This window comes from Nocardia sp. NPDC051570, from assembly GCF_044454005.1.
Classification (GTDB): Bacteria; Actinomycetota; Actinomycetes; order Mycobacteriales; family Mycobacteriaceae; genus Nocardia.
Window position 1 is genome coordinate 270,209 of the sequence record NZ_JBITDI010000009.1, and the last position, 57,671, is coordinate 327,879.

At 68.3% G+C, this 57,671-nt stretch carries 48 protein-coding genes, 1 pseudogene and 1 riboswitch (2 of these 50 running past the window's edge); of the genes and pseudogenes, 25 read left to right on the forward strand and 24 right to left on the reverse strand.

Annotated elements, in window-relative coordinates; genetic code table 11:
• On the reverse strand, positions 1-10 hold the 5' portion of the coding sequence (locus ACIA76_RS24125; protein WP_397154282.1) for a hypothetical protein. It extends 683 nt beyond the left edge of the window; only the first 10 of its 693 coding nucleotides appear in the window; the start codon lies at positions 8-10; its stop codon lies off the left edge, out of view.
• A gap of 91 nt (positions 11-101) precedes the next feature.
• Between ACIA76_RS24125 and ACIA76_RS24130 the strand changes: the two genes are divergently transcribed.
• Together ACIA76_RS24130 and ACIA76_RS24135 are read left to right on the forward strand one after the other, a co-directional pair.
• On the forward strand, positions 102-278 hold the full coding sequence (locus ACIA76_RS24130; protein ID WP_397154284.1) for a hypothetical protein: 177 nt from the start codon (positions 102-104) through the stop codon (positions 276-278).
• Positions 279-397: 119 nt separating this feature from the next.
• Positions 398-1,099 carry a polyprenol monophosphomannose synthase gene (locus ACIA76_RS24135; protein WP_397154527.1) on the forward strand — a complete coding sequence of 234 codons (702 nt, stop codon included), beginning with the start codon at positions 398-400 and terminating at the stop codon, positions 1,097-1,099.
• A gap of 3 nt (positions 1,100-1,102) precedes the next feature.
• Here ACIA76_RS24135 and ACIA76_RS24140 read toward each other — a convergent pair whose 3' ends face one another.
• Complete coding sequence (locus ACIA76_RS24140) at positions 1,103-2,575, reverse strand: HAD-IB family hydrolase (RefSeq protein WP_397154286.1); 1,473 nt, start codon at positions 2,573-2,575, stop codon at positions 1,103-1,105.
• Entirely contained in the window at positions 2,576-4,963 is a 2,388-nt protein-coding gene (locus ACIA76_RS24145) for a glycerol-3-phosphate 1-O-acyltransferase (protein ID WP_397154529.1), read from the reverse strand. It lies immediately after the preceding gene.
• A 186-nt stretch (positions 4,964-5,149) separates the two neighbouring features.
• On the opposite strand from ACIA76_RS24145, the gene ACIA76_RS24150 reads away from it, so the two are divergent.
• On the forward strand, positions 5,150-6,478 hold the full coding sequence (locus ACIA76_RS24150) for a salicylate synthase (RefSeq protein ID WP_397154287.1): 1,329 nt from the start codon (positions 5,150-5,152) through the stop codon (positions 6,476-6,478).
• A gap of 45 nt (positions 6,479-6,523) precedes the next feature.
• On the opposite strand, the gene ACIA76_RS24155 is transcribed toward ACIA76_RS24150, so the two are convergent.
• Positions 6,524-8,143 (reverse strand): (2,3-dihydroxybenzoyl)adenylate synthase, encoded by a 1,620-nt coding sequence (locus ACIA76_RS24155; RefSeq protein WP_397154289.1) that lies wholly within the window; start codon positions 8,141-8,143, stop codon positions 6,524-6,526.
• A gap of 116 nt (positions 8,144-8,259) precedes the next feature.
• Between ACIA76_RS24155 and ACIA76_RS24160 the strand changes: the two genes are divergently transcribed.
• The 4 genes from ACIA76_RS24160 (at position 8,260) to ACIA76_RS24175 (ending at position 14,748) form a co-directional block, all read left to right on the forward strand.
• On the forward strand, positions 8,260-11,730 hold the full coding sequence (locus tag ACIA76_RS24160) for an amino acid adenylation domain-containing protein (protein WP_397154291.1): 3,471 nt from the start codon (positions 8,260-8,262) through the stop codon (positions 11,728-11,730).
• 245 nt (positions 11,731-11,975) lie between these two features.
• Entirely contained in the window at positions 11,976-12,860 is an 885-nt protein-coding gene (locus tag ACIA76_RS24165; protein WP_397154293.1) for an oxidoreductase, read from the forward strand.
• A 90-nt stretch (positions 12,861-12,950) separates the two neighbouring features.
• Entirely contained in the window at positions 12,951-13,424 is a 474-nt protein-coding gene (locus tag ACIA76_RS24170; RefSeq protein ID WP_397154294.1) for a carboxymuconolactone decarboxylase family protein, read from the forward strand.
• Positions 13,425-13,659: 235 nt separating this feature from the next.
• On the forward strand, positions 13,660-14,748 hold the full coding sequence (locus ACIA76_RS24175; RefSeq protein WP_397154296.1) for a 3-deoxy-7-phosphoheptulonate synthase: 1,089 nt from the start codon (positions 13,660-13,662) through the stop codon (positions 14,746-14,748).
• On the opposite strand, the gene ACIA76_RS24180 is transcribed toward ACIA76_RS24175, so the two are convergent.
• Both ACIA76_RS24180 and ACIA76_RS24185 read right to left on the reverse strand, forming a co-directional pair.
• Positions 14,742-15,908: a pyridoxal phosphate-dependent aminotransferase gene (locus tag ACIA76_RS24180; protein WP_397154299.1), complete on the reverse strand. Its 1,167-nt coding sequence runs from the start codon at positions 15,906-15,908 to the stop codon at positions 14,742-14,744. The two genes, ACIA76_RS24175 and ACIA76_RS24180, sit on opposite strands and share 7 nt — an antisense overlap.
• Before the next feature lie 18 nt (positions 15,909-15,926).
• Positions 15,927-16,934, reverse strand: coding sequence for a LacI family DNA-binding transcriptional regulator (locus tag ACIA76_RS24185; RefSeq protein ID WP_397154301.1), 1,008 nt, complete (start codon positions 16,932-16,934; stop codon positions 15,927-15,929).
• A gap of 156 nt (positions 16,935-17,090) precedes the next feature.
• On the opposite strand from ACIA76_RS24185, the gene ACIA76_RS24190 reads away from it, so the two are divergent.
• Genes ACIA76_RS24190 through ACIA76_RS24205 form a run of 4 tightly spaced genes read left to right on the forward strand, consistent with a single transcriptional unit; the run spans position 17,091 to position 22,121 of the window.
• Positions 17,091-18,506, forward strand: a complete 1,416-nt coding sequence (locus ACIA76_RS24190; protein WP_397154303.1) for an L-fucose/L-arabinose isomerase family protein — start codon at positions 17,091-17,093, stop codon at positions 18,504-18,506.
• Between the two features lie 8 nt (positions 18,507-18,514).
• Entirely contained in the window at positions 18,515-20,071 is a 1,557-nt protein-coding gene (locus ACIA76_RS24195; RefSeq protein ID WP_397154305.1) for a sugar ABC transporter ATP-binding protein, read from the forward strand.
• Positions 20,068-21,144 carry an ABC transporter permease gene (locus tag ACIA76_RS24200; RefSeq protein WP_397154307.1) on the forward strand — a complete coding sequence of 359 codons (1,077 nt, stop codon included), beginning with the start codon at positions 20,068-20,070 and terminating at the stop codon, positions 21,142-21,144. The genes ACIA76_RS24195 and ACIA76_RS24200 overlap by 4 nt, the downstream gene beginning before the upstream one ends.
• Entirely contained in the window at positions 21,141-22,121 is a 981-nt protein-coding gene (locus ACIA76_RS24205) for a substrate-binding domain-containing protein (protein WP_397154309.1), read from the forward strand. The genes ACIA76_RS24200 and ACIA76_RS24205 overlap by 4 nt, the downstream gene beginning before the upstream one ends.
• Before the next feature lie 3 nt (positions 22,122-22,124).
• Here the strand turns inward: ACIA76_RS24205 and sigJ are convergent, their stop codons facing one another.
• Positions 22,125-23,066 (reverse strand): RNA polymerase sigma factor SigJ, encoded by a 942-nt coding sequence (gene sigJ, locus ACIA76_RS24210; protein WP_397154311.1) that lies wholly within the window; start codon positions 23,064-23,066, stop codon positions 22,125-22,127.
• 66 nt (positions 23,067-23,132) lie between these two features.
• Between sigJ and ACIA76_RS24215 the strand changes: the two genes are divergently transcribed.
• The 5 genes from ACIA76_RS24215 to ACIA76_RS24235 all read left to right on the forward strand — a co-directional run bounded on the left by ACIA76_RS24215 (position 23,133) and on the right by ACIA76_RS24235 (position 30,575).
• On the forward strand, positions 23,133-23,705 hold the full coding sequence (locus ACIA76_RS24215; protein ID WP_397154313.1) for a GNAT family N-acetyltransferase: 573 nt from the start codon (positions 23,133-23,135) through the stop codon (positions 23,703-23,705).
• A gap of 66 nt (positions 23,706-23,771) precedes the next feature.
• Positions 23,772-26,606: a tetratricopeptide repeat protein gene (locus ACIA76_RS24220; RefSeq protein ID WP_397154315.1), complete on the forward strand. Its 2,835-nt coding sequence runs from the start codon at positions 23,772-23,774 to the stop codon at positions 26,604-26,606.
• A gap of 62 nt (positions 26,607-26,668) precedes the next feature.
• The gene (locus tag ACIA76_RS24225; protein WP_397154317.1) at positions 26,669-28,342 is read left to right on the forward strand and encodes a DNA repair helicase XPB; all 1,674 of its coding nucleotides are present in this window, start codon (positions 26,669-26,671) and stop codon (positions 28,340-28,342) included.
• Between the two features lie 39 nt (positions 28,343-28,381).
• A complete protein-coding gene (locus ACIA76_RS24230; protein WP_397154319.1) occupies positions 28,382-29,047 on the forward strand; it encodes a DUF3239 domain-containing protein in 666 nt (221 codons plus the stop codon).
• Between the two features lie 118 nt (positions 29,048-29,165).
• Positions 29,166-30,575, forward strand: coding sequence for a M1 family metallopeptidase (locus ACIA76_RS24235; protein WP_397154321.1), 1,410 nt, complete (start codon positions 29,166-29,168; stop codon positions 30,573-30,575).
• Between the two features lie 3 nt (positions 30,576-30,578).
• Here ACIA76_RS24235 and ACIA76_RS24240 read toward each other — a convergent pair whose 3' ends face one another.
• A complete protein-coding gene (locus tag ACIA76_RS24240; RefSeq protein WP_397154322.1) occupies positions 30,579-31,400 on the reverse strand; it encodes a hypothetical protein in 822 nt (273 codons plus the stop codon).
• Positions 31,401-31,552: 152 nt separating this feature from the next.
• On the opposite strand from ACIA76_RS24240, the gene ACIA76_RS24245 reads away from it, so the two are divergent.
• Entirely contained in the window at positions 31,553-32,056 is a 504-nt protein-coding gene (locus tag ACIA76_RS24245) for a hypothetical protein (RefSeq protein ID WP_397154324.1), read from the forward strand.
• Between the two features lie 13 nt (positions 32,057-32,069).
• Here the strand turns inward: ACIA76_RS24245 and ACIA76_RS24250 are convergent, their stop codons facing one another.
• Entirely contained in the window at positions 32,070-34,382 is a 2,313-nt protein-coding gene (locus ACIA76_RS24250; RefSeq protein ID WP_397154326.1) for a helicase-associated domain-containing protein, read from the reverse strand.
• An 89-nt stretch (positions 34,383-34,471) separates the two neighbouring features.
• Between ACIA76_RS24250 and ACIA76_RS24255 the strand changes: the two genes are divergently transcribed.
• On the forward strand, positions 34,472-34,660 hold the full coding sequence (locus tag ACIA76_RS24255; RefSeq protein ID WP_397154328.1) for a hypothetical protein: 189 nt from the start codon (positions 34,472-34,474) through the stop codon (positions 34,658-34,660).
• A gap of 73 nt (positions 34,661-34,733) precedes the next feature.
• On the opposite strand, the gene ACIA76_RS24260 is transcribed toward ACIA76_RS24255, so the two are convergent.
• Positions 34,734-35,384, reverse strand: coding sequence for a resuscitation-promoting factor Rpf1 domain-containing protein (locus ACIA76_RS24260; RefSeq protein ID WP_397154329.1), 651 nt, complete (start codon positions 35,382-35,384; stop codon positions 34,734-34,736).
• 8 nt (positions 35,385-35,392) lie between these two features.
• Positions 35,393-35,566: riboswitch (cyclic di-AMP (ydaO/yuaA leader) on the reverse strand.
• Between the two features lie 274 nt (positions 35,567-35,840).
• On the reverse strand, positions 35,841-36,074 hold the full coding sequence (locus ACIA76_RS24265) for a hypothetical protein (RefSeq protein WP_397154331.1): 234 nt from the start codon (positions 36,072-36,074) through the stop codon (positions 35,841-35,843).
• A gap of 177 nt (positions 36,075-36,251) precedes the next feature.
• On the opposite strand from ACIA76_RS24265, the gene ACIA76_RS24270 reads away from it, so the two are divergent.
• Positions 36,252-36,671, forward strand: a complete 420-nt coding sequence (locus ACIA76_RS24270) for a cold-shock protein (RefSeq protein ID WP_397154531.1) — start codon at positions 36,252-36,254, stop codon at positions 36,669-36,671.
• Positions 36,672-37,104: 433 nt separating this feature from the next.
• Here the strand turns inward: ACIA76_RS24270 and ACIA76_RS24275 are convergent, their stop codons facing one another.
• From ACIA76_RS24275 to ACIA76_RS24285, 3 genes are all read right to left on the reverse strand, one after another.
• On the reverse strand, positions 37,105-37,635 hold the full coding sequence (locus ACIA76_RS24275) for a DUF2771 domain-containing protein (RefSeq protein ID WP_397154333.1): 531 nt from the start codon (positions 37,633-37,635) through the stop codon (positions 37,105-37,107).
• Entirely contained in the window at positions 37,632-39,350 is a 1,719-nt protein-coding gene (locus ACIA76_RS24280) for an MFS transporter (protein WP_397154334.1), read from the reverse strand. Before ACIA76_RS24280 ends, ACIA76_RS24275 begins: the two co-directional genes overlap by 4 nt.
• 68 nt (positions 39,351-39,418) lie before the next feature.
• Positions 39,419-40,204, reverse strand: coding sequence for a glutaminyl-peptide cyclotransferase (locus ACIA76_RS24285; protein WP_397154336.1), 786 nt, complete (start codon positions 40,202-40,204; stop codon positions 39,419-39,421).
• Between the two features lie 17 nt (positions 40,205-40,221).
• On the opposite strand from ACIA76_RS24285, the pseudogene ACIA76_RS24290 reads away from it, so the two are divergent.
• A pseudogene (locus ACIA76_RS24290) lies at positions 40,222-41,052 on the forward strand (DUF3027 domain-containing protein); the annotation flags it as partial.
• Between the two features lie 701 nt (positions 41,053-41,753).
• Positions 41,754-44,513, forward strand: a complete 2,760-nt coding sequence (locus ACIA76_RS24295) for a sacsin N-terminal ATP-binding-like domain-containing protein (protein ID WP_397154339.1) — start codon at positions 41,754-41,756, stop codon at positions 44,511-44,513.
• Here the strand turns inward: ACIA76_RS24295 and ACIA76_RS24300 are convergent.
• Positions 44,494-45,108, reverse strand: a complete 615-nt coding sequence (locus ACIA76_RS24300) for a TetR/AcrR family transcriptional regulator (RefSeq protein WP_397154342.1) — start codon at positions 45,106-45,108, stop codon at positions 44,494-44,496. The two genes, ACIA76_RS24295 and ACIA76_RS24300, sit on opposite strands and share 20 nt — an antisense overlap.
• Positions 45,109-45,213: 105 nt before the next feature.
• Positions 45,214-45,450 carry a DUF2530 domain-containing protein gene (locus ACIA76_RS24305; protein ID WP_397154344.1) on the reverse strand — a complete coding sequence of 79 codons (237 nt, stop codon included), beginning with the start codon at positions 45,448-45,450 and terminating at the stop codon, positions 45,214-45,216.
• 64 nt (positions 45,451-45,514) lie between these two features.
• Here ACIA76_RS24305 and ACIA76_RS24310 point away from each other — a divergent pair, with 64 nt between their 5' ends.
• On the forward strand, positions 45,515-45,952 hold the full coding sequence (locus ACIA76_RS24310) for a MarR family winged helix-turn-helix transcriptional regulator (protein WP_397154346.1): 438 nt from the start codon (positions 45,515-45,517) through the stop codon (positions 45,950-45,952).
• A gap of 4 nt (positions 45,953-45,956) precedes the next feature.
• On the opposite strand, the gene ACIA76_RS24315 is transcribed toward ACIA76_RS24310, so the two are convergent.
• From ACIA76_RS24315 to pdxH, 7 genes are all read right to left on the reverse strand, one after another.
• Positions 45,957-46,346 (reverse strand): YccF domain-containing protein, encoded by a 390-nt coding sequence (locus ACIA76_RS24315; protein ID WP_397154533.1) that lies wholly within the window; start codon positions 46,344-46,346, stop codon positions 45,957-45,959.
• A gap of 60 nt (positions 46,347-46,406) precedes the next feature.
• Positions 46,407-47,603, reverse strand: a complete 1,197-nt coding sequence (locus ACIA76_RS24320) for a GNAT family N-acetyltransferase (protein ID WP_397154348.1) — start codon at positions 47,601-47,603, stop codon at positions 46,407-46,409.
• A 36-nt stretch (positions 47,604-47,639) separates the two neighbouring features.
• Positions 47,640-48,848: an AI-2E family transporter gene (locus tag ACIA76_RS24325; protein ID WP_397154349.1), complete on the reverse strand. Its 1,209-nt coding sequence runs from the start codon at positions 48,846-48,848 to the stop codon at positions 47,640-47,642.
• 54 nt (positions 48,849-48,902) lie between these two features.
• The gene (locus tag ACIA76_RS24330; RefSeq protein ID WP_397154351.1) at positions 48,903-50,597 is read right to left on the reverse strand and encodes a hypothetical protein; all 1,695 of its coding nucleotides are present in this window, start codon (positions 50,595-50,597) and stop codon (positions 48,903-48,905) included.
• Positions 50,598-50,730: 133 nt separating this feature from the next.
• The gene (locus tag ACIA76_RS24335) at positions 50,731-52,044 is read right to left on the reverse strand and encodes a citrate synthase (RefSeq protein ID WP_397154353.1); all 1,314 of its coding nucleotides are present in this window, start codon (positions 52,042-52,044) and stop codon (positions 50,731-50,733) included.
• A 183-nt stretch (positions 52,045-52,227) separates the two neighbouring features.
• On the reverse strand, positions 52,228-53,511 hold the full coding sequence (locus tag ACIA76_RS24340) for an MFS transporter (RefSeq protein ID WP_397154356.1): 1,284 nt from the start codon (positions 53,509-53,511) through the stop codon (positions 52,228-52,230).
• A 154-nt stretch (positions 53,512-53,665) separates the two neighbouring features.
• A complete protein-coding gene (gene pdxH, locus ACIA76_RS24345) occupies positions 53,666-54,343 on the reverse strand; it encodes a pyridoxamine 5'-phosphate oxidase (RefSeq protein WP_397154535.1) in 678 nt (225 codons plus the stop codon).
• Positions 54,344-54,519: 176 nt separating this feature from the next.
• Here pdxH and ACIA76_RS24350 point away from each other — a divergent pair, with 176 nt between their 5' ends.
• Positions 54,520-55,665 (forward strand): citrate synthase 2, encoded by a 1,146-nt coding sequence (locus ACIA76_RS24350; RefSeq protein WP_397154358.1) that lies wholly within the window; start codon positions 54,520-54,522, stop codon positions 55,663-55,665.
• Positions 55,666-55,737: 72 nt separating this feature from the next.
• A complete protein-coding gene (locus ACIA76_RS24355) occupies positions 55,738-56,613 on the forward strand; it encodes a polysaccharide deacetylase family protein (RefSeq protein ID WP_397154361.1) in 876 nt (291 codons plus the stop codon).
• Here the strand turns inward: ACIA76_RS24355 and ACIA76_RS24360 are convergent.
• Positions 56,610-57,275, reverse strand: coding sequence for a hypothetical protein (locus ACIA76_RS24360; RefSeq protein WP_397154363.1), 666 nt, complete (start codon positions 57,273-57,275; stop codon positions 56,610-56,612). The two genes, ACIA76_RS24355 and ACIA76_RS24360, sit on opposite strands and share 4 nt — an antisense overlap.
• A 137-nt stretch (positions 57,276-57,412) precedes the next feature.
• On the opposite strand from ACIA76_RS24360, the gene serC reads away from it, so the two are divergent.
• A protein-coding gene (serC, locus tag ACIA76_RS24365) for a phosphoserine transaminase (protein ID WP_397154365.1) crosses the window boundary here: on the forward strand, positions 57,413-57,671 show its 5' portion. It continues 869 nt past the right edge of the window; 259 of the gene's 1,128 nt are visible here — the first part of the coding sequence; its start codon is at positions 57,413-57,415; its stop codon lies off the right edge, out of view.

Here is a 57,671-nt window from a genome sequence, read left to right on the forward strand (position 1 = left end):
AGCCGGTCACGCGTGCAGTATCACCCGGGCGCCACCGCAGTGGCGGGGGCTACTCGGTGCGAGTCGCTGACAAGATCGCCGCCCGATGCGATGCTGGTCACATGGGCGAATCGGATAGCGCTTGGTACTACTGCCTCAAGCATCACCGCGCTGAACAGGGCAAACGATGCTGGTTCGCCGACCGCATGGGTCCGTATCCGGATCGGGCCACCGCCGAACGGGCGCTCGAAATCGCTCGCGAACGTAACGTCAGCGCGGATGCCCGCGACGAGTCCTGAAGCGGGGGCGCTCGAGTCGGACCAGCTCAGCGTCTACCTAGGCGCATCCGCTACCGTCTGTGTTCAGCAGGACTGAGCGTGATTCGACCGGAGGGCGACTTGTGAAGGTGACCGTGGTGGTGCCGACCTACAACGAGCGGGAAAACCTGCCCGTGGCGGTGGAGCGACTGACCGCGCTCTCGGTCGCCGACCTGCACGTGCTGGTCGTCGACGACAACTCCCCGGACGGTACCGGCGAGGTCGCCGACAAGCTGGCCGCCGAACTCCCGAACGCGGTCGGCGTGCTGCATCGCACCGAGAAGGACGGCCTCGGCCGCGCCTATATCGCGGGCATCACCAGGGCGCTGGACGAGGGCGCCGATGTCGTCATCCAGATGGATGCCGATCTGTCCCATCCGGCCGAGGTTATCCCGGCCATGCTCGACAAGCTCGAGACCTCCGGCGCCGGTGTGGTGCTCGGCTCGCGCTACGTCGAGGGCGGTTCGACCGCCGAGGAGTGGAAGTGGCATCGCAAGGCCCTCTCGGCCTGGGCCAACTTCTACGTGAATCTCATCCTGCGCCTCGGCGTCCGGGACGCGACCGCCGGTTTCAAGGCCTGGAAGGCCGAGACGCTGCGGGCCATCGACGTCGCCGCCATCCGCAGCAACGGCTACTCCTTCCAGGTCGAGATGAACTATCGGACCATCAAGAAGGGGATCTCGATCGCCGAGGTGCCGATCCGCTTCGAGGAGCGCACCAAGGGTGCGTCCAAGATGAGCCTGCGGGTGCAGCTGGAATCGGCGCTCATGCCGTGGAAGCTGTTGTTCGGCAAGAAGGTCTGACTCTCACCGAGTAGTGAGGGCCGCATCCGAATCGGGAGCCGGCCAGTCCAGCAGGGTGTCGACGAACAGCTGCCGCACCCGGTCGATCTCGGCATCCATCCGCTGGGGGTCCCAGCCGCTCACATCGATCGGCGGCAGCACCGCCACGTCCACGATGCCCTTGCGCACGATCGCCGAATTGCGCCAGGCGATTTCGCCCGCATTGCGGATCACGATCGGAATGACCGGCACGCCCGCCTGGATCGCGATATGGAAGGCCCCCTTCTTGAACGGGCCCACCCGCGGTGTGAGCGAGCGCGTGCCCTCGGGCGCGATGACCAGGGACAGACCGCCGCGCAGGGTGTCGACCACGGGAATCAGCGCGGCCCTGGCCCCCTCGGTATCGGAGCGGTCGATGAAGGTCGCCCCGGTGAAGCGCAGCAGCGGCCCGAAGATCGGATTGGCCGTGATCTCCTGCTTCGCGATGCCGGTGAAGCCCGCGCCGAGCACCTCCGCCAGCACCACCATGTCGAACTGGCTCTGATGGTTGAACAGGAATACCGCCGGGCGCGGCGCCCGCGCATGCCGCGCGCCGACGATCCGGATCCGCACGCCGGTCGTGCGCAGCGTGGCATCGGCGGCGACGCCGATCATGGCATCGGCCATCCGCCGCCGATCGCGGGTGCCCGATGTGGCGAGCGCCCCGGCCGCGGCACCGCCGAGCAGTCCGGCGAAACCCACTGCGGTGCGGGCGATATCGCGCAGCCGCGCGGGTGCGCGGGGACGGAAGGTCAGCACCGGCCAGCCGCGTTCGGTGGCCTCCATCGCGACGCGCGGATCCGGGTTGACCGCCGTCGGATGGCCCGTCATGTCCAGTAGCGGCAGGTCGGGGGCGGCGTCGGCGTAGGCGTAACTCGCGGGGAGATCGAGGCCGTGGGTCGCGGCGAATCGGCGCACCGCCTCGGCTTTACCGGTGCGCCACAGCGGTTTTCCGTCCACATGGCCGGTGAGCACGCCGTCGCGCACCGCCATCGGGGTGTAGAGCACATGATCGATGCCCAATTCCGTTGCGGCGGGGAGTACTTGGAAGCGGGTCAGGCAGGTGGCCAGCACGATCGTATGCCCGGCCGCCTCGTGGGCGCGGATCAGTCGCCAGGCCTCCGGGTAGAGGTGTCCGTAAATCGTTCGGCGGAAAAGGTTTTCGCCGAGTTCGGTGAGTTCGGACTCCGAATGACCGGCCCAGGTGTGCATGGTTCGCTGCAGGAAGCGCTCGTATTCGCCCTCGCCCCGGGCCCCGCGAATGCTGGTGAGCAGGCTTTCGGCCAGGGTGCGGCGGGTGGCCCGGCGGCGCAGCATCCGCCGCGGGCCCGACGGCGGCGTGAAGCCGTGCACCACCGTGCCGCCGAAGTCGAAGATCGCGCCCACCCGCGGGCCGCGCGGACCCGAGCGGATCGCCGCCACCGCCGCGTCGAGACTCCGCTCGCCGGCTTCACTCATCTACACCTCCACCCGATTGGACGGATCCAGTGTGGCGGCCCGCGAGATGCGCGCACCGATGGTCCGCAATTCGTCGGCGAAGGCGCGGCGGCGTGCGGCCAGATCGAAACCGCCGGGCTGCAGCAGGCCGTGATTGTCGGCGAGTTTTATTGCGCTGGAGAACAATTCGGATGACACCGATTCCGGGCTGTGCAGGCGCTGCTGGAGCAGCATCTGGCGGCCGACGGCCAGGCATTCCTCGAGGAACTGCTTATGGTCCCACGGCTTGGCGATATCGCGATCGGCCAGCCGCTCGGCCACCACCAGTTGCGCGTCGAAGAACGACCGCAGCACGCGATGGGCCATGATGAAGCCGGAATCGGCGAGCTCGGCCGCGATATCGGCGCCGACGGTGCCGTCACCGGCCCGGTCGTGCCAGTCCGGATCCACCAGCAGCATCTCTCGGGAGATCTGCGTGGCGAATTCGGCGCGCTCGGGGAAGAAGAATTCGAACTTCAGCAGATCGCGCAGCCGATAGGCGGTGTCCCAGCCGACCTCGAGCTGCTTACCCTCCGGCGCCTCGACCGCGGTGAGGACGGCCAGCTCCAGAATGGCGCGATTGACGAACCAGTGCACGGCGCTGTTGCGATAGAAGGCCGCCTCGAGATGTGCGCCCGGTTCGATGGCGTAAACCGGTTCCAGCCCACCGCGATACACCGTCACGACCTTCGCGACCGACAGCTGTTCGAGGACGACCGCGAGCCCGTGATTGTCGCGCAGTGTGGCGAGTTCGCCGCTGGGCAGGTGGCGGCGCTCGATGTAGCCGAGTACCGGCATGAGCACCGCGCGCACCTCGCCGAGGGTGAGGGCGCGCACGTGTACGCCGAGCAGGGCCAGGGTGACCAGCGCGTTGACCGTGACCGGGGTGACCGCGTTGATGCCGACGGCCACCTCGAAGGCCAAGCGCTGGACGGCCTTTCGCTCCTGTTCGCGAACCTCGTCCGGAATGGGCTGGGCGGGGCCGCCATCCGGGATCAGCGGATCGCCGTGTGCGCGCAGATGTTCCTTGGCCGACAATGGCTCGCCGAAGCGCAGATAGACGCGTCCGGCCGAATGTTGTTGATTGCGAATATATCTGGCCAGCCAGGTCAGCCCCTCGGGCTTCTTCGCGCCGCCGACTTGTTCGGTGGCGATCGCGCCGAGTTCGTTGAGGCGTTCGTAGGTGATCGAGACGGGCACCAGCATCACATCGTCGACCCGCCGGGCGCGTAGCGCGGCGGCGAGGTAGTTGAGCAGGCCGTAGCGCGGCGGGCGCAGCTTGCCGGTGCGGCTGCGGCCGCCCTCGAAGTACCACTCCATATTGAACCGTTTGGCCAGCAGATACGCGAAGTACTCCTCGACGACGGCCTTGTACACCTCGTCGTCGCCGAAACTGCGGCGGATGAACACGGTTCCGGTGCGCCGGGCGATCGGGCCCATCGGCCAGAAGCTCAGATTCGCGCCGCCGATCACATGGTTCGGCGGAAAGTCGTTGCGGGCCAGCACATCGCCGAGCACGAAGGCATCCACATAGGAACGGTGCGAGGGCAGGAAGACCAGAGGATAGCGGCGGTTGAGGCGGCGCAGCCCGGCCAGTCCGGACGGTTCGAGCTCGACCTTCCATGCCGACGCGTGCACCGGGCGCATGGCCTGAGTGAACAGATCCGACACCAGACGGCTCTGTGCCGCAACCAATTCCCGCAGCCCCTTCTCCGCGCGGCGGTACACCTCGCGTGGGTTGGCGTCCAGATGCGCGGCGATCGCGTCGAGGCGGCGCAGGAATTCCGGGGAGTCGAGGATCTCCTCGACGACCAGCCGGGGCACCTTGTAGCGATCGCCGATGACCGACCGCTCGGCACGTTCGAGCGCCACGATGCCCGCGCGGACGATGGCGCGCGCGAACGGTTCCGCGCTGGCGGCGACGGCCGGGTTGTTGGCACGCAGTGCGCTGAGCCGGGCGGGCTGGCCGGTGAGGACGAGATGGCGGTCGGGTGCCTTGGCGACCAGGCGGCGTTGCATCAGCCGATGCGGTTTGCGCGGATTGCTGAGGCTGACCAGATCGGTGAAGGTGGTGCGGCGCACGCCATCTCGCTCCGGCGGCAGCCACAGCACGCGCACCGGCACGACGAGCGGATCGTCCTGGCGGCCGACCAGTCGCTCGGCCACCGCCGTGGGATCCAGATCGAGCTGGGTGACCGGCGCGTCGATGCCGTATTCGGCGGCGATCCCGCCCTCGGCCAGCCAGCCGCCGATCAACTCGCGCTCGACCGGTGAGGAGGCGTCCACCAGCGCGACCGCCGAACGCGGCCCGGAATTCGGTGTGGAATTCGGTGTGGTCGTGGCCGGGACATCGGCGCGGTGCTCGATCATGGCGGGGCCTTCCATCAAGTGACGCATCCCCATTGAAGCGCGCCGGCCCACAGTCTCGACGTATTTCCTCGCTATTGATCATGGTGTGCTCGTCCGCACATTCTCGGCGAACCGAGGTAATGCTAGCCTTACTTCCCGGGCTTAGGTAAGCATAACCTTGGAGGAATTGTGTCGACCACGGAGCGCATGCGAATCGAATATGGTGACATTCCGGGGGCGACATTCACCGCGGCGAGCGGAATTGATCCTGTGGCAGCGGTTTCCGCGCTCGCTGCCGCCGATCGATTCGGTGAATACGTGATGTACGAGCGGCCGGGGGAGTGGGTGTTCGCGGCAGATCCGATCGGCAGCGTGGAACTCGACGCCCGCGAACTGCGGATCGATTGGGACGGCGGCGTCACCGCCGCGCCGTGGGAGGGCCGCCCCGCGGCCGTGCTCGATCGGGCACTGGCCGGACTGGAGCTCGGCGGCCGGAATGCCTACGGCTGGATCGGATTCGAGTTCTGCGCCTGGGCGCTGGGCGCGACGGGGCATATCGATCCGCGAATGCCGTTGGCCCATCTGATGATTCCGCGCCTCGAGGTGTGTATCGGCACGACCGGTGTGCGGATCACGGGCGCCGCGCCGCATGAGGCCGATGAGATCCACGAGGTGATCGCCGCCGCGCAGCGGGCCGCGCCGCCCAGTCCGCGTCCCGCCGATATCTCCATCGATCCGACGGCGTATCGCGACCGGGTGGCCGGGGCCGTGGACGAGATTCGCGGCGGCCGCTATCAGAAGGTGATCCTGTCGCGGAAGGTCGATATCCCGTTCGTGGTCGACGTGCCGTCCACCTATCGGCTCGGCCGGGCCCGCAACACCCCCGCGCGCTCGTTCCTGCTGCGGCTCGGCGGCCTGGAGGCCGCGGGCTTCAGTCCGGAGCTGGTGGTCGCGGTCGACGAGGGCCGGATGGTGACCACCGAACCGCTCGCGGGCACAAGGGCTTTCGGCCGCGGCACCGAGATCGATCGCGCGGCCCGCGCAGAACTGCTCGGCGATCCCAAGGAGATCGTCGAACATGCTCTCTCGGTGCAGACCTCCTTCGCCGAGATCGCCGAGGTCGCCGAGCCGGGCACCACGGCCGTGTCGGATTTCATGGCCGTGCGCGAGCGCGGCAGCGTGCAGCATCTGGCCTCCACCGTCCGAGGTCATCTCGCACCGACCCGAACCCCGTGGGACGCACTGGAAGTACTGTTCCCCTCGGTCACCGCCTCGGGTATCCCGAAGTCCGCCGGTGTCGACGCCGTCTTCCGCCTGGACCATGACCCGCGCGGCCTCTATTCCGGTGCGGTGGTGACGATTTCCCCGACCGGCGCCCTCGAGGCGACCCTCGTCCTGCGCGCGGTCTACCAGACCACCGGCGGCGCGTGGCTGCGCGCGGGCGCGGGGATCGTCGCCCAGTCCCGTCCGGAGCGGGAGTTCGAGGAGACCTGCGAAAAGCTTTCCAGCATCGCGCCTTACGTGGTGGAGGCGTAACAGTCTTGTCGGCCTCGGCCCGTTCGCGGGCCGAGGCCGAGTCGGTCACAGGCCGGCGCGCAGGGCCTTCTTATCGATCTTGCCGACCGCGGTGAGAGGGAGGCTCTCGACCCGGCGCAGGGTGTCGGGGAGTTTGTAGGTGGCCAGGCCGCGGGCGGACAGAAAGGTCTTCAGCTCGGCGAGGCTCGGCATCTCACCGGTGACGACCAGTGCGGCGCAGACCTTTTCGCCGAGGGCCGGATCGGACAGGCCGACGGCGGCGGCGTGCCGGACGGCGGGGTGGGCGAGTAGATGCTCCTCGAGCTCGTCGCAGGAGATGTTCTCGCCGCCGCGATTGATCACATCCTTGATGCGGCCGGAGACGATCAGATGTCCGGTGGGCAGGCGGCGCACCAGATCGCCGCTGCGGTAGTAGCCGTCGGGGGTGAAGGCGCGGGAATTATGTTCCGGCGCACGGTAGTAGCCGCGGATGGTGTACGGGCCGCGGGTCAGCAGCTCACCCTCCACACCCAGGGGCACCTCGTTGCCGTCCGCATCGACGACGCGGATCTCGTCGCCCGGCGACAGCGGGCGGCCCTGGGTGCCGCACACCAGATCGTCGGGATCGTCGAGCCGGGTGTAGTTGAGCAGCCCCTCGGCCATGCCGAAGACCTGCTGCAGTCGCGCGCCGAGCGCGGGTGCGATCTCGCGGGCGTTCACCTCGGCCAGCTTCGCCCCGCCGACCTGGACCAGCCGCAGCGAGGACAGATCGGCCTGCTCCCATTCGGTTGCCGCGCCCCATAATTGGGCCAGCGGCGGCACCATCGCGGTGACGGTCACGCCATAGCGTTCGATCGCGGCGAAGGCGCTCTCCGGACTCGGATCGTCGATCAGCGCGATCGAGCCGCCCGCGGTGACCGTTCCGAGAATGCCCGGGCAGGCGAGCGGAAAGTTGTGTGCCGCAGGCAGAGTCGCGAGATAGACGTCCTCGGGTCCGAGTTCGCAGACCTCGGCGCTCGCTCGTGCGTTGTAGGCGTAATCGTCGTGGGTGCGGGCGATCAGCTTGGGCAGCCCGGTCGTGCCGCCGGAGACCAGCATCAGCGCGATATCGCTCGGATCGATCGAGGGCAGCGATTCCCCTTCGCGGGCAATCGAATTCACGTCCACGAATGGGCCCGCCTCGCCCAGGACGAATACCTGCCGCACCGACGCCACTCGTTCGACGACGCCGCTCGCCAATTCCCGATAATCGAAGCCGCCCACCTGATCCGCGATGAGATAGGCCACCGCATCGGACAATTCGGCCAAATGCTCGATCTCCGCCCGCCGATGCGCGGGCAGTGCGAGCACCGGAATCGCACCGGCGCGCAGCAATCCGAACAGCAGCGGCACGAATTCGGCGACATTCGGCAGTTGCACCAGCACGCGATCGCCGGATTCGATGCCGCGCGCGCCGAATCCGTGCGCCAACCGATCGGCCTCGGCGTCGAGGTCGGCATAGGTGCGCACGCCGTCCTCGGCATGAACCGCGGGCCGGTGCGGCCGGATGCGCGCGGCCGTGCGCAGCAACTCGCCCAGCGACTGCCCCGTCCAATACCCGGCGGCACGGCAGCTCTCGGCGAATTCGGCAGGGAACGGCACGAATCCGTCGCGATGATCCGATGCGGCGGGAGATGTCGATGTCACGGGTCTGGCCTCACGATCACGCGGCAGTTATCAGGGTCACCTTACCTAGGTTAGGCAACCCTATCTCATTGCGTTAGGCTATGGCCGATCGGCCGGAACGAGGAGTGACAACGCGCATGGAGTCAGGACAGCACCGGGGGAGCGTCGAGGGCGACGAGATCCGGGCGGCGATCGCCGCGCAGCTCGGCATCGCGGCGGCCGATATCGCCGGGGGCGACGATCTCATCCAGCTCGGCCTGGACTCGATCCGCACCATGAAGCTGGCCGGCGGCTGGCGCAAGCGCGGGATCGATGTGAACTTCGCGCAGCTGGCAGCCGTGCCGACCGTCGACGCCTGGCTCGAACTGCTCGGCGGAACACCCGCCGCGACAGTCGAATCCGTGGACGTGGTCGAACCGGTGGACCCGGCCGCCGACGATCCGTACCCGCTGGCCGGTATGCAGCACGCGTATTGGATCGGCCGCTCCGACGAACAGGAACTCGGTGGTGTCGCGGCTCATCTGTACGTCGAATTCGACGGCGGCGCCATCGATCCCGCCCGCCTGGAGCGCGCGGTCGACGAGCTGATCGAGCTGCATCCCATGCTGCGCACCCGCGTCCTGCCCGACGGAACCCAGCAGCTGCTGCCGCGGCCCGGGCGGCCGGTGTTCTCGGTCGTCGATCTGCGCGGCCGGGACGAGCGGGTCACCGGCGATGCGCTGGAACGCCTGCGCGACACCAGGACTCATCAGCGTCTGGCCCTCGAGGACGGCCAGGTCCTCGACATCACCCTCACACTGCTCGACGGCGACCGCAGCCGCCTGCATCTGGACGTCGACATGCTGGCGGGCGATGCCATGAGCTATCGCGTGCTGACCGCCGATCTCGCCGAGCTGTACCACGGCGCCCGGCTGCCGAAGCCGCGCTACAGCTATCGGCGCTATCTCACCGAGCGCCGCGTGGATCCGGTGGCGCGCGAACGGGATCGGCGGTGGTGGCAGGAGCGTCTGCCGGAACTGCCCGGGGCGCCGGAACTTCCGACCGTCCCGGTAGGGCGGCGGGCCGAACCGCATCGGACCATGCGCTACAACCACTGGCTCGCGCCGCAGGCCAAACAGCGGCTGCTCGCGGCTGCTCATCGGCGCGGTGTGACGCCCGCCATGGCCCTGGCCGCGGTCTTCGCCGAGACGATCGGCGGCTGGTCGGCCCAGCCGCGCTTTCTGCTGAATATGCCGCTGTTCCACCGGGAACCGGTGCACCCCGATATCGATCGCATCGTCGGCGACTTCACCTCCTCGATCATGGTGGAGGTCGATGTCACCGACAACACCACCGTGACCGAGCGAGCCCGGGCGCTGCAGCGCGGCATGCACGACAGCGGCGCGCACGCGGGCTATTCGGGGCTGGAGGTGCTGCGGGATCTGAGCCGGTTCCGCGGTGAGCCGGTCCTCGCGCCGGTGGTCTACACCAGTGCGCTCAATCTCGGCGAGCTGTTCGCCGACCGGGTCACCGAGACCTTCGGCGAGCCGGTCTGGATCATCTCGCAGGGGCCGCAGGTCCTGCTCGACGCGCAGGTCACCGAGGTGCGCGGCGGTCTGCTGCTCAACTGGGACGTGCGCCGGGATGCCTTCCCCGACGGCATGATCGACGCCATGTTCGCCTGCTACACCGCGGCGATCACACGCCTGGCCGAGGAGGCGGGCTGGGATGCCGAGGCCGCGGTGCGGCTGCCGATCGAGCAGGCCGCGGTCCGCGCGCGGGTCAACGCCACCGATGGCCCGGTCAGCGGGCGCTGCCTGCATCAGGGATTCTTCGAGCATGCGGCCGTCGCGCCCGATGACGTCGCGGCGGTGTGGGGACTCGGCGACGACGAAGGCCGTTGGAGCTACGGCGAATTGGCGAACCAGGCCCTGGCCGTCGCGGGTGCGCTGCGCGAACGCGGTGTCGCGCCGGGCGATACGGTGGCCGTGCAGCTGCCCAAGGGACGCGATCAGATCGTGGCCGTACTGGGTGTGCTGGCCGCGGGCGCGGCTTATGTGCCCATCGGATTCGATCAACCGGTGGCGCGGCGGGCCGAAATCCTGCGCACCGCAGGGGTTTCGGCCGCGCTGAGCGTCGCGGGCGCCGATCTGGGCGATCCCGGGCTGCCGTGCCTGGTGTTGGCGGACGCGCGCGAGCATCCGAATCCGTTGCCGCGGCCGGTGATTCCCGACCCCGCCGAGATCGCCTATGTCATCTTCACCTCGGGCTCGACCGGGGTGCCCAAGGGTGTGGACGTTCGGCACAGCGGCGCGATGAACACCATCGACGCGGTCAACGAGTGGTTCTCGGTCGGCGGATCCGATCGGGTGCTGGCGCTGTCGGCGCTGGAATTCGACGCGTCGGTGTACGACATGTTCGGCATGTTCTCCGTCGGCGGATCGGTGGTCGCGGTGGACGCGCGGCAGCGCGCCGAGGCCACCATCTGGGTGGAACTGCTTCGGCGGCAACGGATTACGATCCTCAACTGCGTGCCGAGCATGCTCGATATGATCCTGGAGATCGGCGGCGATCGGCTCGGGGATTCGCTGCGGGCGGTCACCCTCGGCGGCGACTGGGTCGGCGCGGAGCTGGCGCGGCGGCTGGTACGGCAGGTGCCGGGCTGCCGATTCTCCGGACTCGGCGGGGCCACGGAGACCTCTATCCACAACACGATCTGCGAGATCGCCGATCCGCCGCAGGACTGGACCGCGATCCCGTTCGGGGTGCCGCTGCGCAATGTGCGCTGTCGGATCGTCTCGCCCGCCGGGCGCGATTGCCCCGACTGGGTGCCGGGCGAATTCTGGGTCGGCGGGGCGAATGTGGCCGCGGGATATCGCAACGATCCGGAGCGGACCGCGCAGCGCTTCGTCGACTACGACGGCCTGCGCTGGTACCGGACCGGCGATATGGCCCGTTACCGGCCGGATGGGATCATCGAATTCCTCGGCCGCGCCGATCATCAGGTGCAGATCCGCGGCTATCGCGTCGAGCTGGGCGAGGTGGAGCAGGCCCTGCGACGAGCGCCCGGCGTGCGGCATGCCGTGGCGGCGGTGCTGGAGGGCGGCGCACCGAAACTCGTCGCGGCCGTGTCGGGAACGGTCGCCTCGGCCGAGGAGGTCCTCGCCGTGGCCTCGGAACTGTTGCCCGCCTATATGATTCCGACCAGGGTGCGGCTCCTGGACTCGATGCCGTTGACCCCCAACGGAAAACTGGATCGCACCGCGGTCTCGGCCCTGCTGCGCGCGGGTGCCGCCCAGGCGCTCGACGGCTCACCGCGCGGCGACCTCGAGGCCGCCCTGGTGGATATCGTGGCCGGGGTGCTGCAGGTCGACCGAGTCGGCATCCATGACGACTTCTTCTCCCTCGGTGGCGATTCCGTGCTGGCAGTCACCGTCGTCGCCCGCATCCGCGAATGGCTGGACGCCCCGCGGGCCGTCGTGGCGGATCTCTTCGCGACTCGCACGATCGCCGGTCTGGCACAACGGCTTTCGGACCATGAGGCCGATGCGGCCCGATTGTCGACGGTGGCGAGGCTGTACCTGGAAGTGGCCGCCATGTCCGATGAGGAAGTCCTCGCCGAGTCCTGAGTCCGGCCGAGGCAACGAGAACAAGAGGGCTGTGCGAGGCGACGGTGGCTGGGATAAGGCAACGGCCCGTGTGAGTGGGGTAGGCGTGCTGGCTGGCAAACTCATGGTCAAGGATCAGAGTGTGACGTCAGCGGAAGTTGTCAGCCGAACGATCGAATACTGGCAAATCATCAGCAGCTACTGGTCGGTCGGTGGGTATGGTGACGTGGAGGACGGCGACCCCCTGGCTCTCTAGACTCAGGGGCGTGAGTGGTTGGGACGCATCCGATATCCCGGATCAGAGTGGCCGCACGTTCGTTGTGACCGGGGCCAACAGTGGGCTGGGCGCGGCGACGACGCGGGCGCTGGTCGCGGCCGGGGGTCGGGTGATCATGGCGTGCCGGGACGAGGTGAAGGCGCGCGCGGTCGCCAACACCATCGGTGAGCGGGCCACGGTGCGGCGGCTCGATCTGGCAGATCTGACCTCGGTCCGCGAATTCGCCGAGTCGATCGACCGCGCCGATGTGCTGATCAACAATGCCGGTGTGATGGCCGTCCCGCCGCGCCGCACCGCTGACGGCTTCGAAATGCAGATCGGCACAAACTATCTCGGTCATTTCGCGCTCACCGGTCTGCTGTTGGACAAGATCTCCGAGCGCATCGTCACGGTGTCCAGCGTCCTGCATACGCTCGGCAGGATCGATCTCGCCGACCTGAACTGGGAGCGCCGCCGCTATGAGCGCTGGCCCGCCTACGGCCAGGCCAAACTGGCCAATCTGATGTTCGCCTACGAACTTCAGCGCCGCCTCACCGCCGCGGGCTCGTCGAAGATCTCGGTCGCCGCCCATCCGGGCTATGCCGCGACCGAACTGCAGACCCATACCGAATCGTTCTTCGAGCACATCATGTCGGTCGGTAACCGGATCATCGCGCAGAGCGCGGAGATGGGCGCTCTCCCAACGCTTTACGGCGCCACCTCACCCGGGGCGGAGCCCGGCGCCTTCTACGGCCCGATCGGCTGGCGCGGCCTGCGCGGCCATCCGGTCCGCTGCGGCTCCTCGGCCGCCTCGCGCGACGAGGTCACCGCCCGCCGCCTCTGGGAGCTGTCCGAACAGCTGACCAAGGTCGCCTATCCGTTCGTGCGCCGCTAGCGCGATACCGCTGTCACACTCGGCGTAGCTACTCCGTCAACTCGGTACAGGCGGCCGCGAACGCGGCCCGCACGAGTGAGGAGTTCGGTCATGGAAGCACGATTCAACCTGTTCGCCAACGAGATCGCGGGCAAGTTCACCAAGCGGATCACCAACGCCGGCATGGTGATCGAGCAGTCCCCGGTGCCGAGCGCCACCCTGGAGCTGGTCAAGATTCGCGCCAGCCAGATCAACGGGTGCGGCTTCTGCACCGATATGCACACCAAGGATGCGACGGCCGCGGGGGAGACCGCGGTGCGGCTCAATCTGATCGCCGCTTGGCGCGAGGCGACCGTTTTCACCGACGCCGAGCGCGCGGCGCTGGCACTGGCCGAGGAGGGCACCCGACTCGCCGATACGCACCACGGTGTCAGCGACGAGACCTGGGAGCAGGTGCGCAAGCATTACGACGACGATCAGATCGGCGCGCTGATCTCCATGGTCGCCCTGATCAACGCCTACAACCGCCTCAATGTCATCGCGCGGACCCCCGCCGGATCCTATGAGCCGGGCATGTTCGCGTGAGGGTTGTCCAGGGCTGTGTCGGTGGTCACGCGGGCCGGTGTTGTCCGCTCTGCCTCGCGTGACCGCCTGGTACAGTCACTTTCGTGCAGCGCGCGTATTTCTGGTTTACCGAGCCGGCCCTGGGTGGGCCGGTCGGCGAGCCGCGCTGACCTTCCTCCACCCCCTGAGCCGGACGACCAGACCGGCTCGAAGAGATTTCACTCTCCGTGGGTCGGCCTGAGAAAAGGAACCCACGATGACTACCGCAGCCGATATCGAGGCACATCCCGCGGACCTTGACGATCAGCGCACGATGAGCATCTCCCCGTTGCTCTCGCCCGCCGATGTGCGCCGGTCCTACCCGCTGGACGACACGCTCGCCGATACCGTGCGCGCCGGGCGCAAGGCCACGGTCGATGTGCTCGACGGTGTCGACGATCGTCTGATGGTGATCGTCGGGCCGTGCTCGGTGCACGATCCGGAGGCCGCGATCGATTACGCCCGCCGGTTGGCCGCCAAGGCCGCCGAGGTGTCGGATCGGCTGCATGTGGTGATGCGGGTGTACTTCGAGAAGCCGCGTACGACCCTCGGCTGGAAGGGTCTGATCAACGATCCGCATCTGGACGGATCCTTCGATGTGAACACCGGTCTGCGGCTGGGCCGGCGGCTGCTGGTGGAGATCACCGCGCTGGGTTTGCCGGTGGCGTGTGAGTTCCTCGATCCGATCACCCCGCAGTACATCGCGGATCTGGTGTCCTACGGCGCGATCGGCGCGCGCACCGCGGCCAGCCAGGTGCATCGGCAGTTGTCGAGCGCGCTGTCGATGCCGGTCGGCATCAAGAACGGTACCGATGGTGATGTGCAGGTGGCCGTCGACGGGGTGCGCGCGGCCGCGGCCAGTCACGTCTTCCCCGGCACCGATCTGGATGGCCGGTCCGCGCTGATCCGCACCACGGGCAATCCGGACTGCCATGTGATCCTGCGCGGCGGCAGCAACGGGACCAACTACGACGCGGCCTCGGTGGCGGAAGCCCATCTGCTGCTGGAGAAGTCGTCGCTGACGCGGCGGGTCGTGGTCGACGCCAGCCACGGCAACAGCAATAAGGATCACAACCGGCAGGTCGATGTGGTCACCGATATCGCCGAGCGGATCGCCGCCGGTGAACAGGGTCTGGTCGGGGTGATGATGGAGAGTTTCCTGATCGCCGGGCGACAGGACCTTACTCTCGGACAGGCTGCGGAGCTGACCTACGGTCAGTCCATCACCGATGCCTGCCTGGACTGGGAGACCACGGCCGCCCAGCTCGACCGGCTCGCCGACGCGGTGGCTCAGCGCCGTCAGTGAGGTGCGTGCAGGCGCCGGACGGCCTCGTCGAGGGTCTGGTCCTGTTTGCAGAAGGCGAAGCGCACCAGGCGATTCCAGGTGGCCTTGTCATCGGCGAATACGCTGATCGGCACGGCCACCACGCCCAGGCGCTCGGGTAGTTCGCGGCAGAAGGTCAGGGCGTCGGCGTCGGAGAGACCGGAGATATCCGCGGTGACGAAATACGTTCCGTCGCTGCGCTTCACGGCGAACCCGGCGTCGGCCAGTGCCTTCGACAGGCGAAAGCGCTTATCGGACAGGCTGTCCCGCAGCGCGGCCACCCATTCCTGTTCATGCTCCAGGGCATGCGCGACGGCGGGCTGGAACGGGCCGCCGCCCACGAAGGTCAGGAACTGCTTGGCGGCGAGCACGCCGTCTATCAGCGGCGCGGGGCCGCACGCCCAGCCGATCTTCCAGCCGGTGACGCTGAACGTCTTTGCGGCACTGGAGATCACCACGGTGCGTTCGGACATGCCGGGCAGCGTGGCGATGCTGATGTGCTCATGCCCGTCGAAGGTGAGGTGCTCGTACACCTCGTCGGAGACGACGATCAGATCGTGTTCGGCCGCGAGTTCGGCGATGGCGGTCAGATCCGCGCGACTCAGCACGGCCCCGGTCGGGTTGTGCGGCGAATTCAGCAGCAGCATACGGGTTTTCGGGCCGATGGCCGCGCGCAGGCTGTCCAGATCCAGGGCGAAGCCGTCGCCGTCGGGCACCAACCGCGCGGTGCGGCGGGCGGCCCCGGCCAACGCGACGGCCGCGGCGTAGGAGTCGTAGTACGGCTCGATCAGCACCACCTCGTCGCCCGGTTCCACCAGGCCGAGAATGCTCGCGGCGATCGCCTCGGTGGCGCCCACGGTCACCAGCACCTGGCTGTCCGGGTCGTAGTGCGTGCCGTAGCGGCGCGCCCGATCCGCAGCGATGGCCCGCCGCAGTGTCGGCACGCCGCGCCCGGGCGGGTACTGATTGAAGCCGTCTGCGATGGCCTGCCGCGCGACCGCCAGCATCCCGGCCGGACCGTCGGTATCCGGGAAACCCTGCCCCAGATTCACCGCGCCGTGCCGGATGGCGAGCTCGGTCATCTCGGCGAAGATCGTCGATGCGAACGGTCGGAGGCGGCTGGCGGTCGGGATCTGCTCCATGATCACAAGGTAGTCGGCTCAGGCGACGGCGGTGTGGTCGGTGCTGGAGCGGATCTGCAGGCGGGCGGGCAGCACGATGCGCTGTGGCGGGAACTGTTCGCCTCCGATGCGTCTCAGCAGCAGTTCCGTGGCGCGGCGGCCGATGTCGTAGCTGGGCTGTTCGACCAGGGTGATAGGGGGAGCGAAACCGGCCCAACTCATTTCGTCGAATCCGGCCAGCAGCAGATCGTCCGGGAAGCGGATCCGGGCCCGGGCGAGCGCGTCGAGGGCGCCGACCATCATCAGATTGTTGGCCACGAACAGGCCGTCGGGGCGTTGCGGCATCCCGAGCAGGGTCCCGACCGCCGCGCGCCCGCTCTCGGGGCGATAGTCACCGCGCACCTCCAGCGCCGGATCCGGGGTCAGACCCGCCTCGCGCAGCGCGGCGCGGTATCCGGCCAGCCGGCTCGTGGCGGTCGAGGCGTCCGACGGTCCGGTGATCATGGCGACGCGGCGCGCGCCCGCGGCGAGGAGATGTTCGACCGCCTCCTTGGCGGCCTTCTGATTGTTGACCGTGACGCTGTCGACGTCGGCCCAGCGCAGCCTTCGATCGATGGCCACCACCGGAATCCCACGATCGGTGAGGGTATCGATACGGCTGGCAGCGGTGGAGGACGGCGCGAGCACCACACCGGCCATCCGCTCGGCCGCGGCGACCTCCAGATAGCGCTGTTCCTTGTCCAAGCTCTCATCCGAATTGGCAAGCACCACAGAGTAATCCCGCTCGTTGGCGGCGTCCTCGACCCCACGGGCCAGGGCGGTGAAGAACGGATTCTGGATATCGGCGATGATGAGTCCGAGCACCTTGGTGGCCCGGGTGCGCAGCGATCGGGCCGCGCTGTTGGGCCGATACCCGAGCTTGGCGACGGCATCGCGCACGCGCTCGGCCAGATCCGTGGCGACCCGGGGATCGGCGTTCAGCACCCGCGACACCGTCGCGGGCGACACCCCGGCCAGCGCCGCGACATCGCGGATCGTCACCGCCATTCACCACCACCTTTGCTACGCCCCCGGGAAAACGATTCCCCATCATTGTTACCGAGGTGCCGCTTTTCGCCCAAAACACCGCTGTGACCGGCCGCGCTGTGCGAACCTGTGCTCGGGAGAAAACGATTTCTCGACGGGTGGCGAGGAGGGCTGCAGATGGCTCGGATCGGGCTGCTGTCCATGTCAGATGGACGCGATTTCGTCCATCGCGATATCACCGAATTCATCGGCGCCAGTGCGGCGTCGGTGGCGGGCGCGCTGCGCGCGGCCGGTCACGAGGTGATCGTCGGCGATATCGTCTGGACCAACGAACTTGCCACCGCCGCGGCCCGCCGACTGGCCGATCAGCGCGTGGATCTGACTATCTTCCACTACGCCGTCTGGGCGTTCCCGCACTTCACCATGCTCGCGGCGGAGGCGACCCCGGGCCCGCTGCTGCTGTTCGGCGGGCTCGATCCGGTGCAGCCGGGCATGGTCGGCATGCTCGCGGCGGGTGGTGCGCTGGATCAGATCGGCCGCCGCCACGCCCGGGCATGGGGAGATATCGATGACCCGGTGACGCGGGAGCGGGTCCTGGTGTGGGTGCGGGCGGCCGCGGCCGCGCAGGGGCTGCGCGGGTCCACCTTCGGCCGCATCGGCGGACGGCCCATGGGTATGTACACCGCCGTGGCCGACACCGATCAGTGGATGCGCACCTTCGGCATCGATGTCGAGGAGATCGATCAGTGGGAGATCGTGCGGCGCAGCGATCTCGTCGATGCCGGGCGGGTGGGCCAGGCGCGAATGTGGTTGGAGAAGAACGCCGCCGGTGTCCACTACGACGGCAAGGCGCTGACCCCCGAACTGCTCGAACGCCAGATCCGCTCGTACTACGCCATGCGCGAGCTCATCGACGAATGGCATCTGGACTTCTCGGGCATCAAGGGCCAGCCCGAACTGACCACCCACTTCGCCACGATGGATATCGCCGAGGCCTTCCTCAACGACCCCTACGACTGGGAGGGCCCGAAACCGACGCATATCACCGCCACCGAATCGGATATGGATGCGGCGCTGACGATGCAGCTGCTCAAGGGTCTGTCCGGGACCCCGGTCCTGTTCGCCGATGTGCGGCATTATCACGCCGATCGGGATGTGTGGGATCTGTGCAACTCCGGTCAGCACGCCACCTGGTTCGCCGCGCGCTCGGACGATCCGCTGGAGAATCTGGCGCGCACCCACTTCTATCCGGAGGTGTTCTTCTTCCCCGCGGGCGGTGCCTCGGTGCATCACCTCGCGGCGCCGGGTGAGTTCACGCTGGCCAGGCTCACCCGCCTAGACGGCCGCTATCGTCTGCAGGCGATGCGCGGCGAATTCGAGAACTACGACGCGGCGACCAACGAGGCGATGATGCGGATGTCCACCTTCGAGTGGCCGCACGCCTTCGCGCGGCTGCACGTGGATGCCACCGAATTCCTGAATCGCTTCGGCGCCAACCATATTCATGCCATACCGGGAGAGTATGTGCCCGAGTTGCGCGCGATCTGCGAGCTACTGGACATCGACTACGACGGATTCGGCGACGCTGCCTGAGGACGAGCATGACCGACCTCGACGAGCGCCCGGTGCTGCTCACGATGCGCGGGATCACCAAGGGATTTCCGGGCGTGCAGGCGCTGCGCGGGGTGGATCTGACGCTGCGCCGCGGTGAGGTGCTCGCCCTGCTCGGTGAGAACGGTGCGGGGAAATCGACGTTGATGAATGTGCTCGCCGGGGTGTTCACTCCCGATGCGGGGCATATCGAAATCGACGGCAGCCCGGTGCAATTGCGCTCACCGCGAGAGGCGGCGCGGCACGGCGTCGCCATGATCCATCAGGAATTGAATCTGGTGCCGCAGCTGTCCATCGCCGACAATCTGTTCCTCGGACAGGAATTGCGCACCGCGCGTGGGACTCTGGACCGCGCCGCGATGGCCGCGCGCAGCCGTGGACTGCTCGAGCGAGTGGGGTTGCGACTGCCGCCGCGGCGGCCGGTATCGCAGTGCCGGCTGGCCGAACAGCAGCTCATCGAGGTCGCCAAGGCCCTCAACCATCGGCTCGCCGTGCTGGTGATGGACGAACCCACTTCCGCGCTCACCGAATCCGAGGTGCGGCGGCTGTTCACGGTCATCCGCGGGCTGACCGCGCGCGAGGTCGGCGTCGTCTACATCTCCCATCGCATCGAGGAGCTGGCGCAGATCGCGGATGCGGTGACGGTACTGCGTGACGGCGTGCACGTGGGCCATCGCGCCATGGCCGCGACCGATCGGGCCGAGCTGATCGGGCTGATGGTCGGCCGCCCGCTGGGTGAGCTGTATCCCCGTCGGGCCGAACAGCATTCGGGCGAGGGGACGTTGCTGCGGGTCGAGGAATTGGCTACCAGGCCCGCTCCGGGCACCGAAACTGTTGCTCTGCAGGGGATTTCGTTCGAGGTGGCGGCCGGTGAGATCGTGGGCCTGGCCGGACTGATGGGTGCGGGCCGCAGCGAGGTCCTCGAGACGCTGTACGGGGCCACGGCCGCGGCGGGCGGGCGGATCGAGCTGAACGGACGTCCCTACCGGCCCCGCGATCCGCGCCACGCCATCGTGCGCGGCCTCGCACTGGTCGCCGAGGATCGCAAGGCGCAGAGTCTGGTGCTCGGAAATACCGTGCGGTTCAACGCCTCCCTGGCCGCGCTGGACCGATTCCTGCGGCCCTGGCGCACGGTCGACACCCGCCGGGAGCGGATCGAGGTGGCCCGGCAGCTGACCGAGTTGCGGGTCAAGACGGCCTCGCTGTCGAGCGTGGTCGCGACCCTGTCCGGCGGTAATCAGCAGAAGGTCGTCCTGGCGAAATGCCTGCTCACCCGCCCATCGGTGCTGCTGATGGACGAGCCGACCCGGGGCATCGATGTCGGCGCCAAGGCCGAGGTGCACGCCCTGATGGACCAGTTGGCGCGCGGCGGCGCGGCGATCGTGGCGGTGTCCTCGGAGCTGCCCGAGCTGATCGGTATGTGCGATCGCATCCTCGTGCTCTGCGAGGGTCGGATCACCGGTGAATTCCATCGCGATCCCGCGCGCGGGGAACCCTTCGATCAGGAACGCATACTTACCGCGGCGATGGCCAGGGGCGAATCATGACCGAGACCGTCTCTCCCGCAATCGGTCTGCGGACCCGGCTGGCCCGGCTGGGCCCGTATCTCGGTGCGGTGCAGGGCTATATCGGCCTGCTGCTGGTGATCGCGGTCGGGATCGTCACCAAGGGCCAGTACTTCTGGAATCAGACCAACCTCACCAATGCCATCGCGGCGTTCTCCTCGCGTGGCATCCTGGCCGTCGGGGTCACGCTGGTGATCCTGACCGCGGGCATCGACCTGTCGGTGGGATCCATCCTGGGCATCGGCTCGCTGACCGCGGCGCTGCTGCTGGTGGATCACGATCTGAGCCCATGGCTGATCGTGCCCGTCTCCGCACTGGTCGGCGCGTTCTTCGGGCTGTGCAACGGACTCGGCACGACCGTGTTGCGGGTGCAGTCGTTCGTCATGACGCTGGCCATGCTGTCGATCGTGCGTGGACTGGACCGGCAGTTCTCGGGCAATGTCGCGGTCGGCACCGCGGTGGTGGATCAGAACGGCCATCCCACCCCGCGCGCCGCGGAATTCGCGCTGCTGGGCACGCCCGGGCATACGTTGTTCCAGGGCATCTGGCTGCCGCTGTTCGGGCGGGCCGGAATCGCCTATCCGGTGCTGGCCTTCGTCGTGGTCTGCATCGTGTTCCAGCTCATCCTGACCAAGACCCGATTCGGTCGCCATATCTACGCCGTCGGCGGAAATCCCACGGCCGCACGGCTTTCCGGTGTCAATGTGACGTTGGTCGTGGTCGCGGTGTTCACGCTGTCGGGCCTGCTGGCCGGATTCGCCGGGCCGATCGATGCCGCCTACAGCGCCTCGGCCGATCCGCTGGCCGGGACCGGTTACGAGCTGGACGCCATCGCGGCCGCGGTGATCGGCGGCGCGAGCCTGGCGGGCGGTAAAGGCACCATCACGGGCACGTTCGTCGGCGCGCTGATCCTCACGCTGCTGGACAACGTGTTGGGGCTCAACGCGATCAGCACCAATGCCCAGCTGATCATCAAGGGCCTCATCGTCGTGGTCGCCGTGGTTCTGCAGCGACCCGATTTCTTCCGTCGAATCTCGTTCAGGAGTCGAGCATGAGGCTGTATCAACGCTGCACCGTATTCGTCGTCTGCGCGGCCGCCGCGCTCGCCTCGGCCTGCGCGGCCAACGCGCCGAGCACCGGGGGGAACGGTAAACAGTTCGTCATCGGTTATTCGCAGTCCAACAACGCCGAACCCTATCGCGCACAGCTGAATCTGCAGCTGCAGTACTACGTGAAACAGCATCCCGATCTGAAGCTGCTGCCCATCACCGACGCGCATCAGGACAGCGCGACCCAGGTGAGCCAGGTGCAGAACTTCGTGCAGCAGAAGGTGGATGCGCTGATCGTGTCGCCCAACGAACCCGCTCCGCTGACCGCGGCGGTGCAGCAGGCGTGCGCCGCGCATATTCCGGTGGTCGTGCTGGACCGCACCATCAATACCGACTGCTATTCGGCCTTCATCGGCGGTGACAACTACGCCATCGGCAAACTGGCGGGACAGGCTGCGGTGCAGGCGCTTCCGAGCGGCGGCAATGTCGTCGAACTGCGGGGCATCCTGTCCGATCAGCCACAGGTGGACCGCGACAAGGGTTTCCGCGATGCCATTGCCGGACACAATATCTCGATCGTCGATCAGCAGGAGGCCAAGTGGCTCCGGGCCGATGCCACCACGATCATGCAGCAGTGGCTGGCCAAGGGCGACAAGATCGATCTCGTCTACGCCCAGAACGACGATATGGCCCTGGGCGCGCAGTTGGCGATCCAGGGTGCGGGTAAGGCCGGGGCGATCCGGATCATCGGGATCGACGGCCTGGCCATTCCGACCGGCGGCATCCGCGCCGTGCAGAACGGACAGCTGCTGACCACCTTCGTCTATCCGACCTGCGCCGAACAGGCCGTGGACACGCTGGAGAAACTGCTGCACCAGCAGCCGGTGGACAAGAAGCAGATCCTGCCCACCACGCAGGTGACCAAGGACAATGCCGCGCAGCTGTATCAGGAGTACGACATGTCGGGGAAGGTCGGCGGATAGGTCCTAGTACAGCAGCCCGTCATGCGGCACCCGCAGACCCCGCCGCAGTTTGGCGGGATTGACGAGATCATAAGCAGCGCAGATCAATCCGTCCCGGACGGAGAAGGCCAGCACCCGCGGCGGTGAGCCCGGCACCCCGTCGCCCGGCGCACGCTCGTGCAGCAGCAGCCCGAGTTGGCCGTTGACGCTGACGAATTCGTATTCGACGTTGCCGTGTTCGGAGATGTCGAGCCGGTACTTGCGTAGCAGTCCCACCGCGAATCGCGCGATGGTGTCCGCTCCCGCGACGAGTGCGAACGCGGTGCCCGCGATGCCACCGGAATCGGAGACGTAGGTCGCGTCCGGACGCAGTGCGGCCCTGACGGCCTCGGGATCGCCGGCGGCCATCGCCGCGAGCAGCCGCTGCACCGCGGCCGCATGTTCGGCGTCCGACGCCGGTTCCGGGGTGTGCGCGACCGTCTTTCGCGCCTGGACGGCCAGCTGCCGGGCATCCTCGGCGGTGACGCCCAGGACGTCGGCGATCTCGTCGAACGGCATCGCGAGGCCGTCGTGCAGGACGAAGGCCACCCGCTGCGGCGGGGGCAGAGCGTCGAGAACGATCAGGGCGGCGAGACGGAATTCCGTTCTGCGGACCACGTTTTCGAGCGGATCGGGCGTGCTCGACGGCGTCATCGCGGTCACGACGAATTCCGGCAGCCAGTGGCCCACATAGCTTTCCCGGCGGGTGGCGGCACTATGCAAGTGGTCCAGGCAGATTCGGCTCACCACCGTGGTCAGCCAGGCGCGCATATCCTCGATCTCGTGCTGCCGCGCGGTGATCAACCGTAGCCAGCTCTCCTGTACCGCATCCTCGGCGTCGGTCACGCTGCCGGTCAGCCGATAGGCCACCGAGATCAGGTGTGCCCGGTGGGATTCGAAGAGATCGGCGAGGAGAGCGGCAACCATTGCGATGAGTCTACGGACGGCCGAAATTCGCTGGGTCGCCAGCTCGTCCCGTGGCAGCATGACGCCATGGACGACTACGCGCTGACCGATGGCACGGTCTGGTTGTCCCGGCCGACCACCGATGACGTCGACACGATCGCCGACTGCTGCCGGGAGCCCTCGGTCGGGGAGTGGACCACCGTCCCGGTGCCCTACCACCGCGAGCACGCGGAGCGGTTCCTCACCGACATCGTCGCCCCCGGCTGGGCCGACGGCCTGCCGACCTGGGCGATCCGCGAATCCGCCGCGGCGAAACCGGTCGGCATGATCGCCCTGATGCGCCGCGAGCTCGGCGACCCCTCCGCCGCCGAAATCGGTTACTGGCTCACGTCCCGCGCCCGCGGCACCGGCCTGATGACCCGCGCAGTCCGCCTGTCCTGCGACTTCGGCTTCACCCGCCTCGCCCTGGCTCGCATCGAATGGCGCGCCTACGTGGGCAACCACGCCTCCGCCGCGGTCGCGCGACGTGCGGGCTTCCGCTACGAGGGCCTGATGCGGCTGGGCGGCCTACAGCGCGGGGTGCGGCGGGATTCGTGGATCGCCGCACGGTTGGCGGGGGATCCGGACGACCCGGCCCCGGGCTGGCCCGCGGACATCTGATCCGGCCGAAAGCGCGGCGAGGTCGCCGGGTAACCCTTCGGGTCGTGATGGCTTAGTTTGGTCGGTATGGGCGTTGGTCTCGAGAACGATTCGCCGCGAGCGCTTTTCGTGGCTCGGCTGGCGGAACTCTGGACGGCGGCCGGTAATCCGACCTTGCAGCGGGTCGCGGACGCCACCGAGACGCGGATGCGAGCGACACGGGCATCCAGTCGCGGTGGTGGTTCCTCGGCGCAGCGCATCAGCGATTGGCGCACCGGCCGCAATGTGCCCTCCCGCTACGAAGCGTTCGAACCAGTGCTGGTGACGTTGATTCGTTTGGCAGCGGCGGCGCCCGGGCCGGTTCCGTCCGTCCTGTCGAATCGGTCGGCGTGGCGGCGTTTATGGAAAGAGGCGACCGCTGAACCGGTGTCGTCGCGGCCGATGGTGACGACCGCGCTGCGCCGTGACATCGACACATTCGTCGGGCGTGAGCGTGAGTTGGAGCGGATTCTCGAGGCCGCCGGACCGGGCCGGGTGGTCTCCATCCACACCGTCGATGGCATGCCCGGTGTCGGCAAGACCGCGCTGGTCACCCGTGCCGCGCATCTGCTGTCCGAGCGTTTCCCCGGCGGCCGTTTCTTCGTCGAATTACACGGCTACACACCGGGTCAGGCTCCCGCCGACCCTTTCGATGTGCTCGCCACGCTACTCACCGACCTCGGCATCGCTCCCGGTCACATACCCGACTCGCTCGAGGCTCGTCGTGACCTGTGGCGAGACCGGCTGTCGGATCGGCGGGCACTGCTGGTCCTCGACGATGCCCGCGACCACGCCCAGATCGAACCGCTACTTCCGACCGGACCCGGATGCCTGACCTTGATCACCAGTCGGCGCCGGTTGGTCGCCCTCGACGGCGCACTCCCGCTGACCCTGGACACCCTCGACCCCGACCATGCCATCGAACTGTTCTATCGTCTGGCGCACCGCGACCCGAGTGGTAGCGACGCCACCGCGGTCGCCGAGATCGTCCGGTTGTGCGGGTATCTGCCCTTGGCGATCGTGCTGCTGGCCGGGCGCCTGGCACACCACCCCAGCTGGACCATCCAGACCCTGGCCGACCAGTTCACCACAGCCACCGACCGGCTCACCGAACTCGACTCCGGCGACCGCGCGGTCTATGCGGCGTTCACCATGTCCTACCGCGATCTGTCCCCCGAGCGGGCACGGCTGTTCCGGTATCTGGGTCTGCACCCTGGTCCCGATACCGACACTGTCGCTGTCGCCGCCCTGGCCGACCTACCCGCCGCGGTCACGCGCCGCGAACTCGAGGCGCTCTACACCGATCACCTCATCGAGGAACCCGCGCCGGGCCGCTACCGGTTGCACGATCTGCTGCGCGACTACGCTCACACCCTCGCCGCGTCCGATCCGCCCGAGGAGAACGATCGAGCCCTGGACCGGTTGCTGGACTACTACCAAAACAGCGCCGCCGCCGCGGACCGGCATCTCTCCCGCCACGCTCGACCTACCCCACCACCCGCTTCGTCTGCAGGTGTCGCAGTGCGAGATTTCGATGACGAGGTGCGAGCGCTGGCATGGATGCGGGTTGAGCGGATCAATCTGCTGGCCTGCGTTGAACATGCTGCCGCCGACCGACCCCGCCGGGTGGTCGACTTGACCGGGGCGCTGGCCGGGCTGCTGGATCGCGATGGACCCTGGCTGCAGGCCCGGCACCTTCACCGTCGCGCCGCGGTCACCGCCGGGAGTCTCGACGACCACCTCGGCGAAGCCACCGCCCTCGCCGATCTCGGCAGCATAGGCGAGCGGACCGGGGACTATGCCGAAGCCACCGACCTGCACCAGCAGGCACTGGCCCGCTACCGAGAGGTCGGTAGCCGTCTCGGCGAAGCCAATGTCCTCAACAATCTCGGCGTCGTGCGCGAGGCAACCGGGGACTATCCGGAGGCCACCACTCTGCACCAGCGGGCACTGGACCTCCACCGGGAGATCGGCAACCGCCGCGGCCAAGCCAACACCCTCATGTTCCTCGGCCGCGCCCGGTTTCGGACCGGGGACTATGCCGAGGCCACCGATCTGCACCGGCGGGCGCTGGCTATCTTCCGGGAGATCGGTAATCGCCTCGGCGAAGCCAACGTTCTCGGCAATCTGGGCCTCGTATGCATGGGTACCGGGGAATATGCGGAGGCCGCCGACCTGAGCCAGCGGGCACTGAATCTCTACCGAGAGATCGGTAACCGCCTCGGCGAAGCCAACAGTCTTCTGGATCTCGGCACCGTGCGCAAGGAAGCCGGGGTCTACGCCGAGGCCACCGACCTGAACCAGCGGGCGCTGGCTATCTTCCGGGAGATCGGTAATCGCCTCGGCGAAGCCAACATTCTCGGCAATCTCGGCCTGGTGCGCACGGGTACCGGGGATTATGCGGAAGCCACCGATCTGCACCGGCAAGCTCTGGCTATTTTCCGGGAGATCGGTTACCGCCTCGGCGAAGCCAACACCCTCAACAACCTCGGCATCGTTCGGTACCGGACCGAGGACTATGCCGAGGCTGCCGACCTGCACCGGCAGGCATTGGCCCTCTTCCGGGAGATTGGTAACCGGCTCGGGGAAGCCGACGCGCTCAACGGTATCGGATACGTGTTGATCAAGAGTGGTGAGCTGCGGGATGCGTTGGGGGTATTCGCCGACGCGCTCGGGTTGGCGCGTCGCATTCACAGCCAATTCCAACAGGCCGCCGCGCTCGAGGGCGCCGCCCGCTGCCGAGCGGGCCTGGGCGACACCGACACCGCGGTGACACAACTACGGGAAGCCGTCGAGATCTACCGCCGCATCGGCGCACCTGAAACGGGCCCCGCCTCGGCATATCTCGCCACACTGGAATCCGCTCCACCGCCGTCACCCTGATCTGTCGACGAGTGCTCGATCCCATAGCGCAACCTGTCGGCCCCCGCCGATATCCTGGGCCAATGTCCCAAGGTGACCAGCAGTCCGGGCCCCTGATCGTCCAGAGTGACAAGACCCTGCTGCTCGAGGTGGACCACGAGCGGGCCGATGCGGCCCGGCAGGCCATTGCGCCGTTCGCCGAGTTGGAGCGGGCGCCGGAGCATGTGCATACGTATCGGGTGACGCCGCTGGCGCTGTGGAATGCGCGGGCGGCGGGGCACGATGCCGAGCAGGTGGTCGACGCGTTGGTGAACTTCTCGCGGTATGCGGTGCCGCAGCCGTTGCTGGTGGACATCGTCGACACCATGGCCCGGTACGGGCGGTTGCAGCTGGTCAAGTCCCCGGCGCATGGGCTGGTGCTGGTCAGTCTGGATCGCGCGGTGCTGGAGGAGGTGCTGCGGCACAAGAAGATCGCGCCCATGCTCGGCTCGCGCATCGACGACGATACGGTGGCGGTACATCCGTCCGAGCGCGGGCGGATCAAGCAGATGCTGCTCAAGATCGGCTGGCCCGCCGAGGACCTGGCCGGATACGTCGACGGCGAGGCGCATGCGATCGAGCTGGACTTCGACACCCACGAATGGCATCTGCGCGACTATCAGGAGATGGCCGCCGACTCGTTCTGGGCGGGCGGTTCCGGTGTGGTCGTGCTGCCGTGTGGCGCGGGGAAGACGATGGTCGGGGCGGCGGCCATGGCCAAGGCCAAGGCCACCACGCTGATCCTGGTCACCAACACCGTCGCCGGGCGGCAGTGGCGGCGCGAGCTGCTGGCGCGCACCTCGCTGACCGAGGACGAGATCGGCGAATACTCCGGCGAGCGCAAAGAGGTCCGCCCGGTCACCATCGCGACCTATCAGGTCATCACGCGCAAGACCAAGGGCGAATACAAACATCTCGAGCTGTTCGACAGCCGCGACTGGGGCCTGGTCATCTACGACGAGGTGCATCTGCTGCCCGCGCCGGTGTTCCGGATGACGGCCGATCTGCAGTCGCGCCGCCGCCTGGGCCTGACCGCGACCCTGGTCCGCGAGGACGGCCGCGAGGGCGATGTGTTCTCCCTCATCGGTCCCAAGCGCTACGACGCGCCGTGGAAGGATATCGAGGCGCAGGGCTGGATCGCCCCGGCCGATTGTGTGGAGGTGCGGGTCACCCTCACCGACGCCGAACGCATGAGCTACGCCACCGCCGAGCCCGAGGAGCGCTACAAACTCTGCTCGACCGCGCGCACCAAACTGCCGGTGGTGGAGTCGATCCTGGAACGGCACAAGAATTCCCAATGCCTGGTGATCGGCGCCTATCTGGATCAGCTGGACGAGCTGGGCGAGCATCTGAACGCCCCGATCATCCAGGGTTCGACCCGCACCAAGGAGCGCGAGGCGCTGTTCGACGCGTTCCGCCGCGGCGAGATTCCGGTACTGGTGGTCAGCAAGGTCGCCAACTTCTCCATCGATCTTCCGGAAGCGTCTGTCGCGGTGCAGGTTTCGGGCACCTTCGGCTCGCGGCAGGAGGAGGCACAGCGGCTGGGCCGGCTGCTGCGGCCCAAACACGATGGCGGCCAAGCGCATTTCTATTCCGTGGTCGCCCGCGACACGCTCGACGCCGAATACGCGGCCCATCGCCAGCGTTTCCTGGCAGAACAGGGGTATGCCTATCGCATCACCGATGCGGACGACCTGCTGGGCCCGACGATCGGATAGCTGGAGGGATTACCTCCGAAGACGTGTTAGGAATGAGACGTGCGACGCTTCGAATTCGCGGTGGACCGCGAGCATGCCCGGGCGGTGAACGAAGTCGTCGCCGATATTCGCCGGATGCGCGTGCTCGCCCTCGCCGCTGCCATCGTGCTCGGCCTGGGTACGGCCGGGCTGATCTCGCTGAACCATCCCTACTCGTTCCTGCTCGCGATCGCCTTCGCCCTGGGCACGATCATCGCCCTGTTCGTGGCGGTCTGGACGCCCTATCGCTCGCGCATCGAGAAGCTCTACGCCGAGGGCGACCTGGTCCCGGCGGTGGTGTCGGGTAAACAACCCAAGGGTGTGACGCTGCTGGCTCTGGTGAATCTGGCCAAGCCCGAGGCGGATCCGCGCTATGCCCTGATCACCCGCGTGGTGCGCGCGCTGCCCGGACATCGCACCGGGCTGGGGGAGCAGGTGCCCGCGGTGACGGTACGCGCCGACCGGGTGCCGCGTTCGGTCGCGGATCTGCGGCAGGTGGTCAGCGCGATGCCGATCGCGTGGGGGACGCGCGATCTCGCGGTGATCGATCGGGCCCGCGCGGCCATCAGCGACGTGGAGTGGAAGTTGCTGGCCGACAATCTCACCCTGGCCTCGAAGGTGCAGGGGCGGGATTCGAAGTATCTGCTGCTGGATCCGCAGCAGCTGCCGGAGGAATTGCGGGGCTGAAATCCGGTTGCGCCGATGCGTACGCTGGTCCGCGTGGTCGCCGCGGCGGTGTCGGGTGCCCAGAGTTGACCGGCGGGGCGCACGCGCCGGGTGATTTGGCCGGGTTTAGCATCGGCAAATGAGAACGCGCACCGGAATGCGGTGGTCGGCCGCGCTGGTCTTGGTCACGAGTGTCTTCGCGACATCGGTCCAGGCGCAGCCGCCCGCCGATCCGTTCGTGGGGGCCTCCGGGCTCGGCGAGGCGTACTACCCGGACGACGGCAATGGCGGCTATCACGTTGATCATTACGCCGTCGCGATCTCCTACGATCCGCCGAGCCGCCAACTCACCGGAAACGCCCGGCTGGACGCGGTGGCCACGCAGGCGCTGCGCATGTTCGATCTGGATTTCTCCGGGCCCCAGGTGCGGCGCGTGACGGTGAACGGTATGCCCGCCGGATTCGTCCGCCACGGTGAGCACAAGGTGAGCGTGACCCCGTCGCTGCCCGTGCTGCCGGGACTGCCGTTCACCGTGACCGTCGACTACGCCGGACCGGCCACGCAGAACGAGGAGGGTGGCTGGACGTTCTCGCCGAGCGGCGGCGCCTTCGCCGCGGGCGAGCCGCATTCGGCCAGCACCTGGTATCCGCTCAACGACACCCCTTCGGACAAGGCCACTTTCGATCTGCGCGTGACGGTTCCGCAGGAGTGGCAGGTGATTTCGAACGGGGTGCGGGTGCGCGACGACGTCGACGGCCCGAATCGCACGGTCGAATGGGTGTCGCAGCATCCGACGCTCGGCTATCTGACGACCGTGGCCATCGACCATTTCGACTTCCTGGATCAGACCCGCGCCAACGGCACGCCGATGATCAGCGCCTTCGCCCCCGGCGCGGCCCGGGCCCGGGAGCTGGAGCAGCGCCTGCCCGAGGTGCTGGACTTCATCGAATCCCTGTACGGCCCTTATCCGTTCGAGAGTGCGGGCGGAATCTACGTCGATACCGATCTGAACTTCTCGCTGGAGACCCAGACGCGCCCGATCTACGCGCCCTGGACCGATCTGGACACGGTCGTACACGAGAACACCCATCAGTGGTGGGGCGATTCGGTATCGGTCCGGCAGTGGTCGGACGTCTGCCTGAACGAATGCTTCGCCAGCTACACCGCCGACTATCTCTGGCCGGAGAGCAAGGAGGGCGCCGACGTCGACGCCCGGTATCGCAAGACGATCGCCGAACGTCTCGACGATCCGAAGTTCTGGGAGATCCCACTGCAGAATCCGGGCGCGGGGCGGGAATTCACCTCGGTCTACTATCGCGGACCGCTATTCCTGCATGCCCTGCGCCGACTGGTCGGTGATGCGGTGTTCTTCTCCGCGACAAGGGATTTCGTGCAGTCGCATGCCTACGGCAATGCCTCGATGCCGGAGTTCCGCCAGTTCGTGCAGTCACGCGCCGGGATGGATCTGAGCGGTTTCTTCGAGGCCTGGCTCGATCGCGCCACCGTGCCCGCGCCGGAGTATCTGTTCCCCGGATCCCTGCGCGCCTGACCGTCATTCGTCGTCCGGCAGCCGGGAGCGGGCCTTCTCCGCCCAGCGCTCGATCCGATCGAGCTGGCGCTCGGCCTTGTGCAGGGCCTCCTGAGCGGAGCGTTCGGCCGCCGCGGCGAAGCGGCGGCGGTCCTCGGTGCGCTCGAGGTCGGCGCGCAGGGCGGTGATGCGGGAGTCCAGCTCGGCCAGTTCGGCGGTGTGCGCCGCGAGGTCGTTACGGGCGGAATCGGTTGCCGCGCGCGCGGATTCGAGGGCGTGCACGGCCTCGTCGAGTTCCCGCCGGGCCGCGGCGCCGGGGTCGGCGGGTGGCTCGGGCGCAGTGGGTTCCGGGGCCGCGGCCAGCGCCGGGCCCTCGGGGCCGAAGCCCTCGTAGGTGGCGGCGGCGGTCAGGGTGCCGCCTCGAACCTGGTCCGCGACAGCGGAATCCGCCACTGCGGCGGTCAGGGTCCGGCCGATCTCGCGCAGCACCGGCTCGCCGAGCGGGCGGCCGTGGGCGGCGGCGAGCTCGCCGGCCTTGTGGGACAACGCATTCACCACCTGCTGCCGCTGCGCGGTGAGGGCGCGCAACCGATCGCCGGACAGGCTGCGTTGGGCATCCCGCAGGGCCGCACCGAGATTCAACAGGCCGCCGACCTCCTGCGCCGCCTCGCGGGCCAGCAGGTTCACCGCCCAGGCCGCGACGGTGGGGCGGCGCAGCGCGCCGATCGCGGTCGCCAGATCCTTGTCTCCGGACGCCCGCGCGGCCTTGACCTGGGCCGCGCGCGCTCGTACGAATTCGCCGGGATCGGTCCCGTAGAGCTCCCGGAGGACGTCCTCGAGCCTCATGTTGCAGAGCGTAACGATCTCCCCCACGATATCGACAGAGATCACGATGTACGCCTGGGCGCTCGTCCAGAATTGTGAAAGGCATTGATAGTGAACTATCTCGGACTTCAGCTGCTCAACAACCTCCTGCCGACCGTTCTCAACCATTCGCTGTGGGCGATGTGGAGCCTGCGGCAGTTCTGAGCGCCCGGTTCGTCCCGGTGCTGCTGGCGGTGGCCGTCGCGGCGGTCACCGGCTGCTCGGTCACCGACCTGTCCGCCACCGCGCGCGCGAAGACGGGCGATTGCCTCGAGGTCGGCGAGGGCGCCAGCGCCGCCCCGATCGACTGTTCCGCCCCGCGGACCGTCTACACGGTCGTGTCCACCTCCGACCACAAGCGCGACTGCGGCCCCGACTACTCCAGCTATGAGGAGACCTCGGCCGGCGAGACCGTCGCCTACCTCTGCCTGACACCGAACCTGAAGCAGAACAGCTGCTATCACCGGGACTCGCTCATGGGTTTCAGTGCCGCCGACTGCGCCGCACCGCAGGCCACCGTGCGCGTGGTCGCCCGCTTCGACGGCCGCGCCGATCGCACCCTCTGCCCTCCGCCCGCGACCTATCTGACCGTCTCGGACCCGAAAACCACGTTCTGCCTGGTGAATCCGCGCGTATGAACTCGCGCGGGGCCTACTGATCGACGAGGGCGACCGAGGCGATGCGATGCAGCGTGAAGTGGCGCACGGCGCCGGTCACCGGGTCGAGGGCGTCCAACTGCCCGCCGGAGACCTTGAGCGGTTCGACGATGCGCTGGGTGGCGATGCCCTGGGCGTCCACATAACCGATATGCACCGGGCGGCGGACTCGGGCGGCCAGCTGAAGCAGGGCCAAGGTGGCGGCGGTGCCGGTGCGGGTGCCGTCGGAGCGGACCGTCTGGCCGGGGCGGGAGCGGGCGGCCTTCTCGCCCGCGCGGAGTTCGGCGACCAGCAGCTGGAGTTGTTCGGTGTTGGGCGGGGTGGGCCGCCAGGATTGACGGGTGTTGGTGCGCAAGGGGATTCGCGCGCCGCGCGGGCGCAGGTCGACGATGGTTCCGGACGAATCCTCGCCCGCGGGACTGAAACCCGCGCCCCGCAACAGCTCCAGCACCTCGGCGAGCGGGGCCTGGGAGATGGCCACGGTCGGCGCGACCGCCCGCAGGGCCAACCGGTCGGCGACGGGCGCGGTCAGGACCTCGGCGAGCAGCGCCGGATCCTCACTGCGCACGAACGATTGCGCCATACCCGCGCGCAATCGGCCGTGCCGCCGCGCGACGTCGTCGATGAGATAGCTCAGCGACTGGGGAACGGGAGTGCGCGAATGCGCGGTGAACAGCTGATGCAGTTCCGCGGCCGTCAGCCCGGCATCCAGCGCGCGGCGCACCGAGGCATCGCTTATCCGGTAAACCGTTGCGGCGCCAGCGGATTCGACGTCGGCGACGAGCGCGATGCGGCTCTGCAACTCCGGCATCAGCGGGCCGGGGGCGATCACCGTCAGATCGGCCTGCACCAGCACGTGATCGACCGGTTCCGGCAGCGCCGACTCCATCTCGGCCTCCGCATCGCCGAGGGCGTCGTGCAGCAGCGCCCGGCCCGCCGAGGTGAGCGCGCCGCGACCGACGATGCCGAGCGCGGCCGCCTCGGTCAGCGTCTGTTCCACCGCCTCCAGGCGGAAATGCCTGCGCCAGCGCGGCTGTCGCCATGTCAGCACGCGCGTGAGATCGGCGGGGGTGTACGACGATCCGGCCGGACATTCCGCCAGCAGCGTCAGGATCGCGCGACGATCGCGCACGGCGTGCGCGGTGCGCAGCTCCAGCGACAGAGCGGCCAGCGGCTTGTCATTGGCGTCGCGCAGGCCGATCATCCATGGAAACCGGTCCAGCTCCAGCCAGGCGTGTGCCAGCACGACCCAGCGGCGCGCGGCGGGACCGTCCAGCCAGCCGTCGGTGGATCCGGTCGGCGCCCAGAACTCGTCGGCGGCCTCCGAATCCGGCGGTGGTTCGGGAATTCCCTTGTCCAGCAGTCGAGCCGCGGACAGCACCTCGGCGAGCAGTCCGACCCGGGTCTCGTCGACCCCGGTCTGTTTGGCGACGCGGCGCAATTCGCGTACGCCCAGTCCGCCCGAACGGAGCGCGGGTGCGGGCGTCTGACCCAGTACCTCCAGAATGTCGCCGCAGTGCCGCAGCAGCTCGCCCACCTCGCCCGCGGCGGCCGCGTTCACATCGGCCGCGGTGTGCCGCTGCGGTTTCGGCCGCGGCGATACCAGGGCATGCGGATCGGTCACCGGTTCGCGGCGCAGCACCTGACCGACCGAGGGCGGCAATTCGACGGTCTCCTCGTCGACCCAGTGGAGTAGCCGGTTCGCCAGCAGCCGCTGAATCGGGCGGTCCGGTGCGGTGCCGGGCGCGGCGTCGCGGGTGCGCCCGCGTGGTCCGGTGGTGGCGAGCTTGTCCAGCAATGCCCGTTCGGCCGAACCGATGTCGTCGAGGGCAGCGCGGATCTCGGGTTCGGTCAACGCATCCGGGATCTCCGTGGTGCTGCCCAGCGGCCATGGCAGCGCGTCTTTGGCCGTCGCGGTGAGTAACAGCTCATCCTCACCCCAGACGAGCGCACGGGCGGCGAGACGGGCCACGGCCGCGTCGATATCGGCGATCGGCACCCGATCGCCGAGCAGTTCGTGCAGGCGGGCGCGAGACAGCGGCGTGGCCGCGCGGCCCGGATAGCTGGCGCCCTGTACGGCCAGGGTCTCCACGATCGCGAAATCCAGGGTGTCCAACTCGTCGGTGGCGCGCAGCACCGACGCGCGCTGTTCGGCGCGGGCGGCCAGCACCGCCATCGATCCCGGCAGCGGCACGGCCAGATCCGGACGCAGTTGCAGCAGCGCCACCAGATCCCCGTCGGTGCGGGTGGTCAGCCAATCGGCGAGTGCGATCTCGGCCGAGCCGGGGGCGGAGTCGGTCGTGGTCATCCCGTCCAGCCTACGGCCGGGATTCGCGGCCCGCCGAGCTGTGTCGTACCTATCGCGCCACCGGGTTGTGGCCATGCCAGAATGGGCGCGTGGTGAACAAATCGAAGAAACCTTACGTCGACAACGGCTGGCCGTCGCTGGACAACGGCGACCATGCCGTCACCGAGTTGTCGTCGACCCGTGCCGGTGGTCTGTCGCCCTTCGGCGAGGACACCGAGTTTCCGGTGTCGGCGGATGAGGTGCCGTATGTGCACCCGCACACCATCATCAACCGCTGACGCGAAGACAAGAAGAAGGCCCCCACCGCGAGGTGGGGGCCTTCTTCTGTGTACGGGGACAGGGGTGGCGGGCCTAGTTGGCCGGCAGCGCGCCCTTGTTCGCCTCGTAGAAGTTCACGATCGACGGATCCAGCTTGGCGCCACTGGCCTTGAAGGCGTTGTAGGCATCGAGTGCCTGCTGCGGCACGGCAACGCCCTGCGTCTGCGCGGCGGCGACGGCCTTGTCCACGGCCTGGAAGACTTCCTGGGTGCTGTCGGTCTGCACCGGCTGCTGCTCCTGCTGCGGCGCGGACTCGGCCTGCGGGGTCCAGTGCGGCGTCTGCTGTGCGGTGGCGGGCGCGTTGCGCTCGCTCGGCGCGCTGTGCAGTCCGAGGCGAGAGGAGCAGGACGGCCATGCGCCCCAGCCCTGCGTCGCGAGAACACGCTCGGCGACGGTGATCTGCTGTTCGCGGCTGGCCTGATTCGCAGCGGGGGCGTATTCGGTGCCGCCGTGCGCGGCCCAGGTGCTCGGCGAGAACTGCACGCCGCCCTGGAAACCGTTGCCCGTGTTGATGCCCCAGTTACCACCGGACTCACACTGGGCGAGCTTGTCCCAATCTTGGTCCGGAGCCGCTGCGGCGTTTCCGGCGAGGGCCACACCCGCTCCACCCATGATCGCGGTGGAGACGGCGACCTTGGCTACGGTGCGACCGGTACTGGTCGGCTTGCGATGGCGTCCACTCATATCGGGTAACTCCCTCTCGTACGCACCTGCGAGGTGAGCTGTCGGGTTCGGACTGAGAGGCCGTGTCCGGTCCCGGTTGCCCGGGACTTCACCCCAAGGGATCGGTCTTTCGACCTCTCCCGCTCCCTGCGTGGGACTGTGGGTTCCCCGCCCTCGCTCCTGCTTTCCGTCGGGTTTCCGTACCCGCGGAGCGAGGCTCGGTGCGGCGGGCCGGTGGTTCCGGGACTGCTCCCGGCTGGATAAGACCGTACGACGATCGCCGCGAAAAATCACCATTTGATAACCGGCGTGTACGAGCGGGTCGTTGTGCTCCGCACAGCCTGCCAGGGACCTGTCTGTGCAGGTTGTCGCGGCGTGTCATTAGATCTCGGTCGCCGTGACCGTCTCGTGACCAGTTCGTTATGTGATTAAGATCACATGATTGTCGGGATAACGAACAGGGCATATAGAAGTTGACTACCGCGCGCGACGGCCGGACCAGAGCGCGAAGACGATGGCCAGCAGCAGACCCGCCGGGGTCGCCGCCATCGCTACGAGGTACAGCCACAGTCCCGGATCGGAATCACTCACGAGTGGGATGAGGAAGATGGCGACGATCGCCAGCAGGCCGATCGCGAACAGGCCCAGGGCCGTGTACAACAGCGGATGGCCGGAGCGGCGGGGCGCGGGCTTCGAGACGGAGTCGGGCATTACTGCACCGTAAAACTGATGTGCTCGGGCGATGGCCACCGGGGTAGACTCGACTACACCGCGTCCTGCATACCTGTGGGGCGCGTTCTTTTCGCAAACAGGTTGGTTCCGGACATGTTCCGGGGCCCATGGTTGTGCCCGGGAGGCCCGGGCATCGATGACGAACGGGTGAGCGCAGTGCCGACCGGCAAGGTGAAGTGGTACGACGTCGAGAAGGGCTTCGGCTTCCTTTCCCAGGATGAGGGTGAGGACGTCTATGTTCGGTCGTCTGCGTTGCCCAAGGGTGTCGAGGCGCTGAAGCCTGGGCAACGAGTGGAATTCGGGATGGCCGCCGGGCGCCGCGGTCCGCAGGCATTGAGCCTCAAGCTGCTCGAGCCGCTGCCGTCGGTGCGCAGCGGGGCTACCCAGGGCCGCAAGGAGATTCCGACCCAGCCCCGCCAGACCCCCGACGACCTGCACGGCCTGATCGAGGACATGATCAACCTCCTCGAGGCCAGCATCCAGCCGGACCTGCGCAAGGGCAAATACCCCGACCGCAAGACCGCTCAGCGCATCGCCGAGGTAGTCCGCGGCGTAGCCCGAGAACTGGATCACTGATCCCCTGATCCGGCCCCGCCGCAACGACAAAGGGTGCGCCCGAGCGAGAACCTCGCCCGCCGCACCCTTTCTCGTACCCCCGCACCCCTTCCAACCCCTCGCACCCCAATGGGACGGCCACAGCGGGTGCGAAGCGCGAGAAAAGGTGCGAAGCGCGAGCACCCCCCAACGCCGCACCCCTTCTAGGCCTTCGCACCCCTTGCAGGCGTCCGCAACCGGTGCGAGGAGCGGGGGAGTGTCGGCGATGGGTCAGGCGGCTAACCCCAACGCCGCACCCCTTCCAGCGCTTCGCACCCCTTGCGGGCGTCCGCAATCGGTGCGAGGAGCGGGAAAGGGTGCGGCGATGGGTCAGGCGTTAACCCCAATGCCGCACCCCTTGCAGCGCTTCGCACCCGTTGCGGGCGGCCGCAAGCGGTGCGAGGTGCGGGGATGGTCAGGCGGTTTTGATGGACCAGACCTGGTAGGGGGCGAAGCCCTCGTTGCCGGTCTCGTCGCGGGTCGGGATGACCAACTGGAGTTCGATGCCGATCAGGCGCAGGTCCGGCTGGGGGCGTGAATCCACCGTGATGGCAAGGGTTCCCTTGCGGTAGTCGAGGTAGGAGGCCACGTGGCGGGCCATGGTGCCGTCGGGGGCGTGGTACTCCATCACCATCACCCACGGCGCGTCGGCGATATGCGGGGGCAGTGACAGCTGGACCGGATAGCCGGGCGGCGTATCCAGCTGCGCGGTGATTTCGCTTTGCCGGCAGGCCAATCCGAGCTGCCCGTTGTCGTTCGACTGGGTCACCGTGCAGTACCGATAGGGCGGGACGGTGACGGTCTTGCCGTGCGCGTAGGCGGTGATCGCCGGATCGGATCGGTGCGCGTGACGGACCGCCACGGCCACCACACCGACGACGGCGAGGACCACCACGAGCACCGCCGCGGCGGACAGCGCCAGGGCGGTACGGGTTTTCGGCTTCACTGTGGCGGGATTCCTGTCGCTTGTCGGGTCGGGTCGCCGACACCCGGATCCGGATGCGGATGGGTGCCGGGGACCTCCTGCTTCGCATGCTGTGGTCGATTGCCGCCCAAACCGGGCAGCAGCGAATGACCACGGTAGCTCACCACGGTCTGCAGCAATCCCAGCGCCAACACGGCGGTGACCACCGCGAAACCCTTCCAGTACACCGTCGGCAGCAGCACCCCGCCCGCGCCGCCGATCACCCACGACAGCTGCAGCACGGTCTCCGAGCGGCCGAATCCGGAGGCGATGGACTCCGGCGGCAGATCGTCCTGGATCGATGCGTCCAGCGACACCTTGGCCAGCGCGCTGGCGCCCGAGGCCACCAGGGCGGCCGCGGCGGCGCCCAGCAGATTGTCGGCGAAGGTGGCGAACAGCGAGATCGCGGCGCAGCCGGCCGTGCAACCGACCACGATCAGCGCGGGGCGACCCAATGTCAGCCGGGCGCCGGTGGCATTGCCGGCGAAGTTCCCGACGGCCGCCGCCGCGCCGATCGCGGCGAGCATCGCGGCCTGCTGCGCCGGCCGATGTTCGGTGGACTTGGCGACGAAGGCGACGTAGAAGGTCAGAAATCCGGTAAGCACCCGGATCGAGCTGTTGCCCCACAGGCCGACCACGACCGAACGGCCCAGGGGCTGACGGCGCTTAGCGGGTTTCACGGTGGCGGGCGCGGCCTCGTCGAGCACCTCGGTGCGGGTGTCGCTGCCGTGATAACCGAGCGTGGCGGGCACCTCACCCTCGGTGACCTCGACCCAGGACGGAATCCGCAGGCTCAGATACGTTCCGGCGCAGGCGATCAGCACCGCGAACACCAGCGCGCCGGTCGATCCGGCCGCCAGCGCGCACAATCCGGCTATCCCGCCGGCGCCGAGCGTCCCGCCGACCAGGCCGAAGACCGTGAGCCGGGAATTGGTCCGCACCAGATCTATTCCCGGTGGCAGCACCCTGGGCGTCACCGCGCTCTTGAGCACGGCGAACGATTTGCTGAGGACCATCATGCACAGCGCCAGCGGATACAGTGGCCAGCCGTCGAAGCCGAAGATCAACACCAGCGCGACGACCGCGCGTGCGGCGAACGATCCGGCCAGCGCGAGCCTGCGCCCGCGCTGCAGCCGGTCGAGCAGGGGTCCGATGAGCGGCGCGATCAACGCGAAGGGCGCGATGGTGATCAGCAGATACAGCGCCACCTTGGATTTGGATTCCGCGGTCTGCGCGGCGAAGAACAGCGTATTGGCCAGGGCGACCGCGATCGCCGCGTCCAGGGCGAAGTTGGCCATCGTCGCGTAAACGAGTGCGGTGAGCCCGGATTCGTCGGCGCCGTCGGCCTTGGCCGCGCGCTGGAAGGTCTGGAAGCCCTTCTCGGTGAGCTCGCGGCTGCGCATCGCCACCACGCGGGTCACCGTGAGCTTGCGCGGGACACGGTGCTGTTCGGTGGTTTCCGCGGGTTCGGGATCGGGCTGCCGCGGCGGCGGCGCGGGAGGCGGTTCCCCGGCCGCCAGCCTGCGAGTCACGAATTCCGGCACATCGGGTTCGGGGTTGCGGCGCGGCAGCGGGGGCAGTGCGGGGGTGTTCGGCGGTGGATAACGGTCGTAGCCGGGATGACGCGGGGTGTGTATCTGGTCCTCGCCGTCCCACCGACCAGGATCGGTTCCGGAGGGGTCTGGGGAGGGAGTCACAGTATTGATTCTCTCGCAGGGTCTCGGGGACGGGGGCTCAGGTGGGGGTGTGATCCACCGCAATGCTGTTATGCCCGGACGAAGCGCACTTCGAACATGGTGGGCCAGTCCTTGCCGGTGATCAGGAAGCGATCGGTGCCCGGGAGTTGCGCGATGCCGTTGAGCACATCGGCGCCGGCGGCCTCGGCCGCGGTCAGCAGGCCGTCGGCGTCGATATCGGCCAGCACCGCGCCGGTGTCGGGGTCGATGCGCAGGATGTGATCGGTCGGCCAGACATTGGCGTAGATCGAACCGTCTGCCGCGCAGTCGAGTTCGTTGAGGCGGGCGCCGCGATGGCTGGTGAGCCGGATCGAACCGGTCGGGGCGAAGGTGGCCGGATCGCGGAAGGTCAGGGTCGCGCTGCCGTTGCTCATGACAATCCGGTCGCCGCGGGTGCACAGACCCCAGCCCTCGCCGTCGTAGTGCGCCCGGCCGCGCTCGGCGAGGGTGCGCGGATCGCGGGCGAAGGCCACCTCGTCCTTCCAAGTGAGCTGCCAGAGGGTGTCCCCGGCCTTGGTGATGCCCTCGCCGAACAGGTCGGCGGGCAGATCGACCCGGGCCAACTGCTCGCCGGTGGTCAGGTCGGTGGCGCGCAGGCTGGATCGGCCCTCGAGTCCGGTGCCCTCGTAGAGGACCGTGTCGTCGACCTCGAGGCCCTCGGTGAAGGCCGTGCGGTCGTGTGGACGGGTGCTGACGACCTCGACGCGGAACCGCGGTGTGTCGTCGGAATCCGCGCAGCCCGAGGCCGTCACGGAACCGGCCATTGCCAGCAAGATCAGTCCTGCCGCAGCCGACGCACGGCGTTTGCGCTTCATACGGCAAAATGTAGGGCGTGAGCGCAGTTTCTGTTTCGGAGTCCGGCGTGCGACCGATCCTGGCGGAGGCGGTCGACCTTGCCCGCCGTGCGCTTCTCGAGCTGCAGCCGACCGGTGTGGGCCAGCATCTAGGGGTCACCGCCGAGGACGAGTACGCGGCCAGCCATCACTTCCAGGCCACCCTGCCGGGCTATCACGGCTGGCAGTGGGCGGTCGTGGTGGCGGCGCCGCTGGAGGCCGAGTACGCGACGGTCAGCGAGTCGGCACTGCTGCCCGGGCCCGATGCCTTGGTCGCGCCGGATTTCGTGCCGTGGGATCAGCGGGTCCGGCCCGGTGATCTGGCACCGGGCGATCTGCTGGCGCCGCTGGCCGACGATCCGCGGCTGGTGCCCGGCTATCTGGTCACCGGCGATCCGGTGATCGACGAGGTCGCCGAGGAGATCGGCCTGGGCCGCCCGCAGGTGCTCAGCCGCGAGGGCCGCGAGGAGGCCGCGCAGCGCTGGTACGTCGACTACGGCCCCGATACCGATATGGCCCGCTCCGCGCCCGCCACCTGCGGCGTCTGCGGTTTCTTCGTGCCGCTGGCCGGCGCCCTGCGCGCCGCGTTCGGCGTCTGCGCCAACACCATGGGCGCCGACGGCCACGTGGTCCATAGCGAATACGGTTGCGGCGCCCATTCCGATACGGTCGTCCCCACCGGTGGCGGCTCGCCGCTGTACGAGGCCTACGACGACGCGGCCATCGAACTGATCCCCGTCGCCGACCTACGCCGCCCGGAGCCGAAAGACACTGCCGCCGAGGCGGACACGCCGGATCCCGCCGCGCTCGAGGCGGAAACCGGGTTCGAGAGCCCCGACACGCCCGTGGCGAAAGACGAGTTTCCCGTGACCGAACCGGCGGCTGCCGTCGAGGAGTGGACGGTGTCACCGGAATCCGAACCGATGCCGGAGCCCGTGTCGGCCGAATCCGATACCACGGTTGCCGACGCCATCGAATCCGGTGTCGCGGTGGTCGATGGTGCCGGGTCCGGTGTTGCGGGAGTTGATGCTGTCGGGTCCGGTGCTGTGGTGGCTGATGGTGCCGGGTCCGGTGTTGCGGGAGTTGATGCTGTCGGGTCCGGTGCTGTGGTGGCTGATGGTGCCGGGTCCGGTTCTGCGGGAATTGATGCTGTCGGGTCCGGTGTTGCGGTGGTCGATGCTGCCGAATCCGGTGCTGCGGTAACCGATGCCGCCGAATCCGCTGCCGCGGTAGCCGATGTCGCTGGATCCGGCGTCGCCCAGGCAGATGTCACCTCGCCGACGCAGGATTCGAACCAGTCGATCGAGGCCGCGGAAACGCCTGTAGCCGAGATGGTTTCGGCCGTCGAGGAGCGGTCGCCCGCGGAGGTCGTCGATGGCGGGGAATCCGATACCGCCGCAGTGGAATCCGACGGATTGGCGCCCGTGGGCGATGAGCCCGCGCACTACCACGATGCCTGGGCGGTGTCGGCGGTTCGGGTGCAGCCTGGTGAGGCCGGGGCATCGGAAAGTCACTGACGGGCGACGCGGGGATGGATCCGTTCGAGACGGCGGCGCTGCGTGCGGGGGTGATCGCCGCCTGGCGGGATTCGCCCACTCGGCTGCGGGAGGATGCGGCCACGGAGGCCGATCTGGTGCGGGCGGGGTACCGGGATCGGCTGCTCACCGAATTGGCGCAGAACGCCGCCGATGCGGCAGCCAAGGCCGGGGTGTCCGGGCGGCTCGTGGTGTGGCTGACGGGACGTAGCTTGCATGTGGCCAATACCGGTGTACCGCTGGACATCTCGGGAGTTCATGCGCTGACCGCGCTGCGCGCCTCCGCGAAATCGGATGCGGCCTCGGCCGTCGGGCGATTCGGTGTGGGATTCACGGCCGTCGTGGCAGTCTCCGACGAAATCGAATTCCGTTCCCGCACGGGATCATTACGATTCTCCCGGGACCTGACATGGAATGCGCTGCGGGACAATTCCATCCGAATTCCCGAGGGTGGGAACGATTTCGCGCCGCCGGTCCTGCGCCTGGCCTGGCCCGTCCCCGATGCGCCCCGCGAGGGGCTCGACAGCGAAATCGTGCTTCGGCTGCGCGAGGATATCGATCCCGAGGCGCTGCTGGCCGCCATGCGCGCCGAGGCCGCCGATCTGCTCCTGGAACTGCCTGCCCTGCGGACCATTCGGATCGGCGACGACGAAATCACCGCCACGCTCACCGAACTCGGTGACGGCCTGCGGGAGCTGCGCCTGTGCGGACCCGGCCAGGAGGAACGGATCTGGTGGCAGTTCGCGACCGACCGGGCCCGCTGGCTGCTGCCGATCCGCGACGGCCGCCCGATCCCGGCCCCACCGGATGTGCTGCGCGCCCCGACCCGTTCCGATGAGGAACTGTCGCTTCCAGCCCTGCTCATCGCGGATATCGCGATGCAGCCGGACCGTCGCCGCCTGCTCCCGGGCGCGCGGGTCGCCGAATTGGCCGAGGGTTACGCCGATTTCGCGCGCGCCCTGCCGCCCCGTGACCGGCTGGTGCTGGTGCCCGTCGCGGGTTTCGCCCGCAGTGAGGTCGACGGCCTGCTGCGCGAGGCGCTGATCACCGAATTGCGCACCTCCCCATGGCTACCCGTGCTCGATCCGACCGGCGAAATCGCCGACGCCACGGCCGCCCCCCGGCGCAGCAGCGTATTCCCCGGCGCCACCAGGGAACTGGCCGATCTACTCGCCGATGTGCTGGGGCCCCTGGTGATTCCGGATCTGTCCGGCCGCGCCGCCGCCGATACCCTGGCCGTCCTCGATGTCCATCGCATCGGCCTGGCCCGGATCGCGGAGCTGTCCTCGGGCCTGGAACGCCCGCCGAACTGGTGGTACGCGTTCTACGACGCCCTGGACCCCTTCGTCACCGATCCGCTGGCCGTGGAAGAACTGGGCGCACTGGCGGTTCCGCTGGCCGACGATCGGCTCGTCACCGGCCCCCGCACGGTAGTGCTGGACGACCATCTCGACACCACGCTCCCGGTGCGCTGGGCCCGCCTGGCCCATCCCGAGGCCGCGCACGAACTGCTGGGCCGCCTCGGCGCGCGAGCGGTCACCGCCGAGGATCTGCTCAACGATCCTGCGTTACAAGGGGAATTGGAACTCGATCCGGCCGATCCCGACACCGTCGCGGCCGTCCTGGGACTGGCCGCCCAGCTCCCCGAGGGCACACTCCTGCCGCCCGGGCTCGGCATCCTCGAATTACCCGACGACAGTGGCGAATTGCGGCCGGCGGACGAGCTGCTGCTGCCCGGTGCGCCGCTGGCCCCGTTGCTGGTGGCCGATTCCCCGTTCGGCACGGTCGATCCCGCCGTCGTGGACCGCCACGGCGCCCCGGCCCTGCGGGCCGTCGGGGTGGGTTGGGGCTTCACCGTGGTCACCGAGAGCGATCCGACCGGCCCCGACCATCACCTCGACGACGAGGACCCGTGGTGGGCGAGCCTGGTGGAGGATCCGCCGGAACTGGCCGCGGTGCGCGATCTGGATCTGGTCGAGGATTCGGCGTGGCCGAAGGCGTTGCGGCTGTTGATATCCGACCCCGGCACCCGGCCGCTGCTGACCGATCGCGACGGCTATACGACGTGGTGGCTGCGTCGGCACGCGCACGTCGACGGTGTCCCGCTCGGCCTGTTCCGCGCGCCCGGCGATGCGGTCTTCGCCGGACTCCTTCCGGAATTGGGCGGTTTCGCACCGGCCGATACGCAGGCCCTGCGTGCGGTGCTGGCCGATCCGGAGTCGATCGGTCAGGAGCTGGCCGCCGCGCTGCTCGAGGCCCTCGCCGATCCGGCGAAAGATCCCTCGCCGGAGGCGATTTCGCAGACCCACGCCCGCCTGGCCGCCGCCGCGGACCTGCTCGACCTGGACGCGCTCATACCGCCCGAGCGGGTGCGCGCGCTGTCCGGTGTGGTCGTCGACGCCGCGGACGCGCTGGTCCTGGACCGGCCGTGGTACGGCCTGGCGATGCCGCCGGACCGGCTGGTGGTCGGCGATCTGGAGCATGCCCGCGCACTGGCCGATCTGCTGGACCTGCCGCTGGTATCGGACGTGGTGACCGCCGAGATCCTCGATCCCGGCGAGCCGACGAGTTGGGCCGCCGAACCGTTCGGCGTGCTGCTACGCCTGCAGTTCGGCCGGCACGAGGGTGAATTGGTGCTGCACGAGCGCCTGCGGGTCCGGCTCACGGGCGCCTACGAGACGGTGGCCGAGGTGCCGTGGTGGCGCGAGGGCACCACGACACATGTTCGGCGACAGGTCATTTCGCGTAGGTCGTGAGCATCTCCGCGAGCAGATCCAGCTGTGCGCGCACGGCGGCGCTGTCGTTGTCGACCAGCCAGCGCAGCACGACGCCGTCGATGACGTTGAGCGTGAAGCGGCTCAGTGTGCGCACGGGAACCAGCCACTGGGTGCCGGTCGCGTCGCGGGCGTGTTCGAGTACATCACCGACGGTTGAGTCGTTGAACGTGTATTGCTCTCGGGCGATTGCGAGTTTTGCCGGGGTTTGTTCACTTTCACGCAACGCGTAGGTGGTGGTTTCGTAGGTGAGCAGCTGTCGTTCGGGCGTGGCTTCGATGTTGAGCCAGAGTAGTTCCAGGCTTGCGCGCACCAAATTCTGAAGCGATTCCTTTCCGCTTCCAACGTCCTGCCAAACCGTTTCGTTGGTCTCCACGGAATCGCGCAATTCCATGGACAACGCCTTGACCAGCTCGGTCATCAGCGCATCCTTGTTTTCGAAACAGTAATGCACCACACCGAGCGAAACACCGGCCGCCTGAGCTACATCGCGCGTGGTTACCCCCGCCACGCCCTTTTTTTCCGCAAGACCGATGGCCGCCTCGATAAGGTGGGCCCGTCTTTCTTCGACGCTCAATCGGGAGGACACCCAAGGCAGTTAAGCGGCAAGTGCGCGAACAGTCAATTCGCGGCCCGTAAAAGTCAGCATGGTCGGTCGACCAAAGGGGGTGTGGAACGGCTCTCAGAGCCCTTTTTGCGCACCCTTGTCACCGCGCCGGGCCGAGCGCCGCTGCAGCGCGAAGATGAGGTAGGCGAGCAGACCGACGACCATGCCCATCAGACAGATCGGCCGGGCATCGGCCCAGCGATCGACCGACCACACCAGCACGGTCGCGATCGCCCACGCCGCGACGCCGACCACCAGCACCGGGCGCGGATCGGTCAGGCGCGGCGGGATTTCGGGTACGTTGCGGGTCACGATGTCAACCTTAGCCACGGGAACGTCCGTCTCGTGCGTGGCGTGTCCCGTATCGTTTGCCTCTGTGGCAACACCTTCCGACATACGCGCGCTCGCTGCCGAGCTCTCGCTCGCGGTCGTGCGTCTGACGCGACATCTGCGAGGGCGCCGTGCCGACGCCCAGATTTCGCTGACCCAGCTGTCGGCTCTGGCGACGCTCAACCGGGAGGGCGCCATGACGCCGGGCACGCTGGCCGCCAAGGAGCGCGTGCAGCCGCCGTCGATGACCCGCGTTATCGCCTCGCTGTCGGAACTGCAACTGGTAGACCGCAATCCGCATCCCACCGACGGCCGTCAGATCATCGTGTCGCTGTCGGCCGCCGGCCGCGCGCTGGTGCAGGACGAGAACAACGCGCGCGAGGCGTGGATGAACGAACAGCTGGCGCGGCTGCGTCCCGATCAGCTCCAGGTGCTCCGGGACGCGGTCTCGATCATGAAACAGATTGTGGACCAATCGGAATAGCACCTCAGCGCGCGAAAGCCCGGTCGCTGGGCACGATTTCGCGACCCAGCGGCATGAGCGAGATCGGGATGAGCTTGAGGTTGGCCCAGCCGAACGGGATGCCCACGATCGAGATGAACAGCGGAATGCTGGTGAACAGATGCCCGAGCGCCAGCCACCAGCCCGCCACCAGAAACCAGATGACATTGCCGAGCAGCGACGGCACCCCGGCGCCCGGCCTGACCACCGCCTCGCGCCCGAACGGCCACAGCACATAGCCCGCGATACGGAACGACGCGATGCCGAACGGGATGGTGACGATCAGCACGCAGCAGATGACACCGGCGAGTAGATAGCCCAGCGCCATCCAGAAGCCGGCGAACACCAGCCAGAGCACATTCAGGACCAACCGGATGAGCGCCACGTCACCAGCATGCCAGCGGGACGCGGCGCCGTCGACGAGCCGCGGATCACATCAGAAGAACCAGCCGAGCACGGGCCCGCGTTCGCCGGTGAACGCGATGTCCAGCCGGCGCAACTGCTCGGAATCCTTGGCCCGCAATCGGTTCGCCGCCGCGAACGCGCGGGCCCGATGCGCGCCCAGATACAGGCTGCCCAGGACATCGATGCCCACCTCGACATCGGCGGGCCGTCCGGTCGGTTCGCATTCGGCCACGCCGTCGCGCACGCGCAGCGCGAAGGTGCCCCCGGCCGCGCGGAACGGATCGGTGACCGCCAGCACGACATCCAGATCGTGCTGATAGCCGCGGGCGGACAGGGCGGCGGGCACATCCATCACCCGCACCCACAGCCCGTCGTCGCGTCCGACCGTGTTCACCAGGCGGATATCGGTGATCAGATGGGGGAGCGGATCGTCGTCGCTGATCGTGGTCTCCACGAGGGTCACCAGATCGAGGCCCAGGAGCGTGCGCCACAGGGCGGCATGCGCCTCGTCGGTGACCGCACGCAATTCGATCACCTGCGCGTTCATCGTGGACTCGGTGGATACGAGCCGGTAGATCGCGTACCCGTCCGGATGGACGAGTGCGAACAGGGCGCCGCCGCGATAGTCGGAGAGTTTGGTCTGCCAGGCCGCCGCGGGCCGGGCCTGCGCGCCGGGCGTGCGCCGCCGCCAGCGGTCGTAGACGGCCGGAAGCAGCGGTAGCGCGGTCTCGACCGAGGTGAGTTCGACACCGCCCGGATCCGGTGTGCCGGGCCGGAATTCGGCGAAGCGGCGATCGATGCGCACCCGGTTGTCCACGATCGCGGGACCGTATCCGAAGCGCCCGTAGATCGTGCCCTGGCTGACGGTGAAGATCGTCAACGGCAGCCCGGCCTCCTCGATGCGCCGATGCTGTTCGGTGTACATCGCGCGCAGGATGCCGCGTCGGCGATGGGTCGGCGCGACCACGACGCCCGCGATGCCGCAGACCGAGACCGTGCGCTCACCCGGGACGGTCAGGGTCATCACCCGATCCTTGGTGTGGCCGACGATGCGCTCCCCGTCGACGGCCACGATGGCCCGCTCGGTCGGGAAGACCTGCCTGCGGTGCTCGGCCGCGTCGGGATCCACGGTCGCCGAGCCGCCGAACGCGTTGGCCAGTAACAGGTGCAGCGCGGGCTCGTCGGCGGCGGTGGCGGGGCGCAGGCCGATGCCGGAGGGAAGCGACATTCTTCGACCTTCGCACGAGGCCGACCGGGAAGCACGTCAATTTTGCCCGGGTTGCTGCGGCTCCTCCGGCCGGATTCGGCGAGTGCGCCGGGATCGCCTGTGCAGCATGGCCTTCCGCTCGCGCCGGGATGCGGTGCGCTCGATCCGCGGGTCGTCGACGACCTCGTAGCGCGGCACGTATTCGGTCAGGAGCGCCTGGACGGTCGCGGTCGCCGGAATCGCCAGCAGCGCGCCGACCGCGCCGAGCAGCGCCGCCCCGGCCAGCACCGCCAGCAGTGCGACGGCCGCGTTCACATCGACCGTGCGCGCGGTGATGCGCGGTTGCAGCAGATAGTCCTGGAACCACTGATACAGCACCACGAAGATCAGCAACCACACCGCGTCGAAGGGGTGCACGGTCAGCGCCACCAGAATCGGCAGCACGGCCGCGATATAGGTGCCGATGGTCGGGACGAACGAGGCGACCACGCCGAACCACACGCCCAGCGCGATCGGATTGGGCAGATCGAGGATCGCCAGGAAGATCGCGTGCGTGACCGCGGAGATCACCGCGAGCAGCGCGCGGGAGTACAGATAGCCGCCGGTCTTATCGATGGCCAGATCCCAGGCGTGCAGGACGGCGTCCTGCCGGGCCCGCGGCAGCATCGAACAGATCGTGCGCCGCAGCTTGGGACCGTCGGCGGTGAGGTAGATGCTGAACAGCGCGATGGTCAGGAATTCGGCCAGCCCGCCCAGGATCGTGCTCGACAGTCCCCAGATGTTGTTGGCGGCCGTCTGGGCATAGTTGTTGATGATGTTGGAGTCGTGCAGCAGCCGATCGCGCAGCTGATCGATCGTGAAATGCTGGTGGAAGGTGCGATTGGCCCATTCGACCAGCTGATTGAGCAGGCCGGGCAATTCGTTGAGCAGATTGCCCACCGTCTCGACCAACAGCGTCACCAGCGCGGCGAGGAATCCGGCCACCGCGGCGAACAGCAACACGAACACCGCGGCGGTGGCCAGCCCTCGCGGAATCTTGCGCGCGGTCATCAGATCGACCGCCGGTTCCATCGCCAGCGAGATGAAGAAGGCGACCAGCATCAGCGTGATCAATCCGAGCAGTTTGTGAAATGCCCAGTCGCCCAGCTGATAGGCCGCCAAACCCGCGAACGCCAGCAGCAACAGCCGCGGCAACCAACGCGGCATCCGTTCGAATGTGTCGACCTTCGATGCCCCCGAATCGGGAGCGGGTGCGTCCTCGACCATCCCGTCAGTCTCCTGGACCGACCGGCGATCCACCGCCAAGACCCGCGATCGATCTCAGCGCGCTGAGGCCTCCTCGTACTCGTCGGTGCAGCACAGCTCGCCGTCCGCGCCGCCGAGTTCGGCTCGGGCACAGGCCCGCAGGAACCGGGTGGCGGGAATGCTCAACGACGGATCGGCATAGCGGATCGCGCTGGTCAGCCGGATACTGCGGTACAGCAGGCCGGGATCGCGGTCGGCGGCCTCCCATTCGGCGGCGTCGTCCTCGATGCGTTGCCGCCAGATCAGCAGCGAACGGTTGGCCGTGATCCAGTTCCGCAGCGGCTCCCAGTCGAGGAGGGCGTCGTGGATCCCGATGGCGTGCCGGGTGGTCAGCGTCAGCAGGCGGGCCCGCGCGAGCCGCTCGATCAGCCGCGGACCCGATCGCGCGGCGATGCGGCCGAGATCGGCGACCGGGACCCGGCGCCGCACGAGCGTTCCGTCGCGATGGACCGCGACCAATGCCAGCAGTATTTGCTGGGCGTCGAGTCGTTCGCTGTCGGTGAGTCCGTCCCAGCAGTGCTCGGCCAGCTGCCCGACCACCCCGGCGATGCCGCCGACCCGGCGATAGGTGGGGATATCGATCCGATCGCCGCCGCGGCGGGCCCACATCGCGCGCATCGCCGTCGAGAGGATGGGCAGCGCACCCGCGTCGGCGCCCCGGGCGGGGGTGGCCCGGCCGCCGTCGAGCGCGGCGATCAGCAGTTCGACCACGCCCGGATCCACGGTCACCCCGCAGGTGCGCGGCGGGCCGACCACGGCCGAGACGAGCTCTTGGCGCCGCATCGGAGTCAGGGTGAAGCTGTTGTGCTGCAAGGCATTCGCCAGCCAGGTGAATTCCGAGCAGCGGATCAGGTGATCCGAGCGCACCGACACCAGCACCGATCCGATGCCCGCCAATCGCTTCAGCAGGAGTAGGAAGGTCTCGCGGTCGGTGGGTTCGATCTCGGGGTGGTACAGCCGCTCGAACTGATCGACGATCAGCAGCAGTCGCCGCTCGCCGGTCCACCGCCCGATCACCCCCGCGTCCAGGTCGTCGACCGCGAAATCGTCACTGTCGCAGAAGATTCGCATCAAGGTGCCGACCGGATCCCGCCCCGGAACCATGCCCGCGATCGCCCAGCGCCCGGATTCGGCGCGCAGGGCCGGAACCACTCCGGCATGCAGCAGCGCCGATTTGCCGACGCCGGATGCGCCGGTGAGCACGACGAGATCCGCCGCGCGGTCCGAATCCGCCGATGCGCGAATCATTTCCATCAGACCGGTCAGCGCCCGCCGCCGGCCGAAGAAGACGGATTCGTGCGCCTCGGAGAAGCCGGACGCGTCCGGATAGGGGGCGGCGGCGCCGTCCGCCGTCGCGACCGGGGCGGCGCGCGCGGCCGACCACAGCATCCGCCATGCGCGCAGATTGATTGTCTCGGAAGCGGTTCCGGCCCGTCGCCGCGCGCGCGAACCCAGCACCTGCAGGACCGGGACCAGTGATTCGAATCGTGCCGGGACATTGCGCCCGCTCATCCAATCGCTGACCCGCTGGGCGGTCGCCACGGCCGGGCGGTTGTCCATCTCGCCGCGCCGCTGCGCCAACATCGCCACATTGCGCAGGGAGGGAGTGCCCGCGGCCCGATGCAGGGTCGCCAGTCGCCGCGCGAATTCGGTGCGCGCCGAGCCGCCCTGCTGCGCACACTGACCGTCACCGGTGGATCCCAGGTTCATATCGTCCCCCGAACCGTTCGAATATCTCTTTGTTCGGGTTAGACGGCGGCGGTGGGGTTTTCGTTCCCTCCATGCCCGAGAACGGGAAAGACCCGCTTCCGGAATCCCGGAAGCGGGTCTTGCGCAGCGTATTTCAGCGGCCGGTGATATCCGCGTAGTCGCGCTCACCGTAGCCGGTGTAGATCTGGCGCGGGCGGCCGATCTTCAGGGGCTCGCGGTGCAGTTCGCGCCAGTGGGCGATCCAGCCGGGGAGGCGGCCCATCGCGAACAGCACGGTGAACATGCGGGTCGGGAAGCCCATGGCCCGGTAGATGACGCCGGTGTAGAAGTCGACGTTCGGGTAGAGGCGACGCTCGACGAAGTAGTCGTCGGACAGCGCGACCTCTTCGAGCTGCTTGGCGATGTCCAGCAGCGGGTCCTGCACGCCGAGCTTGCCGAGGATCTGATCGGCGGTCTGCTTGACGATCGTGGCGCGCGGGTCGTAGTTGCGGTAGACGCGGTGACCGAAGCCCATCAGCTTCACCCCGTCTTCCTTGTTCTTGACCTTGCGGATGAATTCCTTCACATCACTGCCGCTGGCCTTGATGCCGTCGAGCATCTCCAGCACGGCCTGGTTCGCGCCGCCGTGCAGCGGGCCCCACAGCGCGTTGATGCCGCCGGATACCGAGGTGAACAGGTTGGCGTCGGAGGAGCCGACCAGGCGCACGGTCGAGGTGGAGCAGTTCTGCTCGTGGTCGGCGTGCAGGATCAGCAGCATGTCCAGGGCCGCGGCGACCTCGGGGTCGACCTCGTAGGGCTCGGCCGGGAAGCCGAAGGTCATCCGCAGGAAGTTCTCGACCAGCGACAGCGAGTTGTCGGGGTAGAGGAACGGCTGGCCGACCGACTTCTTGTAGGAGTAGGCCGCGATCGTCGGCAGCTTGGCCAGCAGCCGGATGGTCGACAGCTCGACCTGCTCGGGATCGCGCGGATCCAGCGAATCCTGGTAGTAGGCCGACAGCGCGTTGATCGCCGAGGACAGCACCGGCATCGGGTGTGCGTTGCGCGGGAACCCGTCGAAGAAGCGCTTGAGGTCCTCGTGCAGCAGGGTGTGGCGGCGGATCCGGTCGGTGAAGTCCTCGAGCTGGGTGGTGGTCGGCAGCTCGCCGTAGATGAGCAGGTAGCTGACCTCGAGGAAGCTGGACTTCGCGGCCAGCTGCTCGATCGGGTAGCCGCGGTAACGCAGGATGCCGGCCTCGCCGTCGATATAGGTGATCGCGGACTTGGTCGGGGCGGTGTTCGTGAAACCGGGGTCGTAGGTCACGTACCCGGTGCTGGCCAGCAGCTTACCCAGTTCGATCCCGTCGTTACCCTCGGAAGCCTTTGCGACGGTCATGGGGTACTCGCCGCCGGGGTAGGACAGTACCGGCTTGGCGTCGTCGTCGACGTTGATGATGTTCTCAGCGGGCACGGTGAGGATCCCTCTCAGGCTAGAACCATAGGCATCGAGCGCGGTCGGCGTCCGATGCGCCTGGCTTCAACGCTAGACGCTGGCTGGTGGGGGTGATCCGTGAGGGTGGCTCTCACCTACCTCACAGTCACCTGCTCGCGAGGTGAGCGCGGGCGGGTCTGCGTGGTATTAGCGCGGAAGTGTTCAGCCCACCGGAATTTCGGCATGTGCGCGGGGTACGCGGTATCGCACGAAAGCCGGGAAGATCAGGGCCGCGACCACCATTCCGGCCACCACCAGCGCCCCGCCACCGGCCGATGTCACTGCTGTACCCAGGGCCGCGGCGGCGAAACCGTGGGCAACATCACCGATGCGCGGACCGCCCGCGACGACCACGATGAACACCCCCTGCAGCCGCCCGCGCATCTCGTCGGTGGCGACCTGCTGCAGCATGGTGGTGCGCAGGGCGGCGGAGAACATATCGACTGCGCCGCCGAAGGCCAAGCACGCCACCGCGATCCACAGGCCGAGGTGCCGGCTCAGCCCGCTGCCGGTCAGGCCGACCGCGAGCCCGAAGCCGACCATGCCCAGGCCCCACAGCGCGATGCAGATCACGATCGCCCGGCCCTGCCTGCGGACGTGGCCGAGCCAGCCCGAGCAGATACCGCCCGTGACCGCGCCCGCCGACAGCGCCGCGAACAGCAGGCCCAGCGCGCTGCCGCCGCCGGTCGGATCGCCGAAGGTGTCGTGGGCGATCTGCGGGAACAGCGCCCGCGGCATGCCGAACACCATCGCGACGATGTCGACCGCGAACGAGGCGAGCAGGATGCGCTGGGTGGCCAGATAGGTGAATCCCTCGACGACCGTGCGCAATCCGGCCCTGCGCACCGCGCCCGTCGGCGGCACGGGCGGTAGCCGCCAGACCGCCCACAGCGTCGCCAGCAGGGCCACCGAGTCCAGCAGATACAGCGTCGACAGGCCTGCCACCGGGATCAGCGTCCCCGCCAGCACCGGCCCGGCGATCGCGCCGAACTGCATGACCGTCGAATTCAGCGAATTGGCCGCCGGGAGCAGCTCACCCGGCAGCAGCCGAGGGAAGATCGCGCTGCGGGTCGGCTGATTCACCGCGAAGAAGGCCTGTTGCACGGCGAACAGCCCGAACACCAGCCAGACGTTGTCCATGCCCGCCGCCGCCTGCGCCCAGAACGCCAGCGCGGTCAGCCCAGTCCCGGAACTGGTGATCAGCAACAGCTTTCGCCGATCCATCACATCGGCCAGCGCCCCGCCCCACAGCCCGAACACCACCAGCGGCACCAGCCCGAACAACCCCGCCAGCCCCACATACCCCGAACTGTGGGTGATCTCGAAGATCTGCTGCGGCACGGCGACCACCGACAACTGCGCCCCGACCACGGTGACGATATTGGTGGTCCAGAGCCGGCGAAACTCGGGATTGCGTAGCGGCGCGACGTCCGCGAGCAGCTTCACCGGCGACTATGTATCGGGACAGGGTCGGACATAGTGACCAAGTTTGAGCGGGCCGTCCTATGGATACAACCCTTGACGCTCCGCGCCAAGGGACATAAAGGAAGGCCGTCCCCGGCTTCGCCCTACCTCTGTCCCCGGCAGAAGGCCGGGGCGATCAAGGCTGGAGCCGTTCGAGTTTCATGGCCGCCGGATCGGTACTGCCCGCCTCCAGGCTCACACGGATGCGGTTGTGCAGGCGGCTGCGGCGGCCCTGCCAGAACTCGATGATCTCGGGGCGAAGCAGGAAGCCACCCCAATCGGCGGGGACGGGGATCTGCTCGATATCGGCGAAGCGGGCCGTGGTGTCGGCCAGGGCCCGATCGAGGTCGGTGCGGGAGGCAATGGGCTGAGACTGCTGGGAGGCCCAGGCGCCCAACTGCGAATTACGCGGGCGCGAACGCCAATACACGGCCGTCACTTCGGGGGAAACCTGATGGACCGGGCCGCGTAGATTCACCTGCCGCCCGAGCGCCGGCCAGGCGAAGGTGATCGAGGCATACGGAACGGCCGCCAATTGCCGCCCCTTGGCAGATCCGTAATTCGTGTAAAAGGTCACACCCTCCGCGGAGAGGCCTTTGCACAACACGGTTCGAGACGCCGGGCGCGGTCCGGCATCGGTCGGCTCGACCGTGGCCAGCACCATCGCATTGGGTTCGGCGATTCCGGCGCGGGTGGCCTGTTCGATCCAGGTGCGCAGCACCGGTTCCCACCCGTCGACCAGCCAGGATTCATCGAGATCCGGATCGCCGCCGTATTCGGCGCGCATGGCGGCGATATCCATCTGGGCCCGCATCGCCGGATCGAACTCCGCGGATTCGATCTCCGTTTCCACACCGGGAGAGCCAGGTGAATTCTGCTCGTCACGCATGGACCAGACGTTACTCCGCAGTAAGCGACCGACTAAGGTTCTAGTTGATCGGCGTGGCCGCCCACGGATCGTGCGGCCCGATTTGCAAGGAGAGTCACAACATGACTGCCAGCGCTGCGGCACCCACTGGTCCTGCCGTACCCCCCGATTTCGTCAGCGGCCTGGAAGGTGTGGTGGCTTTCACTACCGACATCGCCGAGCCGGACAAGGACGGTGGTGCGCTGCGCTACCGGGGTGTCGACATCGAGGATCTGGTGGCCAACCGGGTGACCTTCGGCGATGTCTGGGCGCTGCTGGTCGACGGCGAATTCGGCCGCGGCCTGCCGCCCGCCGAACCGTTCCCGCTGCCGGTGCACACCGGCGACGTCCGCGTCGATGTGCAGGCGGGCCTGGCCATGCTCGCCCCGATCTGGGGCTATCAGCCGCTGCTGGACATCGACGACGACACCGCGCGCGAGAATCTGGCCCGCGCCTCGGTGATGGCGCTGTCCTATGTCGCGCAGTCCGCGCGCGGCATCTATCAGCCGGCCGTGCCGCAGAAGAAGATCGACGAGTGCGACACCATCACCAAGCGGTTCATGACCCGCTGGAAGGGTGATCCGGATCCGCGCCACATCGAGGCCATCGACGCCTACTGGGTCTCCGCGGCCGAGCACGGCATGAACGCCTCCACCTTCACCGCCCGAGTCATCGCCTCCACCGGCGCCGACGTCGCGGCCTGCCTGTCCGGCGCGATCGGCGCCATGTCCGGTCCGCTGCACGGCGGTGCGCCCGCGCGTGTGCTGCCCATGATCGAACAGGTCGAGAAGACCGGCAACGCACGGGCTCTGGTGAAGGGCATCCTCGATCGCAAGGAAAAGCTGATGGGCTTCGGCCACCGGGTGTACCGGGCCGAGGATCCGCGCGCCCGCGTGCTGCGTGCCACGGCCGAGCGCCTGGGCGCCCCGCGCTACGAGGTCGCCGCCGCACTCGAGAACGCCGCGCTGGCCGAGCTGCGCGAGCGCCGTCCCGATCGCGCCATCGAGACCAATGTCGAATTCTGGGCCGCGGTGATCCTGGACTTCGCCGAGGTTCCGGCGCATATGATGCCCGCCATGTTCACCTGCGGCCGCACCGCCGGTTGGTGCGCGCACATCCTGGAGCAGAAGCAGCTGGGCAAGCTGGTCCGCCCGGCCGCCATCTACACCGGCCCGGAGCCGCGCACGGCCGACAGCGTGACCGGCTGGGAGAACGTGGCTCACAAGTAAACTGTTGACCCGCTGCGGGTTTCGCCGTGAAACTCGCGGCGAAACCGATCTCGTGGCGTAACATCCCCTCGCGTGGTGGACAACACACTGTCGCGACGTGGATTGCTGGCTGCGGGAGCGGCCCTGGTCGCCGGTTTGGCGAGCTCGGGATGCGCCGCGGCGCAGGGCGATTCGGCACCGCACCCGCCCACCGCCCCGAGTGCGGGACCCACCCCGGCCGGTATCGTCCCGGCGCGGGCGCCGCTCGCGCATACGGCGATTCCCGAGGCGGTGGCCGCCCAGTACGCGGCACAGCAGCCCACTCGGTGGGGCATGGATCTGCCGGGGATCATCACGGACATCCCGGCGCAGGGCAAGCAGATGGCGTTGACCTTCGACGCCTGCGGCGGCCCGGACAACGACGAGATCAACGACGTGCTGGTGAACTTCCTCATCCAGCAACGGATTCCGGCGACGCTGTTTCTCAACAAGCGCTGGATCGACGCGGATCCGGCGCGGGCGGCGCGGCTGGCGGCCAACCCGCAGTTCGAACTGGCCAATCACGGCACCCGGCACTGCCCGCTGTCGGTGAGCGGGCACGCCGCCTATGGCATCCCGGGCACGACCTCGTCGCAGCAGGTGGTCGACGAGGTGTGGGGTAATCACGAGACGCTGACCACCCTGCTCGGCCATCCGCCGCGCTTCTTCCGCACCGGCACGGCGCATTACGACGAGGTGGCGGTCTCGATCGTGCGCGATCTGGGCGAGCAGCCGGTGGGTTTCAGCATCAACGCCGACGGCGGAGCCACCTTCTCGGCCGGGCAGGTGCAGCAGGCCATGGCGAAGGTCGAGCCGGGTTCGATCTCCATCGCGCATATGCATCGACCGAAATCCGGTACCGCGCCGGGGATGTTGATCGCGCTGCCCAGGCTGCGCGACCAGGGATACGAATTCGTCAAACTGCCTTAGGGATTGGTTTCCTCGAGCGAGGCCGTCCAGTCGACCGCGACCGATTCCCCGCGGTCGACGGTGAAGAACGCCACCTCCAGATGTCTGCCCAGATCGACCAATTGGATCGCGGTCAGCGGGACGGGTTGGATCACCCGGACCCGCCACGGCCGCGGCTCGTCCCAGGCGCGCAGCTCGAGATCCAGGCGCAGCACCGGATCGTCGCGCCCCGAATAGTCGGCCGCGATGGGGGTGGCGGCCAGGACCGTGGCCGCCGCGCGGCGGCCGTCGGCGAGGATCTTCGAAATGCTCACGCGGGTGGCCTCTTCCGGGCTCGGCACGTAGAGCACCACGCGGTCGCGATCGCCGGGATCGACGCGGCAGCCGACCACATCGCCGGGCTGCATGGATTCCAGATCGGCGGCCACGACCAGCTGGCGCACCCGGGTCTCGTACGGCAATCCGCTGTCGGTCTGGATGCGCACCCAGAACCGGTGCCCGAGTTCGGTCAGGCGCGGCCGCACCCCCAGGATGGTCGCGGTTCCGGCCAGGCCGCGCAGCAGTAGTTCGCGGCGGGCGGTGGGGGAGAGCGCACCGTGGCGCAGCGCGAAACCATGCGATTCGAGCTGGGTCGACAACCGGCCCAGCAGGCCCGGCCCATCCTGTGCTGCAGCCATGCTCATGATGCAACCGTATCCGGAGTGTGGGCTGCGCCACTGCAAAACGGTCATGCAAATGAAAACTCATTTGCATGAGACATCCGGGAACGAGAGGTGCCCCACCTCGTGAAGATCGGTGGTCGGGATCTAGTCTTGTGGCCATGACCGCTGCGTTCCCGACCATTCCCGCTGATCTGTTGCCCGCCGACGGACGGTTCGGCTGCGGGCCGTCCAAGGTCCGGCCCGAGCAGTTGCGCTCCCTCGTGGAGGTGGGCGCGTCCGTCTTCGGCACCAGTCACCGCCAGAAGCCCGTCAAGGACGTGGTCGCGCGGGTGCGCTCCGGATTGCGCGAATTGTTCGCGCTGCCGGACGGTTACGAGGTCGTGCTCGGCAACGGCGGCACCACCGCGTTCTGGGACG

Coding starts and splice junctions, on each gene's coding strand:
- ACIA76_RS24130 (WP_397154284.1), top strand. CDS start 102: ATGGGCGAATCGGATAGCGCTTGGTACTACTGCCTCAAGCATCACCGC.
- ACIA76_RS24140 (WP_397154286.1), bottom strand. CDS start 2,575: ATGAGTGAAGCCGGCGAGCGGAGTCTCGACGCGGCGGTGGCGGCGATC.
- ACIA76_RS24145 (WP_397154529.1), bottom strand. CDS start 4,963: ATGATCGAGCACCGCGCCGATGTCCCGGCCACGACCACACCGAATTCC.
- ACIA76_RS24150 (WP_397154287.1), top strand. CDS start 5,150: ATGCGAATCGAATATGGTGACATTCCGGGGGCGACATTCACCGCGGCG.
- ACIA76_RS24160 (WP_397154291.1), top strand. CDS start 8,260: ATGGAGTCAGGACAGCACCGGGGGAGCGTCGAGGGCGACGAGATCCGG.
- ACIA76_RS24170 (WP_397154294.1), top strand. CDS start 12,951: ATGGAAGCACGATTCAACCTGTTCGCCAACGAGATCGCGGGCAAGTTC.
- ACIA76_RS24175 (WP_397154296.1), top strand. CDS start 13,660: ATGACTACCGCAGCCGATATCGAGGCACATCCCGCGGACCTTGACGAT.
- ACIA76_RS24180 (WP_397154299.1), bottom strand. CDS start 15,908: ATGGAGCAGATCCCGACCGCCAGCCGCCTCCGACCGTTCGCATCGACG.
- ACIA76_RS24185 (WP_397154301.1), bottom strand. CDS start 16,934: ATGGCGGTGACGATCCGCGATGTCGCGGCGCTGGCCGGGGTGTCGCCC.
- ACIA76_RS24190 (WP_397154303.1), top strand. CDS start 17,091: ATGGCTCGGATCGGGCTGCTGTCCATGTCAGATGGACGCGATTTCGTC.
- ACIA76_RS24195 (WP_397154305.1), top strand. CDS start 18,515: ATGACCGACCTCGACGAGCGCCCGGTGCTGCTCACGATGCGCGGGATC.
- ACIA76_RS24200 (WP_397154307.1), top strand. CDS start 20,068: ATGACCGAGACCGTCTCTCCCGCAATCGGTCTGCGGACCCGGCTGGCC.
- ACIA76_RS24205 (WP_397154309.1), top strand. CDS start 21,141: ATGAGGCTGTATCAACGCTGCACCGTATTCGTCGTCTGCGCGGCCGCC.
- sigJ (WP_397154311.1), bottom strand. CDS start 23,066: ATGGTTGCCGCTCTCCTCGCCGATCTCTTCGAATCCCACCGGGCACAC.
- ACIA76_RS24215 (WP_397154313.1), top strand. CDS start 23,133: ATGGACGACTACGCGCTGACCGATGGCACGGTCTGGTTGTCCCGGCCG.
- ACIA76_RS24220 (WP_397154315.1), top strand. CDS start 23,772: ATGGGCGTTGGTCTCGAGAACGATTCGCCGCGAGCGCTTTTCGTGGCT.
- ACIA76_RS24225 (WP_397154317.1), top strand. CDS start 26,669: ATGTCCCAAGGTGACCAGCAGTCCGGGCCCCTGATCGTCCAGAGTGAC.
- ACIA76_RS24235 (WP_397154321.1), top strand. CDS start 29,166: ATGAGAACGCGCACCGGAATGCGGTGGTCGGCCGCGCTGGTCTTGGTC.
- ACIA76_RS24240 (WP_397154322.1), bottom strand. CDS start 31,400: ATGAGGCTCGAGGACGTCCTCCGGGAGCTCTACGGGACCGATCCCGGC.
- ACIA76_RS24250 (WP_397154326.1), bottom strand. CDS start 34,382: ATGACCACGACCGACTCCGCCCCCGGCTCGGCCGAGATCGCACTCGCC.
- ACIA76_RS24260 (WP_397154329.1), bottom strand. CDS start 35,384: ATGAGTGGACGCCATCGCAAGCCGACCAGTACCGGTCGCACCGTAGCC.
- ACIA76_RS24265 (WP_397154331.1), bottom strand. CDS start 36,074: ATGCCCGACTCCGTCTCGAAGCCCGCGCCCCGCCGCTCCGGCCATCCG.
- ACIA76_RS24285 (WP_397154336.1), bottom strand. CDS start 40,204: ATGAAGCGCAAACGCCGTGCGTCGGCTGCGGCAGGACTGATCTTGCTG.
- ACIA76_RS24295 (WP_397154339.1), top strand. CDS start 41,754: ATGGATCCGTTCGAGACGGCGGCGCTGCGTGCGGGGGTGATCGCCGCC.
- ACIA76_RS24320 (WP_397154348.1), bottom strand. CDS start 47,603: ATGTCGCTTCCCTCCGGCATCGGCCTGCGCCCCGCCACCGCCGCCGAC.
- ACIA76_RS24325 (WP_397154349.1), bottom strand. CDS start 48,848: ATGGTCGAGGACGCACCCGCTCCCGATTCGGGGGCATCGAAGGTCGAC.
- ACIA76_RS24330 (WP_397154351.1), bottom strand. CDS start 50,597: ATGAACCTGGGATCCACCGGTGACGGTCAGTGTGCGCAGCAGGGCGGC.
- pdxH (WP_397154535.1), bottom strand. CDS start 54,343: ATGCGGGCCCAGATGGATATCGCCGCCATGCGCGCCGAATACGGCGGC.
- ACIA76_RS24350 (WP_397154358.1), top strand. CDS start 54,520: ATGACTGCCAGCGCTGCGGCACCCACTGGTCCTGCCGTACCCCCCGAT.
- ACIA76_RS24360 (WP_397154363.1), bottom strand. CDS start 57,275: ATGAGCATGGCTGCAGCACAGGATGGGCCGGGCCTGCTGGGCCGGTTG.